59 protein-coding genes (1 of these 59 running past the window's edge) are annotated in these 57,671 nt (G+C 42.6%); 47 read left to right on the forward strand and 12 right to left on the reverse strand.

Annotated elements, in window-relative coordinates; translation table 11 throughout:
* The 4 genes from AC5W14_RS15720 to AC5W14_RS15735 all read left to right on the forward strand — a co-directional run.
* A partial coding sequence (locus tag AC5W14_RS15720; RefSeq protein ID WP_496194962.1) for a hypothetical protein occupies positions 1–225 on the forward strand: 225 nt, incomplete at its 5' end.
* 116 nt (positions 226–341) lie between these two features.
* Positions 342–1,793 (forward strand): NADP-dependent isocitrate dehydrogenase, encoded by a 1,452-nt coding sequence (locus AC5W14_RS15725; RefSeq protein WP_496058481.1) that lies wholly within the window; start codon positions 342–344, stop codon positions 1,791–1,793.
* Between the two features lie 150 nt (positions 1,794–1,943).
* Entirely contained in the window at positions 1,944–2,324 is a 381-nt protein-coding gene (locus AC5W14_RS15730; RefSeq protein WP_496058480.1) for a VOC family protein, read from the forward strand.
* Between the two features lie 191 nt (positions 2,325–2,515).
* Positions 2,516–3,994, forward strand: coding sequence for a protein adenylyltransferase SelO (locus AC5W14_RS15735; protein ID WP_496194963.1), 1,479 nt, complete (start codon positions 2,516–2,518; stop codon positions 3,992–3,994).
* A 39-nt stretch (positions 3,995–4,033) separates the two neighbouring features.
* Here the strand turns inward: AC5W14_RS15735 and AC5W14_RS15740 are convergent, their stop codons facing one another.
* Complete coding sequence (locus tag AC5W14_RS15740) at positions 4,034–4,357, reverse strand: hypothetical protein (RefSeq protein ID WP_496194964.1); 324 nt, start codon at positions 4,355–4,357, stop codon at positions 4,034–4,036.
* Positions 4,358–4,575: 218 nt separating this feature from the next.
* Between AC5W14_RS15740 and AC5W14_RS15745 the strand changes: the two genes are divergently transcribed.
* The 4 genes from AC5W14_RS15745 (at position 4,576) to AC5W14_RS15760 (ending at position 8,943) form a co-directional block, all read left to right on the forward strand.
* Positions 4,576–5,073 carry a small multi-drug export protein gene (locus AC5W14_RS15745; protein WP_496194965.1) on the forward strand — a complete coding sequence of 166 codons (498 nt, stop codon included), beginning with the start codon at positions 4,576–4,578 and terminating at the stop codon, positions 5,071–5,073.
* A gap of 284 nt (positions 5,074–5,357) precedes the next feature.
* Entirely contained in the window at positions 5,358–6,569 is a 1,212-nt protein-coding gene (locus tag AC5W14_RS15750) for an NAD(P)/FAD-dependent oxidoreductase (protein WP_496194966.1), read from the forward strand.
* Between the two features lie 318 nt (positions 6,570–6,887).
* Positions 6,888–7,943, forward strand: a complete 1,056-nt coding sequence (locus AC5W14_RS15755) for an EAL domain-containing protein (protein ID WP_496194967.1) — start codon at positions 6,888–6,890, stop codon at positions 7,941–7,943.
* A complete protein-coding gene (locus AC5W14_RS15760; protein ID WP_496194968.1) occupies positions 7,930–8,943 on the forward strand; it encodes a GGDEF domain-containing protein in 1,014 nt (337 codons plus the stop codon). The genes AC5W14_RS15755 and AC5W14_RS15760 overlap by 14 nt, the downstream gene beginning before the upstream one ends.
* Before the next feature lie 44 nt (positions 8,944–8,987).
* Here the strand turns inward: AC5W14_RS15760 and AC5W14_RS15765 are convergent, their stop codons facing one another.
* Complete coding sequence (locus AC5W14_RS15765) at positions 8,988–9,836, reverse strand: YitT family protein (RefSeq protein WP_496058473.1); 849 nt, start codon at positions 9,834–9,836, stop codon at positions 8,988–8,990.
* Positions 9,837–10,087: 251 nt separating this feature from the next.
* On the opposite strand from AC5W14_RS15765, the gene AC5W14_RS15770 reads away from it, so the two are divergent.
* Positions 10,088–12,346, forward strand: a complete 2,259-nt coding sequence (locus tag AC5W14_RS15770; RefSeq protein WP_496058472.1) for a putative bifunctional diguanylate cyclase/phosphodiesterase — start codon at positions 10,088–10,090, stop codon at positions 12,344–12,346.
* Between the two features lie 49 nt (positions 12,347–12,395).
* Here the strand turns inward: AC5W14_RS15770 and AC5W14_RS15775 are convergent, their stop codons facing one another.
* Positions 12,396–13,874: a BCCT family transporter gene (locus AC5W14_RS15775; RefSeq protein WP_496058471.1), complete on the reverse strand. Its 1,479-nt coding sequence runs from the start codon at positions 13,872–13,874 to the stop codon at positions 12,396–12,398.
* Between the two features lie 281 nt (positions 13,875–14,155).
* On the opposite strand from AC5W14_RS15775, the gene AC5W14_RS15780 reads away from it, so the two are divergent.
* The 15 genes from AC5W14_RS15780 (at position 14,156) to AC5W14_RS15850 (ending at position 28,188) form a co-directional block, all read left to right on the forward strand.
* Positions 14,156–14,734: a GbsR/MarR family transcriptional regulator gene (locus AC5W14_RS15780; RefSeq protein WP_496058470.1), complete on the forward strand. Its 579-nt coding sequence runs from the start codon at positions 14,156–14,158 to the stop codon at positions 14,732–14,734.
* Positions 14,734–15,618: a beta-keto acid cleavage family enzyme gene (locus AC5W14_RS15785; RefSeq protein ID WP_496194969.1), complete on the forward strand. Its 885-nt coding sequence runs from the start codon at positions 14,734–14,736 to the stop codon at positions 15,616–15,618. The genes AC5W14_RS15780 and AC5W14_RS15785 overlap by 1 nt, the downstream gene beginning before the upstream one ends.
* A 13-nt stretch (positions 15,619–15,631) precedes the next feature.
* Complete coding sequence (locus tag AC5W14_RS15790) at positions 15,632–16,594, forward strand: 3-hydroxyacyl-CoA dehydrogenase NAD-binding domain-containing protein (protein WP_496194970.1); 963 nt, start codon at positions 15,632–15,634, stop codon at positions 16,592–16,594.
* On the forward strand, positions 16,587–17,057 hold the full coding sequence (locus tag AC5W14_RS15795) for a thioesterase family protein (protein WP_496058467.1): 471 nt from the start codon (positions 16,587–16,589) through the stop codon (positions 17,055–17,057). Before AC5W14_RS15790 ends, AC5W14_RS15795 begins: the two co-directional genes overlap by 8 nt.
* 119 nt (positions 17,058–17,176) lie before the next feature.
* On the forward strand, positions 17,177–17,662 hold the full coding sequence (locus AC5W14_RS15800) for a DUF4188 domain-containing protein (protein ID WP_496194971.1): 486 nt from the start codon (positions 17,177–17,179) through the stop codon (positions 17,660–17,662).
* Positions 17,663–17,897: 235 nt separating this feature from the next.
* Positions 17,898–19,946 (forward strand): BglG family transcription antiterminator, encoded by a 2,049-nt coding sequence (locus tag AC5W14_RS15805; RefSeq protein ID WP_496194972.1) that lies wholly within the window; start codon positions 17,898–17,900, stop codon positions 19,944–19,946.
* 42 nt (positions 19,947–19,988) lie between these two features.
* The gene (locus tag AC5W14_RS15810) at positions 19,989–20,462 is read left to right on the forward strand and encodes a PTS sugar transporter subunit IIA (RefSeq protein ID WP_496058464.1); all 474 of its coding nucleotides are present in this window, start codon (positions 19,989–19,991) and stop codon (positions 20,460–20,462) included.
* A gap of 13 nt (positions 20,463–20,475) precedes the next feature.
* Positions 20,476–20,760, forward strand: coding sequence for a PTS sugar transporter subunit IIB (locus AC5W14_RS15815; RefSeq protein ID WP_496058463.1), 285 nt, complete (start codon positions 20,476–20,478; stop codon positions 20,758–20,760).
* 80 nt (positions 20,761–20,840) lie between these two features.
* Positions 20,841–22,100 (forward strand): galactitol-specific PTS transporter subunit IIC, encoded by a 1,260-nt coding sequence (locus AC5W14_RS15820; RefSeq protein ID WP_496058462.1) that lies wholly within the window; start codon positions 20,841–20,843, stop codon positions 22,098–22,100.
* 32 nt (positions 22,101–22,132) lie between these two features.
* Positions 22,133–23,167 carry a zinc-binding dehydrogenase gene (locus tag AC5W14_RS15825; RefSeq protein ID WP_496194973.1) on the forward strand — a complete coding sequence of 345 codons (1,035 nt, stop codon included), beginning with the start codon at positions 22,133–22,135 and terminating at the stop codon, positions 23,165–23,167.
* A gap of 194 nt (positions 23,168–23,361) precedes the next feature.
* Positions 23,362–24,411 carry a galactitol-1-phosphate 5-dehydrogenase gene (locus AC5W14_RS15830; RefSeq protein ID WP_496194974.1) on the forward strand — a complete coding sequence of 350 codons (1,050 nt, stop codon included), beginning with the start codon at positions 23,362–23,364 and terminating at the stop codon, positions 24,409–24,411.
* A gap of 202 nt (positions 24,412–24,613) precedes the next feature.
* Complete coding sequence (locus AC5W14_RS15835; protein ID WP_496194975.1) at positions 24,614–26,023, forward strand: glycoside hydrolase family 1 protein; 1,410 nt, start codon at positions 24,614–24,616, stop codon at positions 26,021–26,023.
* A 72-nt stretch (positions 26,024–26,095) separates the two neighbouring features.
* Positions 26,096–26,803, forward strand: a complete 708-nt coding sequence (locus AC5W14_RS15840) for a GntR family transcriptional regulator (protein WP_496058458.1) — start codon at positions 26,096–26,098, stop codon at positions 26,801–26,803.
* A gap of 203 nt (positions 26,804–27,006) precedes the next feature.
* Positions 27,007–27,192 (forward strand): hypothetical protein, encoded by a 186-nt coding sequence (locus tag AC5W14_RS15845; protein ID WP_496058457.1) that lies wholly within the window; start codon positions 27,007–27,009, stop codon positions 27,190–27,192.
* Between the two features lie 189 nt (positions 27,193–27,381).
* On the forward strand, positions 27,382–28,188 hold the full coding sequence (locus AC5W14_RS15850) for a SurA N-terminal domain-containing protein (RefSeq protein WP_496058456.1): 807 nt from the start codon (positions 27,382–27,384) through the stop codon (positions 28,186–28,188).
* A gap of 51 nt (positions 28,189–28,239) precedes the next feature.
* Here the strand turns inward: AC5W14_RS15850 and AC5W14_RS15855 are convergent, their stop codons facing one another.
* From AC5W14_RS15855 to AC5W14_RS15865, 3 genes are all read right to left on the reverse strand, one after another.
* Positions 28,240–28,863 (reverse strand): CHRD domain-containing protein, encoded by a 624-nt coding sequence (locus AC5W14_RS15855; RefSeq protein ID WP_496058455.1) that lies wholly within the window; start codon positions 28,861–28,863, stop codon positions 28,240–28,242.
* 168 nt (positions 28,864–29,031) lie between these two features.
* On the reverse strand, positions 29,032–29,340 hold the full coding sequence (locus AC5W14_RS15860) for a hypothetical protein (RefSeq protein ID WP_496058454.1): 309 nt from the start codon (positions 29,338–29,340) through the stop codon (positions 29,032–29,034).
* Positions 29,341–29,458: 118 nt separating this feature from the next.
* On the reverse strand, positions 29,459–29,779 hold the full coding sequence (locus tag AC5W14_RS15865; protein ID WP_496194976.1) for a hypothetical protein: 321 nt from the start codon (positions 29,777–29,779) through the stop codon (positions 29,459–29,461).
* A gap of 156 nt (positions 29,780–29,935) precedes the next feature.
* Between AC5W14_RS15865 and AC5W14_RS15870 the strand changes: the two genes are divergently transcribed.
* From AC5W14_RS15870 to AC5W14_RS15890, 5 genes are all read left to right on the forward strand, one after another.
* Entirely contained in the window at positions 29,936–30,958 is a 1,023-nt protein-coding gene (locus AC5W14_RS15870; protein WP_496194977.1) for a zinc-dependent alcohol dehydrogenase family protein, read from the forward strand.
* A gap of 21 nt (positions 30,959–30,979) precedes the next feature.
* The gene (locus AC5W14_RS15875) at positions 30,980–32,047 is read left to right on the forward strand and encodes an aldo/keto reductase (RefSeq protein ID WP_496194978.1); all 1,068 of its coding nucleotides are present in this window, start codon (positions 30,980–30,982) and stop codon (positions 32,045–32,047) included.
* 328 nt (positions 32,048–32,375) lie between these two features.
* Positions 32,376–33,281 (forward strand): universal stress protein, encoded by a 906-nt coding sequence (locus tag AC5W14_RS15880; RefSeq protein WP_496058450.1) that lies wholly within the window; start codon positions 32,376–32,378, stop codon positions 33,279–33,281.
* Positions 33,282–33,542: 261 nt separating this feature from the next.
* Positions 33,543–34,856 carry a hemolysin family protein gene (locus AC5W14_RS15885; RefSeq protein ID WP_496194979.1) on the forward strand — a complete coding sequence of 438 codons (1,314 nt, stop codon included), beginning with the start codon at positions 33,543–33,545 and terminating at the stop codon, positions 34,854–34,856.
* Between the two features lie 139 nt (positions 34,857–34,995).
* A complete protein-coding gene (locus AC5W14_RS15890; protein WP_496058448.1) occupies positions 34,996–36,099 on the forward strand; it encodes a CapA family protein in 1,104 nt (367 codons plus the stop codon).
* A gap of 234 nt (positions 36,100–36,333) precedes the next feature.
* Here AC5W14_RS15890 and AC5W14_RS15895 read toward each other — a convergent pair whose 3' ends face one another.
* Entirely contained in the window at positions 36,334–36,549 is a 216-nt protein-coding gene (locus AC5W14_RS15895; protein ID WP_496194980.1) for a DUF6366 family protein, read from the reverse strand.
* A gap of 177 nt (positions 36,550–36,726) precedes the next feature.
* On the opposite strand from AC5W14_RS15895, the gene AC5W14_RS15900 reads away from it, so the two are divergent.
* From AC5W14_RS15900 to AC5W14_RS15920, 5 genes are all read left to right on the forward strand, one after another.
* Positions 36,727–37,005: a SunI/YnzG family protein gene (locus tag AC5W14_RS15900; protein ID WP_496194993.1), complete on the forward strand. Its 279-nt coding sequence runs from the start codon at positions 36,727–36,729 to the stop codon at positions 37,003–37,005.
* 75 nt (positions 37,006–37,080) lie between these two features.
* The gene (locus tag AC5W14_RS15905) at positions 37,081–37,755 is read left to right on the forward strand and encodes an AIM24 family protein (RefSeq protein WP_496058445.1); all 675 of its coding nucleotides are present in this window, start codon (positions 37,081–37,083) and stop codon (positions 37,753–37,755) included.
* Between the two features lie 410 nt (positions 37,756–38,165).
* The gene (locus AC5W14_RS15910) at positions 38,166–38,891 is read left to right on the forward strand and encodes an ABC transporter ATP-binding protein (RefSeq protein WP_496058444.1); all 726 of its coding nucleotides are present in this window, start codon (positions 38,166–38,168) and stop codon (positions 38,889–38,891) included.
* A complete protein-coding gene (locus tag AC5W14_RS15915) occupies positions 38,891–39,676 on the forward strand; it encodes an ABC transporter permease (RefSeq protein ID WP_496194994.1) in 786 nt (261 codons plus the stop codon). The genes AC5W14_RS15910 and AC5W14_RS15915 overlap by 1 nt, the downstream gene beginning before the upstream one ends.
* A complete protein-coding gene (locus AC5W14_RS15920) occupies positions 39,634–39,978 on the forward strand; it encodes an ABC transporter permease (RefSeq protein ID WP_496194981.1) in 345 nt (114 codons plus the stop codon). The genes AC5W14_RS15915 and AC5W14_RS15920 overlap by 43 nt, the downstream gene beginning before the upstream one ends.
* Before the next feature lie 179 nt (positions 39,979–40,157).
* Here the strand turns inward: AC5W14_RS15920 and AC5W14_RS15925 are convergent, their stop codons facing one another.
* A complete protein-coding gene (locus AC5W14_RS15925; RefSeq protein ID WP_496058443.1) occupies positions 40,158–40,676 on the reverse strand; it encodes a hypothetical protein in 519 nt (172 codons plus the stop codon).
* A gap of 177 nt (positions 40,677–40,853) precedes the next feature.
* Between AC5W14_RS15925 and AC5W14_RS15930 the strand changes: the two genes are divergently transcribed.
* The 7 genes from AC5W14_RS15930 (at position 40,854) to AC5W14_RS15960 (ending at position 49,169) form a co-directional block, all read left to right on the forward strand.
* Entirely contained in the window at positions 40,854–41,147 is a 294-nt protein-coding gene (locus tag AC5W14_RS15930; protein WP_496058442.1) for a hypothetical protein, read from the forward strand.
* Positions 41,148–41,287: 140 nt separating this feature from the next.
* Positions 41,288–41,551 carry a hypothetical protein gene (locus tag AC5W14_RS15935; RefSeq protein ID WP_496058441.1) on the forward strand — a complete coding sequence of 88 codons (264 nt, stop codon included), beginning with the start codon at positions 41,288–41,290 and terminating at the stop codon, positions 41,549–41,551.
* Positions 41,552–41,713: 162 nt separating this feature from the next.
* Entirely contained in the window at positions 41,714–42,862 is a 1,149-nt protein-coding gene (locus tag AC5W14_RS15940) for an ROK family transcriptional regulator (RefSeq protein ID WP_496058440.1), read from the forward strand.
* Between the two features lie 88 nt (positions 42,863–42,950).
* Positions 42,951–44,255 (forward strand): extracellular solute-binding protein, encoded by a 1,305-nt coding sequence (locus AC5W14_RS15945; RefSeq protein WP_496194982.1) that lies wholly within the window; start codon positions 42,951–42,953, stop codon positions 44,253–44,255.
* Positions 44,252–45,193 (forward strand): carbohydrate ABC transporter permease, encoded by a 942-nt coding sequence (locus tag AC5W14_RS15950; protein ID WP_496058438.1) that lies wholly within the window; start codon positions 44,252–44,254, stop codon positions 45,191–45,193. Before AC5W14_RS15945 ends, AC5W14_RS15950 begins: the two co-directional genes overlap by 4 nt.
* On the forward strand, positions 45,190–46,032 hold the full coding sequence (locus AC5W14_RS15955; protein ID WP_496194983.1) for a carbohydrate ABC transporter permease: 843 nt from the start codon (positions 45,190–45,192) through the stop codon (positions 46,030–46,032). Before AC5W14_RS15950 ends, AC5W14_RS15955 begins: the two co-directional genes overlap by 4 nt.
* A 29-nt stretch (positions 46,033–46,061) precedes the next feature.
* Positions 46,062–49,169: an alpha-mannosidase gene (locus tag AC5W14_RS15960; RefSeq protein WP_496194984.1), complete on the forward strand. Its 3,108-nt coding sequence runs from the start codon at positions 46,062–46,064 to the stop codon at positions 49,167–49,169.
* 236 nt (positions 49,170–49,405) lie between these two features.
* Here AC5W14_RS15960 and AC5W14_RS15965 read toward each other — a convergent pair whose 3' ends face one another.
* Positions 49,406–50,359, reverse strand: coding sequence for an arsenic resistance protein (locus tag AC5W14_RS15965; protein ID WP_496194995.1), 954 nt, complete (start codon positions 50,357–50,359; stop codon positions 49,406–49,408).
* Between the two features lie 181 nt (positions 50,360–50,540).
* On the opposite strand from AC5W14_RS15965, the gene AC5W14_RS15970 reads away from it, so the two are divergent.
* The gene (locus tag AC5W14_RS15970) at positions 50,541–51,074 is read left to right on the forward strand and encodes a dihydrofolate reductase family protein (protein ID WP_496058435.1); all 534 of its coding nucleotides are present in this window, start codon (positions 50,541–50,543) and stop codon (positions 51,072–51,074) included.
* Positions 51,075–51,090: 16 nt separating this feature from the next.
* On the opposite strand, the gene AC5W14_RS15975 is transcribed toward AC5W14_RS15970, so the two are convergent.
* Complete coding sequence (locus AC5W14_RS15975; protein ID WP_496058434.1) at positions 51,091–51,645, reverse strand: putative glycolipid-binding domain-containing protein; 555 nt, start codon at positions 51,643–51,645, stop codon at positions 51,091–51,093.
* A gap of 134 nt (positions 51,646–51,779) precedes the next feature.
* On the opposite strand from AC5W14_RS15975, the gene AC5W14_RS15980 reads away from it, so the two are divergent.
* The 4 genes from AC5W14_RS15980 (at position 51,780) to AC5W14_RS15995 (ending at position 55,076) form a co-directional block, all read left to right on the forward strand.
* Complete coding sequence (locus AC5W14_RS15980; RefSeq protein WP_496058433.1) at positions 51,780–52,334, forward strand: GNAT family N-acetyltransferase; 555 nt, start codon at positions 51,780–51,782, stop codon at positions 52,332–52,334.
* Positions 52,335–52,483: 149 nt separating this feature from the next.
* Positions 52,484–53,011: a TetR/AcrR family transcriptional regulator gene (locus tag AC5W14_RS15985; RefSeq protein WP_496058432.1), complete on the forward strand. Its 528-nt coding sequence runs from the start codon at positions 52,484–52,486 to the stop codon at positions 53,009–53,011.
* A gap of 58 nt (positions 53,012–53,069) precedes the next feature.
* Positions 53,070–54,185, forward strand: coding sequence for an MFS transporter (locus AC5W14_RS15990; protein ID WP_496194985.1), 1,116 nt, complete (start codon positions 53,070–53,072; stop codon positions 54,183–54,185).
* A gap of 429 nt (positions 54,186–54,614) precedes the next feature.
* On the forward strand, positions 54,615–55,076 hold the full coding sequence (locus AC5W14_RS15995; protein WP_496194986.1) for a universal stress protein: 462 nt from the start codon (positions 54,615–54,617) through the stop codon (positions 55,074–55,076).
* 68 nt (positions 55,077–55,144) lie between these two features.
* Here the strand turns inward: AC5W14_RS15995 and AC5W14_RS16000 are convergent, their stop codons facing one another.
* Together AC5W14_RS16000 and AC5W14_RS16005 are read right to left on the reverse strand one after the other, a co-directional pair.
* Positions 55,145–56,029 (reverse strand): universal stress protein, encoded by an 885-nt coding sequence (locus tag AC5W14_RS16000; RefSeq protein WP_496194987.1) that lies wholly within the window; start codon positions 56,027–56,029, stop codon positions 55,145–55,147.
* 84 nt (positions 56,030–56,113) lie between these two features.
* Positions 56,114–56,575 carry a hypothetical protein gene (locus tag AC5W14_RS16005; RefSeq protein WP_496194988.1) on the reverse strand — a complete coding sequence of 154 codons (462 nt, stop codon included), beginning with the start codon at positions 56,573–56,575 and terminating at the stop codon, positions 56,114–56,116.
* Positions 56,576–57,274: 699 nt separating this feature from the next.
* Here AC5W14_RS16005 and AC5W14_RS16010 point away from each other — a divergent pair.
* A protein-coding gene (locus AC5W14_RS16010) for a universal stress protein (protein ID WP_496194989.1) crosses the window boundary here: on the forward strand, positions 57,275–57,671 show its beginning. Its footprint extends 491 nt past the window's final position; the window shows 397 of its 888 coding nt (coding positions 1–397); the start codon lies at positions 57,275–57,277; its stop codon lies off the right edge, out of view.

The raw sequence follows: 57,671 nt of genomic DNA on the forward strand, positions 1-57,671 counted from the left end.
CGATGGTTTTTGGCTTTGCCAAGCATCTTAGGATCGCCCCTTTTCTTTTCAGTATACGACCATTCCAGCCCTTTGCCCACAAAAAAACTGCCGAGAAAAAAACTTTCTCGACAGCCTGAAAAAAATCCCGGCAGCTATGCATGCCGGGATTTTTTTTGTTTTTGTTCTTATAAGCTTTCTTCCAGCGCTTTTAGGTTACAGAAACAGAACTGGCAGGGCTATTAACGTAGATACAGTGTATTATGGAAATCCTGTGTTTTAAGCAGCTTTAAGTAGTGAATAGCTATATATAGGGATATGTTATAGAATAGTTGGAATATTCGTACACAGGAGGTTTTTTTATGAAAAAAATACCTATTACGGTAGCCAGAGGAGATGGAATTGGTCCGGAAATTATGGACGCGGTTCTGAACATTTTAACAAAAGCAGATGCTGCTGTAGAACCGGAATTTATTGAGATTGGAAAAGACGCCTATCTGGAAGGCTGGTCTACGGGAGTGCCGGACAGCGCGTGGGAATCCCTGCTGCGGACAAACGTGTTTTTAAAAGCGCCTATTACGACTCCGCAGGGGGGAGGGTATAAAAGTTTAAACGTCACGATCCGCTCCTCCCTGGGATTGTACGCCAATATACGGCCGACGATCTCTTACGCCCCTTACGTAAAAACAAATCATCCGGAGATGGATCTGGTTATTGTTCGGGAAAATGAAGAAGATTTATATACGGGAATTGAATACCAGCAGACCCCTGAGGTCGTGCAAAGCTTAAAGATAATTACCCGGCCAGGCTCGGAACGCCTGATTCGGCATGCGTTTGAATACGCCAAAGAACATAACCGCAGTAAAGTAACGTGTGTAACAAAAGATAACATTATGAAGCGCTCGGATGGATTGTTTCATCAAGTGTTCAATGAAGTAGCGGAAGAATATAAAGAAATGGAAACCGATCATTGGATTGTCGACATCGGTCTGGCCAAAATTGCGGATTCTCCGGAACAGTTCGATGTTGTAGTTATGCCTAATTTATATGGAGATATCGGATCAGATATTGCTTCGCAGATTTCAGGAAGCGTCGGTCTTGGCGGCTCTGCAAATATCGGGGATGAAAATGCTATGTTTGAAGCAATTCACGGCAGTGCTCCTGATATTGCTGGACAGGGACTTGCAAATCCTTCCGGACTGCTGCACGGTGCGATTCAAATGCTCGTGCATATAGATCAGCCTGAGACAGCTTCGCGTATTCACAACGCCTGGTTTAAAACGCTGGAAGACGGAATCTACACCGGTGACATTGCAAAAGGCTCGCCGTCCGTCGGAACGAACGAATTTGCTGAAGCTGTAATTGAGCGGCTCGGCCAAAAGCCGGACACGATCGAACCAATGAATTATGAAACAGGCAGAGGCAGAAAGAAGAATACTTCCTCTGTTTCCTTAAAAGCTGAAGACAGAGCTTCTCCTGTCAACAGGCGCCTGGAAGGTGTCGATGTATTTTTATTTGAAAATAGACGGCCGGTCGAGCAGACAGCTGAGACTCTAAAACGTTTGTCAGGGAAAGCACTGGAGCTTTCTGTTATTACAAACAGAGGAGCGAATGCGTACCCTAAAGGAGCAGCGGATATTTTTACTACCGATCATTGGAGGTGCCGTTTTATGCCGAGAGGAAAAGAGGAAATCACCCACAAAGACATTCAGGAGCTGCTGGGACAGATAGAAGAGGCAGGGCTGGATTGGATTCAAGTGGAGAATTTATACAGTTTTGATGGCAAACCCGGCTATTCTGAAGCGAGAAAATGACGATATACAACCTCTACAGGAAGGAAAACCGGAACAGGCTTTCTTTCTTTGCATAGGCACGACGCGGGCTTCCACTGAAAAAACAATAAATAAGTGAACATCATGCTATACTTAGTGGACACATAGTTAACATGTAAAAGGAGCGTGGCCATGAAAATAGAACATGCAGCAGTTTGGGTAAAAGATTTGGAGATTATGAGAGACTTTTATGAAACATACTTCGGGGGAGCAGCAAACGATAAGTATGTAAATGAACAAAAACAGTTTGAGTCGTATTTCTTAAAGTTTGATGAAGGCGCACGCCTTGAATTAATGAGAAAAACCGGTATTGGGGAGCGTCCTAAAGAAAACAGCATTGGATGGGCGCACGTAGCCTTTTCCCTTGGCTCAAAACAAGCGGTTGATGCCATCACCGCAAAGCTTGGTAAAGACGGGTATACCGTAGTGAGCGGACCGCGTACCACAGGGGATGGGTATTACGAAAGTGTCATAGAAGATCCGGAAAAGAATCTGCTGGAGCTTACAGAATAAAGATAAATCCATTGACTAATTGATTTCTGCCCGAGAGGGCTCCGCTGAAAAGGCGGGGTCCTTTTTGAGTTGTCGCGCTTATATGGCGTATTGATTTAAAGCAGCAGAAGAGAAGCGTATAATAGAAGCTGTTACAGATATTTTCAATACCAGGCACATGCTGCAGTCATATAGATATAAAAAAAGAAAGGATGAATGTCATGCAGGACCATAAAAATAAAACAGGATGGAAGCTGGAACACAGCTACACAGAGCTGCCATCTTTATTTCATACGGCGTTTGCAGTTAATCCAGTACCAGCACCGAAGCTGGTCATTTTAAATGAGAGGCTGGCTGATTCACTCGGTCTTGATAAAGATGCTTTAAAGGAAAAAGAAGGAGTGGAGGTTCTGGCCGGAAACAAAACACCAGAAGGCGGATACCCGTTGGCGCAGGCTTATGCCGGACATCAATTCGGTAATTTCACTATGCTTGGAGACGGCCGTGCCCTATTATACGGAGAACAAATAACACCCGATGGCAAAAGGGTGGATATCCAGCTGAAAGGCTCGGGAAAAACAAAATACTCCCGGGGAGGTGATGGACGCGCGGCGCTCGGACCGATGCTTCGCGAATTTATTATCAGTGAAGCAATGCACGGTCTTGGCATAGAGACAACAAGAAGCCTGGCGGTGACCACTACCGGAGAAAGAGTACTTCGGGAAGGTGTCTTAACCGGTTCAGTAATGACCCGCACGGCTTCAAGCCATATTCGGGTGGGGACATTTGAATACGGCGCACGCTGGGGGACAACAGAAGACGTTCAGGCACTGGCCGATTATACAATCGAGCGGCATTTTCCGGAGCTGCATGAAAAAAAGGATAAGTATCTGGCTTTTCTTCAGGACGTTATCAAACGCCAGGCTGCATTAATCGCTAAATGGCAGCTCACGGGCTTTATTCACGGTGTAATGAACACAGATAATATGAGCATCAGCGGGGAAACGATTGATTACGGACCGTGTGCTTTTATGGATACCTATAACCCGAAAACTGTATTCAGCTCGATTGATATGCAGGGGCGCTACAGTTACCAAAATCAGCCGGCGGCTGCCGGCTGGAACCTGGCTCGTTTTGCAGAAACGCTGCTTCCACTGCTTCACGACGATCCCAAAGAAGCTGTTGAAACTGCGCAGAATGAAATCTCCCGTTACATTACGCTATTCCAGTTCGAATGGATGAAAGGAATGAGAGCAAAGCTCGGTTTAAAAACGGAAGAAATCGAAGATGAAAAGCTGGTCGAAGATCTGCTTGAGCTTATGCAGGAACACCGCGCCGATTATACGAATACATTTCGGGCGCTTACGCTCGGCCAGCTCGGTGAAGGAGAGCTGTTTACTGACGCTTCGTTTACAGAATGGTACGGACGCTGGGTTGAAAGACTCGAGCGCCAGGGGGATTCTGCAGAAACCGTGCAGGAAATGATGAAAGAAAATAATCCAGCGGTAATTCCCCGCAACCATAGAGTGGAAGAGGCATTAACGGCCGCAGAAAAGGAAGGGGACTATTCGGTCATGCAAAGGCTGCTTACCGTTCTATCCAATCCATTTGCCTATTCTCATGAACAGGAAACCTATACAGACCCTGGAGAAGCAGACTCCCAACCGTACCGCACGTACTGCGGTACCTAATAAAAACGAAGCGTCCGGCTGTTGTTCCGGGCGCTTCGTTTACATAATCAGCAGAGCGCTGATAAGAAAAACAACGAGAATGCCAATACCGGCACCTGCTGAAAAAAGGGTTTTCTTTAAAGGGGTGTAGCCTTTTTTTGTTTCGACCGTCGTTAAAGGTCCAGGAGCGCGGGATCCAAACAGACCCGGACGGGGCACCTGATTTTTCATAAGTGCTTTGAAAATTAAAGGCAGGCACAGCAGCACACTTAATATAAGTAAAACGAGCAGAGCGGCTTCCATAGAGAAGAAGAAAACAACGGAAAAAAAGACGAGAAGCGACAGGACCAGGCCGGCAAGGCTTCCATATAATAAGTAGTTCATGAGCATTCTCCTGACATAAGTAAAATAACATATCCGTATAAAAATGATTTTTCGCTGAAATAAAGAAAGTTCATCATAATATAATGTACCCTTCAATAAAAGAGGTAAACAAAACGTAAAATAATTTCAATTACCATAATGTTTTTAATAAACCATTTATTAATACGGACCATAAAATGGTAAAATGACCATACAACTGAACAAAATGGAGGTACATAATGGGTTTTATTGAATTACTGGGAATATACGTTCTGATTTTTATCTTATCTGCTGTTCCTTTTTTTGAAGCGTATGGGGTTATTCCGATTGCAGTCATTGCAGGAATTGCTGCTGTGCCGGCGTTTCTTATTGGATGGATCGGCAACGTTATGACCGTTCTGCTTCTGATCGTTTTTATTGCCCGGGTGCAGGAATGGGTGGCATCACGGAGAAAAAAGAAACATACAGATAAGGAAGTAGGGAAAAGATCGCAGCGGGCGCAGCGGCTGTGGGAGAAATATGGTCTCCCTGGACTGGCTGTCATTGGGCCGTTATTTGTCGGGAGTCATTTAACAGCTTTTATGGGAATATCTCTAGGCGGCTCCAAAAAACAGACATTTTACTGGGTGACGGCAAGTATTGCTCTCTGGAGTATTGTATTTTCTATCTTAGCTTATGCAGGAGTCGATCTGTTAGGACAAGGGGACGAAACATATATTGAACGCTTCTTTGAATAAGGCCATCAGTTTTTATTATGGAAGCAGAAAAGGTGACACTGCAAGATGCATACTATAGTTATGAACGAACTCAAATAATAGGGAAAAAGACCGGTCCGGCAGCCGGTCTTTTTCCTTAATTTATGAAAATAAAGGGTAAGCACAAGGGAATGTTGCAATAAAGAGTGCTTTTGATTCTTATTCATGTTAATATTTTCACATAGCACGATGGCCTTTGTGTAGAAAGCATACAGCAATGTTATATGCTTTTTTTTATCGTGAAAAATGAAGGGTGGAATGGAATAATGAGTACGAAACCGAAAATAGTCGTTCTTGGAGCCGGCCACGCTGGACTCACAACTGCAAAAAAATTAATCCAAAAACTGTCTCCCGAACAGGCGGAAGTCGTTCTGGTAAATAAGCATAACTATCACTATGAAGCAACATGGCTTCATGAAGTAGCGGCAGGGACTATCTCTCCCAACGATGCCCGCGTCATGATCAGCGATGTAATCAGCCCAAACAAGGCCACACTCGTTTACGATACAGTAGTGGAAATCAAAAAAGATGAAAAGCGTGTCGTTCTGGAAAATGGAGATATTACGTATGATTATCTAGTCGTAGCTCTCGGCTGGAAATCAAACGATTTTGGAATCAAAGGCATGGCTGAAAATGCGTTTGCTATCGAAGATATCGATTCAAGCCGTCTGATCAGCGAGCATATTGAGTATCAGTTTGCCAAATTTAATAATGAGGAAAATGCAGAAAAAGAAAGCCTGAATATCCTTGTCGGCGGTGCTGGTTTTACAGGTATTGAATTTGTTGGGGAACTGGCTGATAAAGTACCGCAACTCTGCAGAAAATATGATATTGACCGCAGCAAGGTGAAAATCATTAACGTGGAAGCAGCACCTTCTATACTGCCTATGTTTGAACAGGACCTCTCTACGTATGCCAGAAAAGCACTGGAAGAGCGTGGAGTAGAAATTAGAATGGCAGCACCAATTAAAGAATGTACGCCGGATGGCTTCATTATTGGTGAAGATAATGAACTTGTAAAAGCAGGCACTATTGTCTGGACAGGCGGAGTAAAAGGAAGTCCAATCCTTGAAAAATCCGGCTTTGATATGGTAAAAGGTAAAGTGAATGTAAACGCCGACCTGCGTATGAAAGGCGAAGAAGAATTATTCGTTATCGGGGACTGTTCATGGGTTTGGGATAATGAAGGCGACCGCCCTTATGCTCCAACAGCGCAGCTGGCCATGCAGGAAGCTGATTATGTAGCTGACAACATTATCGCCTTAATGAAAAAAGAACCGCTTAAAGACTTTGTTTTTGATAACAAAGGAACGGTCGCATCTCTTGGCCATTCCGATGGAATTGGAAGCATTTTCGACGGGTATAAATTAACCGGTAAAAAAGCAGCAACTATGAAAAAGGTAATTGACAACCGCTCCCTTTATCTTGTTGGCGGCGTAAAGCTAGTATTGAAAAAAGGAAAAGTCCGCCCGTTTTAAATAAAAGAATCCGCATTTTAATAGAGAAGGAGGGACGCTTCAATGAAAAACTGCACACTTATTAGTATTTTTCTTGTTATAGCTTCTCTAGTAGGATATAGACTTATTAGTGACAGCATGGATGACACGAAGGATTTCCGCTAAGCAAAACACCATCATATACTCCTTTCCGACAGAGATGTTTGTATTCTCTGTAAGGAAAGGAGTTTTTTTGTGCCTGGATCCACCTTTGTTCATATAAATTGTTCGAAAACGGACTGCAAAAAGGAAGGAAAGATACCGATATAGACAAAGATACTATGCCAGGGGGGGAAAGACATGACACCATCATGCGATATCTGCGTTATAAGAGAAAAAGGGTACATAGCTGTATTTGAAAACGGACAAAATATAGAAGCAATAAAACCATACTTTTTATCCTATCCGGAAACCGAGTGGATTATCATAAACAATCATGCTTTCTGGACGCAGGAAACGATTCTGTTTGAACTGCTTGATTATTTAGAGGCTCATTACCCCGAAGGAACTGTCCAATTTGTCCTCAAAAAGGAAGCGGCGCTGCCGGAGGACCATGAGACAGGGATAACGATAGCAGAACTTCGTGCGCAGCAATTAACGATCTGGGTGGATGAGGTAATTGAAAAAAAAGCCATCCGCACTCATTTTCAGCCTATAGTAGAATTAAAAAACAAAACGGCCTCTATCGTAGGGCACGAACTGCTGTCACGGGGAGTAGATATAGAAGGAAGCATTATTCCCCCATTTAAACTCTTCGAAGCAGCACGTTCCCGAAACCGGCTGTTTGCTCTGGATAGAGCCTGCCGGATAGAAGCAGTAAAAAATGCATCCGCTGTAAAAACCAATCAGCTTATTTTTATTAATTTTATTCCAACGGCAATTTATGTACCGGAGCACTGCCTTGCTACAACGTTTGAATTAATTAAGCAGATTGGAGTAGAGCCGGAGCAGGTAGTATTTGAAGTAGTGGAAAGCGATGAAGTGAAAGATATAAATCATTTAAAAAATATCCTGAACTTTTACCGCAGGCACGGTTTTAAATATGCGCTCGACGATGTCGGAACCGGAGCCAATGACTTAAAAAAACTGGCCAGCCTGGAACCAGACTTTGTCAAATTAGCAAGAGAATTTGCCGATGGAGTGAGCCGGGATCCGGCAAAACAAAACGTGGCCCTTTCCGTGCTCCATATTGCCCATCATTTACAAGCGAAGCCGCTCGCTGAAGGTGTCGAGCATATTGAAGATATTGAATACCTTTCCAATATGGGATATGAACTCTTTCAGGGATATTACTTTGCCAGGCCGAATGAAGTACCTGTTGAACAGGTAGATGGAATATATCATGCCGAAGTTTAACCTGGAGGCCCCGGGAGCGCTGTACAGCATAAAGCTTTTTCAGAAAAAGGGGCATATCAGGTCGTTTTACGGTATGTATATATTGTTTGGCCTGCTTCTTATTTGGGACAGCATTTATCTTATTGCGTTTCCTCCTCTGGTAATGGCACTATGGACAATCTTTATCTGTGCAGGAGCTTTCGTTATTAAACATATGATTGTTCATCAGAGTACGCGGCTGTTGAGCATTTATTTAATCATCTCTTTTTTCTGGTGGGGGGTGACGGTTTTGTATACGGGGGGATGGGACAGTCCTATCTTCTATTTTGCCGGTATCCTGCTGATTTTATACGCTTTATCCGGGTCTCTGCTATTAAATGCAGCAGGAGCGGTCTTATATGGAGCAACTATATTATTCAGCGGGGTTTTTTTGTTTCCTGCTTCGGGCAGTTTTATTCTGCCGCTTAGCATCATTGGTGTTAATGCATTAACGATTGCCGGCGGTTTTCTGATTTCCTATGCTCTTCATCATTATGAGCGTTCATTCACCCATCTGCAGAAAAAAGTATATACGGATTATTTAACCGGTCTCTATAATCGTGAAGGATTTTTAATGGAATGGAGCAATAATCGTCTGAACAAAGGGATTTTTGCGGTGATGGATTTAAATCAATTTAAGCAGATTAACGATAATTTGGGTCATGATGCAGGAGATAAAGTACTACAGCATGTGGGCCGGAAATTAAAAAAAGAACTGCCGGACTCCTCTGTTATCGGACGGATTGGAGGAGATGAGTTTATTTTATATCTGCCTTTTGCCGAAAATCTGCAGGCCGCTCAGCAGCAGATAGAGTCGATCATAGCCGGGGCAGGAAAAAAAGCAGGGATTCCTTTATCAGCCTCTTTAGGGATGCTTCTCATTTCTTCAAACAGTCAAACGTTTCGGGAGCTTTATAAAGCTGCGGATACTAATATGTATCTTCACAAAAAGTCAGGACGGCAGGGCTTAAAAGAGTCATAATAAAAAACGAGAACGGCCGGCGCCGTTCTCGTTTTATCTATTATCTACCCACGATTAGAAAATGAAGATTCATGTGGAAGAGAAAATGTGCCTCCGGATACATCCTTGACATTATGAACGACAATGAACGCATTCGGGTCAATTTCTTTAATGGTCCGTTTGAACCGGAGCAGCCGATGAGTTGGAATAACAACATAAAGCGCCCGGCGCTGTTCTTTGGAGTATTCGCCGTACGCATCAAAAACGGTAGCGCTCGCACCAAGTTCTGTTGTAATACGGCGGGATATTTCTTCTGAGTGTGGAGAAATAATATTAATGGCTTTTTTGGAGTCAAAGCCGCCCAATACATAGTCGGTTACCACTTTGCCGATATAAAGCGCAATCAGCGTGTACATCGTAAATACAGGGCCGATAACAAAAATACCGATAATAACAACAGCGGCATCGAGTACCAGCGTTGTACCTGTCAGGTCCCAGCCTCGCTGGTGATGAAGAACCCGGGCAATAATAGAAGTTCCGCCTACCGAGCTGCCAGCCTGGAAAATGAATCCAAAGCCAACGCCTGTAATGATACCTGCAAAAATCGCCGCAAGCAGCGTGTCTTCCATTGGTACCGCATAGACCCCTTCCAGCAGCCAAATGAAAAAGGACAGCAAAAACACGTTAAATATGGTCTTGTATATCATATGGCGGGGGAGGTATTTGAAGCTGACCCCAAGAAGCAGCAGAAAAATGACAGGAGTCGATATACTCGGTGTTAACCCGGTTCCAAAGTAAATCAACAGTGCGGCGCCGATAATGCCTCCTTCCGCAATGGAGTTAGGCATAGCCAGCTGTGTGACAGAAACTGCAAACAGCAAAGTTCCAATAACAATAAATGCTATATTTTTCATGAGCACAAGCTCCTTTCATATCTCAATTTGACACAGAAGCATAGTATAACAAAAAATCAACAAAAAAGGGAAAAGAGAGTACGAATCTGAAAGCTCTATTTTGACCGGTAAAGAAAAGAGGAGAAAAGCTGTTTTCTTTACAATGTATGGGGACCTCGTAAAAAATTGTTCATACGAAATGCCCGCAGATATTGTATAGTAGAAAGTATAAATAGTTCAATAGGGCTACTTAACAGGTCGGAGGGTGATTAATGAAAATACATAATAGAAAAAATACAATGCTTATTATTTTATGGGTGGCTGCTTTGGTTTTCTGGGTGCTCTTTTATGAAGGGCCTGACTATAGGAAAGCAGCCGGTACGAGCCTTTTTGCTGTTGGAGGAGCCATATGGGCTTTTATTCACATAAACAGGACCATTACCGGCTCGTACGGACACCGCCGTATGTTTTGGAAATGGATAAGAAGAGGGATTGTGGCTAACGGAGCAGGTTATAGTATCTGGCTGGCCGCTGCGCTATTAGGAATATCTTCTATCCCTCCTTCGATATCCAGCCTTGCCTGGCTGATTTCATACTTTTTGTTTCTAAGTGCGCTGTTGTACCAGCTTTTTATCGCAAGCCGAGAGCCTGTTATATCTATTCATGTATTTAACGTCAGCGTCTTTATGATTGTTTCGACAGCGGTAATGGGGCATTTTTTTACGGCCTTTGCTTTGGAGGTGTTTGATTATTCTTTTGTAAACAGCGTCATCAACCTTTCTTTTTTATTAGTTGATATCATTCTGCTGTTTGCTGCAGGCTATCTGGTATATCTTTTAAAAATAAAACGTGATATTACGGTGATGTACATACTGATTGCTGCATTTGTTTTTCAGAATATCGGTGATTTTCGTACGGCCTACCTGGAATTAACAGGTGCTGCTGCAGGTCCGGTCAATGTCAATGAAGTGTTTTGGCTGCTTGGGATTATTATGATTGGTACAGCGTCAATATATGAAAGGACAGGGGCACAGGAGAACACGTGGATGATCCGGGAAGATATAAAACAACCGTTTATCCTTTTTCCTGCTGCCGGCATTGCCCTGCTCATTTTTTTCACCTGGAACAGTTATGATCGGCATATAAACATCCTCAGTGTTTCGGTTGGCGTCGTTCTCTTACTATTTGCGGGCAGAAATTATATTATGACCAAAAAAAATACGAAGCTTATACAAGAATACAGGCATCTGGCGTATTATGATTCTCTTACAGGAATTTATAACCGCACAAGTTTTAAAATAAATATAGATAAAGCTGTGACGGCTTGTAAAAAAGATAATAAAGAATTAGTTCTAATACTATTTGATATTGATCGTTTCAAAGTGATTAATGACTCTCTTGGTCACCATGTGGGGGACGAAGTATTAATGGAAAGCGCGTATCGGCTGAAAAAAGATCTTCCTTACGATATTTATCGGTTAGGTGGAGATGAATTTGTGATCATAGTAGATAATGCTGATAAAAACAGCGCGTTAGAGGCAGCCCTTCAAGTCAAAAAAGCGTTCAGCAAACCATATTTAATAGCAGGCCAGCGTATATTGCTCACGCCGAGTATTGGCATCAGCTGCTATCCAGCTACGAGCAGGGACAGCGAGTCTCTGCTGAAAAATGCTGATGCTGCGATGTATGCAGCAAAAGAAAATGGGAGAAACAGCTTTGTTTTTTATGATGAGGTGCTGCACCAAAAGCTTGACCGCAAAATGACTATTGAAAGTGAAATGAAGCAGGGACTCATCAGGCAGGAGTTTTCGCTTCACTATCAGCCTAAGATTAATGTCCAAACGCTCGAAGTCACTGGAATGGAAGCATTACTGCGTTGGAATAATCGAAAGTTGGGAGAGATCTCTCCTTTTGAGTTTATACCATTAGCAGAAGAATCAGGTTTTATTAAAGTGTTAGGCAGCTGGGTAATAAAAGAAGCTTGTCACCAGGCGGAACAATGGAAACGAACAGGATTGTTTCATGGAACGATGGCTGTTAACGTATCGGTGCATCAAGTAAAATATGGAGACATATTAAGGTTAATCCAGGAAGCGCTGGAAGACTCCAGCCTAAACCCTACAAAACTGGAAATTGAAATCACTGAGTCAATTATGCAGGATGTAGCGGTAACCTCCATAATTTTAGATGACATACGGTCTCTTGGTGTCCGGGTAGCTCTGGATGATTTTGGAACCGGGTATTCATCGTTTCACGTGTTGAAGAAACTTCCAATCGATACGATAAAAATTGATAAATCGTTTATCGATGACCTAAGCGGCTTGAAAGAGCAGTCGCTCGTAAAAGCAATTATCGATATTGGACGTCATCTGCAGCTTGAAGTGGTTGCAGAAGGAGTGGAAGAGGAAGTACAGCTGGATGCCCTTGCAGCCTACGAATGCGAGACAGCCCAGGGCTACCTAATCTCGAAGCCGCTCCCTGTTCTGGAGATGGAGCAGTTTTTGCAGCAGTACCGCAGGCAAGCTCTGTAAATCATAATAAAAGTCCCTTTTTTTCCGTTCTGGAAAAAAGGGACTTTTATTAGTTCTGCTTGTGTTCACTAATTAATGTTTTCATAATGCCAATACACATTAGAATAATAATAATCGAAAGTGGCAGGGCACTGACGACAATGGACGTCTGAAACGCATTCAATCCTCCAACAACCAATAGAACTGCTGTGATGGTAACAAAGAACACACCCCACATAATTTTAATAGATGTTGGCGGATTCAAGCTGCCACCTGTTGTCTGCATTCCCAGAACAAACGTAGCCGAGTCGGCTGTGGTGACAAAGAAGATGGTAATAACGAAAATAGCTAACACAGAGATCAGGCCGCTCATAGGATAGGATTCAATTACATAAAACAAGGCGCCCTCCAGTGACTGCGAAGAAACGTCGCGTCCTTCATACAGTTCCATGAAAATAGCAGAGCCGCCCAACGTGCTGAACCAGAAAAACGATACAACAGATGGAAGAAGAAGAACGCCTGCTATAAATTCACGAATGGTTCGTCCCCTGGAAATTCGTGCGACAAACATCCCGACAAATGGTGTCCAGGAAATCCACCATGCCCAGTAAAAGACGGTCCAAGCCTGCGTCCAGTCCGCTTCCTGCGCATCAACCGGGCTCATGCGAAGACCCCAGCCGATAAAGTTTTGAACGTAAGCGGACAGTCCGGAAGCGAACATGTTAAGAAGAAATAAAGTTGGACCGGCGATGAACATAAATAATAGAAATAATCCGGTAATCGATAGGTTGATATTACTTAAGTATTTAATGCCGCGATGGATACCGGTGCTTGCGGATGTAACGAAAATGACGGTGATAAGAGCCATAATAATAAATTGAACACCAAGATTATAAGGCACTCCAAACACGGTCTGCAGACCGGAGTTAATCTGCTGGGATCCAAGACCAAGCGAGGCAGCAACGCCAAATAGTGTAGCAAATACAGCAATAATATCTACAACAGTTGCGATGGGTCCATATGCATATTTACCAAGTACCGGCCGAAGTGTTGTACTCATTAAACCGGGTGCCTGATAGCGGAACTGCTGCAGGGCAAGCGCTAAAGCAACCAGTGCATATATGGCCCAGGCATGAAGACCCCAATGCAGCCATGTAGAAGAAACCCCGGTTACCGCATCCGCTTCTGTTCCACCATCCCCAATAGGCGGGCTCGCGAAATGGCTGATCGGCTCGCTGACTCCGTAAAATAACAGGCCGATTCCTATGCCGGCGGAAAACAGCATCGTAAACCAGGTAAGCCTGCTGAATTCCGGTTTTTCGTCCGGTTTTCCGAGTCGTATGTGTCCATACTTACTAAAGCCTAAATAGATGGCAAAAATCAATAAGGCTGTTACGAGTATTTGAAAATACCAGCCAAAGTGGGCAAATACAAAAGCCTGGGTGACAGTGATTCCTGCTTCAAGCTGTTCTGTAAAAAATACCCCGAATAATAGAAAAGAAAGAATAAGTACCACTGATACTTTTAAGACCGTCGTGAACCTTGACATAAAAAAATGTCCTCCTTTATTAGACTTGCGCTACTCTCTTTAATAGCCTCGTTTAAGTATATGGAAGTGAACTTAAAAAAGAAAAAGGCGTATAACAGCGTATAGTCTATAAAATCTATGCAATTTTTATTGTACAGAGTTTATAGAGTTCTATCTTATCAATACTCGGTTTATCGCTCAGATAAGATAGAAGAGCTGCTTTTTACTTTTTTTAGAAAAATGATACAGTAACAACTATGAGCCGATACTACTACATATGCAGATGAGGGAGAGTATATACAATGGCTATAGAAAGAGAAGCGGAACTGCTCTCACAGTTAAGCGAAACGGAACGGCAGATAGGGGACAGAATTTCCGATAACATGAGCACCTTCGGCGTGTCTTCTACTATAGGAAGGCTGCTGGGAATCATTTATATGAACCGTGAGCCAATGACGCTCGATGACCTGGCAGAAGCAACGGGTATGAGCAAAACAAGAATGAGCCAGGTAATGCGTGAAATGATTGCCTTAAACATTGCTGAAAAAGAACATATCAAAGGAAGCCGGAAAGAGCATTACAATGTCGAAAACGATTACGTTCAAACGTTTATTTCTCTTTTTACGACCAACTGGCGGGAAGTGATCAGCAAAAACCGCATGTTCGCCAAAAAGCTGCAGCAGGAAATAAACGAGATAGAAAAGATCAATGATGGCTCTCCCGCTGTGGAAGCCAAGGTGCAGGAACTCCGTAGAGAATTAACCAAATGGGTAGCCTATTACAATTGGATCAATAACCTGGTGGAATTTTTTGAGAGCGGCGCTATTTTTGATTCAGTACCTGTGGATACGTCTGCAGAAAAAAAAGGTGAGGATAAATAATGGGAAAGAAAACAATTATTACATGTGCAGTAACCGGAGCCGGAAATACATTTCACAAGAGCCCGCACGTGCCGATTACCCCAAAAGAAATAGCGGAAGCTTCGATAGAAGCAGCTAAAGCTGGAGCTGCCGTGGCACATATTCATGTAAGAGACCCTAAAACAGGGGAATACAGCTTTGATCCAGCCCTTTTTCAAGAAGTGGTGGAACGAGTTCGTGAAAAAGAAATAGATGTGATTTTAAATTTAACTGCGGGCGGCGGCGGCGACTTTGTTCCGAGCCTTACTCATCCCGCAACCGGAGGGGAAGGAACCTTTATTCAAACTCCCGGGGAGCGTCATCTCCCGGTAGGAAACCTGCTTCCGGAAATATGCACCCTTGACTGCGGCAGCCTGAACTTCGGCGACCAGCTCTACATGGCACCGACAGAATGGCTGCGGGAACAGGCTACGCTTATAAAAAGCAGCGGAGTGAAAGCAGAAATGGAATGTTTTGATACCGGACACCTCCGGTTTGCCAACCAGCTCGTAAAAGAAGGACTGATTGACGGCGATCCGTTGTATCAATTTTGTCTTGGCATTCCATGGGGAGCGGAAGCAGATGCCGAAACAATGCTTCATATGGTTCATCATCTGCCGGACCGTGCCAACTGGTCAGCATTTGGCATCGGGCGTATGCAGATTCCAACGGCAGTTCAGGCAGCCTTATTAGGTGGAAACGTACGCGTTGGTCTGGAAGACAATTTGTATCTCGAAAAAGGCGTGCTCGGCACAAATGCCCAGCTTGTTGATAAAACAACCACCCTTCTTCAGGGGCTCGATATAGAACCAATGACGCCGGAAGAAGCGCGGGATACCCTGGGTTTAACTAAACAGTTATTATAGAAAGGATAAACTAATGACAAATCAAACAATAGCAGTGATTGGTACAGGCGTAATCGGAAACGGATGGATTGCCCGCTTTTTAGCAAACGGATTCGACGTGATTGCGTGCGATCCGGCTCCAGAAGCCGAACAAAAAACGCGTAAAGCGATCGAAAAGCTCTGGCCGTCTCTTCAAGAGCACGGCATGCATCCTACGGCCTCCATGGACCGTCTGACCTTTACCGATAACATTGAAAGGGCAGCCTGCGGAGCGGTGCTGATTCAGGAAAATATTCCTGAGCGCGAGGAGCTGAAGAAAAGCGTACTTTCACAGATCGATGTACATGCCCCGGCAGCAAGCATCATCGCATCCAGTACATCAGGTTATAAACCAACGACCCTGCAGGAGCAGTGCACGGCCCATCCGGAAAGAGTGATGGTAGCTCATCCATTTAATCCGGTCTATCTGCTTCCTCTTGTAGAAATTTCTGGAGGAGCAGCTACAAGTCAGGAAGCATTGGAAAGAGCCCGCCGTTTATACGAATCCGCAGGAATGAAACCCCTGGTCATGAAGGGGGAAGTAGATGGCCATATCGCAGACCGCCTGATGGAAGCACTCTGGAGAGAGGCGCTTCATATCGTAAATGACGGACATGCCACAACAGAAGAAGTAGATAAAGCCATTGTTTACGGCGCAGGACTGCGCTGGGCGCTGATGGGTCCATTTTTAACCTTTCACCTGGCCGGCGGGGAAAAGGGAATGGCTCATATGCTTGAACAGTTCGGCCCCGCCTTAAAGGCACCGTGGACAAAATTGGTAGCGCCGGAGCTGACCCCTGAATTAAGCGAGAAAGTAATTAATGGCACGAAAGACCAGTCCGGCACACAAAGCGTCGCTGAGCTGGAAGAACGACGTGACCAGTTTCTGCTGAAGCTGTTGCAGCTGCTGCAGGAAGAAAATTACTGGCCGGCAGAGAAGGTGGAGAACAATGTCTGAAAACCAACACATCTGGGAAGGGCGGGTGGACGCAGCGTGGGTCGATTATAACGATCACATGAATGATGCCGCCTACGCGATTGTGTTCAGCAGGGCGCTGGATGGCATGCTTGAGAAAATAGGGCTGGACGAAGCGTTCCGGAAGCAGCACCAATACACAGTGTATACACTTGAAACACACGTCCTGTATAGGAAAGAAGCGTTGTTGGATGAAAAATTAGATGTGTACGTCCAAGTGTTGGATAAAGATGAAAAACGACTGCACTTGTGGCTGGAAATGAAAAATGAAGCTCAGGAACTTCTGGCGGCAAGTGAACAGATGATCATGGGAATTGATCAAACAGCGGGACGGCCGGCTCCCTTCCCGTCTGCACTTGCGGAAGGAATTGCTGCTCTACCGCATACAGATGCCGGCTCACGTCCGGAAATGGCGGGCCGTTCCATTGGTATCAAAAGAAAATAGAAAATAACAGTATTCTCCATATTAGAGAATGCTGTTATTTTTTGGATAAAGCGCTACAATATAAGAAAGAAAACCATCCGCCGCGGCACATAATGAAACTAAAACGGGGAGGGAATAAAATGAAAGCAGATCTGCAGGAAGGCCGGTACACGACACAAAATGAGGAAGAGCTGGTCGTATTTGTTATCGGGATGCGCATTAACCGGTTCCGGTCTATCCGGAAGTGGCTGCCCGTCCTGCTTGCCATGCCCCCTATGATAAAAGAGCTGTCCATGCGAAAAGAACTGGGCTGCTTAAATCTGCACAGCTATGTCCAGCTGCCGACGACGATGATGATTCAGTACTGGGAGTCTGAAGAACAGCTGCTTGCTTATGCCAGAGGAGAAAAGCACTCGAAAGCCTGGAAAACGTTCAATAGAAGAGCGAAAGGAAATCATGCGGTAGGCCTCTATCATGAAACGTACACTATTCCTAAAAATTCGTACGAATCCATTTATGTCAATATGCCCGCCTTTGGTTTAGGAAAAGCGCTCGGGACCGAATCTGTAAATACGTCAACAAATACTGCAAAAGAAAGGCTGAGGCGAACAAAAAAGAGCACGTAGCAGTAATCGGGCTGCAGCTGGTTTGATTTCAAACCGGCTGTTTTTTTGCGTGAAAAACCGATTATTTTTAAGCAGGGACCTCCTGACCTTGCGCAAAAAACGATATACATTAAAATTTGATTAATAATGTAAATCACAACGTTGTACATAAACTGTTCGTTCATTTGGGATGAAAACGTATACATCTGAATGCAGGCCGATGCTACACTAACTATTGAAAGGGGGGCAGTTGTCGATGGATGACCGAAGCAAGCAGATTCTAGACGAACTCATACACAATCCAAATGTGGCCAGTGTCGTGTTGGAGAAAAAATATAACTTAACACGCCGACAGTTTGGCTACAGTATGAACAAGATTAATGAATGGCTGATGGCGAAACATCTCCCGGTTATTGAACGTACCAGGCAGGGCCATTTCATTATTGATCAATCGGTGTTTACGGATCTGACGAGTCAGGAAAATGACTTGGCAGCTGTCTCTGTTTTATCAGAAAAACAGCGGATCTATATCATCATGCTCATGCTTCTTGGGACGAAAGAGGAACTGTCTCTGTATCATTTCACTGCAGAACTCGATGTAAGCAAAAACACAGTGCTGCACGATTTAAAGCAGGTTCAGGCATATCTTGAAAAATACGATTTATCTTTTCGGTATTCAAGGAAAGCCGGATACCTGCTGGAAGGAAAAGAATTTCAAGTCCGGAAATTACTTATTCATGTTACCTACCGGATTTTTCAAATGGCAGACGGTGAAAAGAAAATAGCAGCTGCCGCTCAGGTAGATGAAAAAGAAATTGACGAATTCCGCTCCAAAATTGAAAAAGTAGAAAACAAGCTGCAATTGAAGTTCACAGATGAGAAATTAGCTATGATGCCTTATATTCTGTTGTTTATTCTCCGCAGAGTACAAAAGGGAAACAACATTACAGAATCCTCCATCCCATATGAGGAACTGTCCGATACAAAGGAATACCAGGCAACCGAGGAAATATTCCGGGAAACAGACAGCATCCCGAGGGAAGAGCGACTGTTCATCACCCTTCACCTGCTAACAACGAACGTCTACCGGGCCGAGTTTACGATAGAAGAAGATGCCATTCCGGATCTGCTGCCGGAAATAGACAATATGCTGAGGCTTTTTGAAAAAAGTGCCTGCATATATCTGCAGGAGCGGGACAAACTGCTCGAACAGCTGATTCAGCATATTAAACCGGCCTACTATCGAATCAAGTTCAATCTGACGGAAACGGTGTTTCTGCAGCAGGATGTGAGCAAAGAATTTAAAGAAATTCACCATTTGGTAAAGCAGTCGATGGGTCCGCTTGAAGAGCTGATCGGCCGGCCGGTGCCCGATAACGAATCAACGTTTATTACGATGCTTATCAGCGGCTGGATGGTAAAGCAGGGAGAAAGCATCGAGAAAAAGGTCAAAGCGATTGTTGTCTGTCCGCAGGGGGTCTCTATATCCAGGCTGATGTTTCATGATTTAAAAGAACTTTTCCCGGAATTTGTATTTCTGGATTCCCTGTCTATCAGAGAGTTCCTTCATTACGGGCTGGATTACGATATTGTGTTTTCCACATCGTCTCTTGCTACCGACAAAAAGCTGTTTTTATCGAAAGCGTTTTTAAGCCAGGAAGAAAAGCAGCGGTTCCGCAAGCAGGTCATGATGGATATGCATGGGTTTGTACCAAATGAAATAGACATTGACCATATTATGGACATTATTAAAACCCATACATCGCTTCCAGATGAAGAAGCGCTGAAAAAAGATTTACACCGCTATATGTCAAAAGACAAAGACGAAGCTGTTAAAACGTATGCAAAAAACAGAAACCTGCCTTTAAATGAGTTGATTGTGCCTGAGCATATCACTTTGAAAAAATCAGTGGCTTCCTGGAACGACGCTGTACGTATTGCCGCAGGCCCATTAGTGAAAAGCGGTAAAATCGAGCAGCGTTATATTGAAGCGATGATCCGCCAGAGCGATAAAGATCCCTATATAATTATTGGACCTAATATTGCGATTCCTCATGCCGCTCCGGAAGAAGGAGTAATGGACGTAGGAATGAGCCTTCTGCGGATCGAAGATGGAGTGGATTTTACAGAAGGCTACAGAATTCATTTGATTGTCATCATTGCAGCAGTGGACAAGAAAAAACACATTCATGCCCTCATGCAGCTGATGCGATTTGCACACGCCGAAACAGACCGGAACCAGACGATAGCGGCACAAACGATTACCGACATCCGCCGGATGATTGATTTATATTCACACGACTAAAAACCATGCGTTCAAACCAACATAGTAATGGGGTAGGAAAAAGTGACGAAACTATTTTTTGATGAATCAGTCATCTTACTGGAAGTAAAAGGAGAGACTAAAGAAGCTGTTCTTGAAGAAATGGGACATAATCTAGTTCAAAAAGGGCTGGTAAAAGAAAGCTTTGTAAAAGCAGTGATTGCAAGAGAGAAAGAATTTGCAACAGGGCTTCCGACAGCCGGTGTAGCTGTGGCGATCCCGCATACTGACGTCGAACACGTTAATACAAAAACGATCAGTGTAGGGGTGCTTCAAAAACCGGTCGCATTCGGCATTATGGGAGAAGACGAAGAAACCGTAGAGGTGGAGCTTGTGTTTATGCTTGCCATGAACGAAACCCACTCCCAGCTTGCTCTCCTGCAGAAGCTGATGGAAATATTCCAAAACGAAGAAACACTGAAGTATTTAATGAAAGAAACAAATGCCACCCGCATTAAAGAAACAATAGAACAGCAAATCGATTTTACTACAATATAAGGAGATGGAATAAATGAAAAAGAAGCAGGTATTGGTAGCATGTGGAGCAGGAGTAGCAACATCAACAGTGGTAAACGGAGCAATTGAGGAAATGGCTAAAGAGCACAACATTAAAGTAGATCTGATCCAGATTAAAATTACGGAAGTCGGTTCTTATGTAGATACGGCTGATCTGTTAGTTACAACAGCAATGACAAAGAAAGAATATCCGTTTCCAGTTATTAACGCAAGAGCCTTTCTAACAGGAATCGGCAAAGAGGATACAAAGCAGCAGATCCTGGATGAACTGAAAAAATAATTAAATGAAGAGCGCGCTGTTCCAACTGCTGAGGAATAGAGTCGGGCGTGCTCTTTTTCACACATAGAGGAGGAGTCACGATGCAGGGGTTTGTTGATTTTTTACAAGGTTTTCTAGATTTAGGGGCTACCGTTATTCTACCCGTAGCTATATTTTTCCTGGGGTTATTTTTCGGTCAGAAAATAGGAAAAGCCTTCCGGTCCGCTCTTACATTAGGGGTCGCTTTTGTAGGTATTTTTCTTGTTATTGACCTGCTCGTATTAAACTTAGGACCGGCCGCACAGGGCATGGTGGAACGTCTGGGAGTAGAGCTTACTGTCATTGACGTCGGCTGGCCGGCATCTTCATCTATTGCATGGGCATCATCTATTGCCGCCTTTATCATTCCGTTAGGCCTTTTGGTCAACGTATTAATGCTCGTAACAAAAACAACAAAAACGATGAACGTGGATATTTGGAACTTTTGGCACTACACGTTTATGGCAGCGATGGTTTATGCCATCTCCGGAAGCATTATCCAAAGTTTAATTGCTGCAGTATTGTTCCAGATTGTTGCACTTAAAGTAGCAGACTGGACGGCACCAATGGTAAGCGATTTTTACGAAATGCCCGGTGTGTCGGTAGCAACAGGAAGCACGATTTCTTATGCCCCTGGTATTTTTCTTGTAAAAGGACTGCAGAAGATCCCCGGCATTAAAAATTTAAATGCGGATCCGGAATCTATTCAAAGAAGATTTGGAATTTTCGGTGAGTCGATCTTTATCGGCCTGGCACTCGGTTCTCTTATCGGAATCCTGGCCGGTTACGGTGTCGGCGATGTGATCGAAATCGGTATGGCAATGGCCGCCGTAATGGTATTAATGCCGCGAATGGTTAAGATCCTGATGGAAGGCCTTATGCCTGTTTCAGAGTCAGCCCGCGAATGGCTCAACAAGCGCTTTGGTGACAGAGATATTCTTATCGGTCTGGACGCAGCCGTTCTTCTCGGTCATCCATCCGTTATTGCGACAGCGTTAATTCTCGTACCAATCACCGTACTATTGGCTGTTATTTTACCAGGAAACGCGCTGCTTCCTTTTGGAGATTTAGCGACGATTCCATTCATTGTAGCCTTTATTGTCGGTGCGGCTAAAGGAAATATCGTTCACTCTGTTATTGTAGGAAGCATTATGATCGGCATCTCTTTATATGTCGCTACAGATGTTGCTACTACATTTACAATGATGGCAGAAAACGCAGATTTCAATATGCCGGAAGGCACTACGCAGATTTCAAGTATTGACCAGGGCGGTAACATTATTAACTGGATCATCTATCGCTTCTTCGGTTTATTTAATTAATTAAGCACAGAGAAAAGGAGTGGAAAATATCTATGAAATCATTAGTAAAAACAGAACTGGGATTCGGAAACCTCGAAATTCAGGATAGAGATGAACCACAGGCAGGCCCCGGCGAAGTAAAAATCAAAGTGCACTATGCCGGTGTATGCGGTTCGGATATTCATACGTATGAAGGTCATTATAAAGTAGCTGTGCCCGTGACGCTCGGGCATGAATTTTCCGGCGAAGTCGTGGAGGTGGGCGAAGGTGTGACGGAATTCTCAGCCGGCGACCGTGTGACATCGGAAACCACCTTTTATATCTGCGGAGAGTGTGAGTACTGCCAGTCCGGGGATTACAACCTCTGCAATCACCGGAAAGGACTCGGCACGCAGCAGGACGGCGGTTTCGCTGAATTTTTAGTAGCGCGCAAAGACAGTGTGCATCATATTCCAGATGGAGTAGATGATAAATCAGCCGCTATGACTGAACCGCTAGCCTGCACCCACCATGCGGTAGCAAAAACAGAGATAAACCAGGGAGATATCGTAGTAGTTATTGGACCCGGACCCATCGGTCTTTTCACAGCTCAGGTAGCGAAAAGCCGTGGCGCCACGGTACTTATTACCGGACTTACAAAAGATAAAGTAAGATTGGATAAAGCAAGTGAACTTGGCATAGACTATGCGGTAGACACCCAGAAACAGGATATTAAGCAGCTGGTTAACGAATTAACTAATGGATACGGCGCAGACGTTGTATTTGAATGCTCCGGTGCCGCGCCGGCCGCCAAGCAGGGACTTGATCTGCTTCGCAAAAAAGGCCAGTACGGCCAGGTTGGTATCTTCGCAAACCCAGAAGTGTCCTTTGATCTGGAGAAAATTATCCAAAAAGAAATACGGGTAGTTGGCAGCAGAAGCCAAAAGCCGGAAGACTGGGAGCCTTCTCTTGAACTGATGAACAATGGAAGCGTAGATGCCAAGTCGATGGTGACGCATGAATTTCCAATTACACAGTGGAAAGAAGCCTACGATGCTATTAAAAGCGGAGAAGCCATTAAAGTACTGCTTACTCCTATAAACGATTAATATGAAATAAGAAAGGAAGATAAATATGGCCGATACATTTCTTGAATATATGTTGGGATCCTTCAGAGGCATCAGCGAATTTTACTTTGAATACCAGATCATTTTTAATACCATCATCGTTTTATTTTTCCTTTATCAGCTCTTTTTCCATAAAAAACAAGATGAATCCACAAGCTGAGAAGGAGGAATAAAAAATGAAGGCATTAAATTTATATGGTGTCCAGGATATTCGCTGTGAAGAGACCAGTGAGCCTGTCATTACGGCTCCGGAAGATGTAATTATTAAAGTTAAGGCTGCTGGAATCTGCGGCTCTGATATCTCAAGATTCAATAAACTCGGGCCATATATAGATGGAATGACATTTGGACACGAATTCGCAGGCGAGGTCGTTGAAGTCGGCTCCAGTGTAAAGCGGGTAGTTAAAGGCGATAAAGTCGCCGGCTGCCCCGCTTTTTACTGCGGTGTGTGCATCAGCTGTCAAAAAGGAGAATTCTCCCAGTGCGAAAAGCTCACAGTTATTGGAGCCAGGCACCCCGGATCCTATGCGGAAAAAGTAAAACTGCCGGAGGAAAATGTCATTAGAATTTCTGAGAATGTTGATTTTGACACGGCCGCTCTATTGGAACCGGCGGCCGTTGTAGCGCACGGGTTTTATAAAACAAGCATAAAACCGGGCGATACGGTGGCTGTCATGGGGTGTGGAAGCATTGGGCTTTTGGCTGTACAGTGGGCGCGTATTTTCGGAGCCAAAACTATTTTTGCGATTGATATTGATGAGGCTAAACTGCAGGCTGCAAAAGAACTCGGCGCAGATGTCCTCGTTAATTCTCTTGAGGGGCCTCCTCATGAAAAGGTGCTGGAACACACGGATGGCATGGGGGTAAGTCTTGCTGTTGAGTCAGCAGGGTCTCCTATTACCTCGGCACAGATTTTCGCTCTTCCTAAAAAAGGCGGGGAAGTTGTCTTTTTGGGAATTCCTTATGCAGACATTACGATTGAACGCTTTTATTTTGAAAAGATTGTCCGAAATGAATTAAGTGTGTATGGTTCCTGGAATGGTGTATCGTCTCCTTTCCCAGGACAGGAGTGGGATACAGCGATGTATTACATGGGAACCGGACAGATAACAAGTGGGGCGATGGTCCACCACCGCTATTCCCTGGACGAAGGCCCGCGTGTGTTTGATGATTTGATTCAACGAAAGGGCAATCATATTAAAGTGTTGTTTTATCCGGAAACGTGACGAAAAGCACTTCTCTATTACAGAGGAGTGCTTTTTTATTCGTTATAAGAACCTTATTCTTATAACGTAAAACATCCAAACAGAAGAAAATCATATTTATATCTAGCCAGATAAATGGAGAAGATATATACTAATATTATATTTGTACCTACAAATTAAATAGATACTTATAAATAAACTATATTACTAATGGAGGAAATGTATGAAATTCCCGCATGATTTTTTGTTTGGAGCAGCTTCAGCTTCTTATCAAGTGGAAGGAGCATGGGACGAAGATGGAAAAGGTCTTTCCAACTGGGATGTTTTTTCAAAAATTCCCGGGAAAACATTTAAAGGGACTAATGGGAATACAGCCGTTGACCATTATCACCGGTATAAAGAAGATATTCAGCTAATGGCTGATATGGGATTGGAGTCTTACCGTTTTTCTATATCCTGGCCGCGGATTTTTCCGAATGGAGACGGGGAAATAAACAAAAAGGGGCTGGAATTTTATAATAAGGTGATCGACGAATGCCTTTCTCACGGTATAGTACCTTTTGTTACCCTTTATCATTGGGATCTTCCCCAGGCACTTGAGGAAGTGGGAGGATGGACAAACAAAAGAACCGCAGAAGCTTTTGTTGATTATGCCAAAACCTGTTTTCAATCATTTGGCGACCGGGTTAAGCATTGGATTACGTTTAACGAAATGCAGATGTTCTGTGGATTGGGGTATTTAAAAGGAGCCCACCCGCCCGGCATTCAAAATGACAAGAAAAAATATTTCCAGGCAGCTCATTACGTTTATTATGCCCATGCTAAAGCAGTGGAGGTATATAAGGAGTTAAAACAGTACGGGGAAATAGGTATTACACATGTTTTTCTTCCTGCCTACAGCGTAGACGATAAAGAAGTAAATATACAGGCAGCCAGGCATGCCAACGAATATGAAACGTATTTTTTCTATGATCCGGTACTTAAAGGAGAATACCCGCCATATGTGAAAGCCCAATTGGACGAAAACAACTGGACTCCTGAATGGACAGAAGAGGAATTATCGTGTATTCAACGAAACGCTGCCAAAAATGACTTTATTGGCCTTAATTACTATCAGCCAATTCGTGTGAAAAAAAACGAAGAGGTAAAAACAATCCAAAACCATACTAGAGAGACATCTACATTGGTGCCTGGACATCCTTCGTTTGACGGGTATTATCAAACGGTTAAGATGGAAGATAAGACGTATACAAAATGGGGATGGGAAATATCTCCTGAAGGATTTTTAACGGGTCTTCACATGCTCAAAGAGCGTTATGGTAACATTAAAATGTACGTGACCGAAAATGGGCTTGGGGATAAAGATCCTATCATTGAAGGAGAAGTAGCCGACGTTTCAAGAATTAAGTTTATTGAAGCCCACTTAAAAGTGATTAAACAAGCTATTCAAGAAGGCATTTATCTAAAAGGCTATTACGCCTGGTCGGCTACAGATCTTTTAAGCTGGCTTAATGGTTTTGAAAAACAGTACGGGTTCATTTATATAGATCATGAGAACGATTTAAACCGCCAAAAGAAACTGTCCTATTATTGGTACCAGCATGTTATTAAAACCAGAGGAGAAGAATTATAAGTCACACAACAAAGCGCCTTAACGTAGAGCTGAGGCGTTTTGTTGTATAATTAAACTGAAAAAGGAGACCTTATGGCTGCAAAATATAGAGAGATAGCAGATAAATTAGAAGCAGACATTATAAAAGGGACTTATGACCAGGCGAAAAAACTTCCTACAGAGGAAGAATTACTGCAGGCATATAAGGTGAGTAGAAATACGATACGAAAAGCCATCGAATTGTTGACCGGCCGGGGCTATGTGTATCAAGTACAGGGAAGCGGCCTTTTTTTAAGAGATCAATCATCAGCTGATTATATCCAGTTAGGCAGTCTTAGAGGGTTAACCGAGAATTTAGCGGATAAAACGGTTCGGGCAGAAGTACTGGAACTGAAGGTGATAAAAGCAGAAAAACAGGTGATGGAAAGGATGCACCTGCAGACAGAAGAATATATTTATTACGTAAAAAGACTTCGTTTGGTCGATGACGAGCCGTTTTCAATTGAAATAAGCTATTTCAGAAAAAATATAGTACCGTATTTGAATGAGGAAATTGCGGCACAATCGATTTACCGCTATTTGATTGATGACCTTCGGTTGAATATCGGCTTTGCTGACAAAGTGATCAATTGTGACAAAATAGATCATTACGAAGCGGATTTATTACAACTCACTACAGCAGATCCTGCTCTTATTATTGAAAACACGGTGTGCTTAACCAATGGAACTATTTTTGAAGTTTCTACATCGATATTTCATTATCAAAAAACAAAAATTTTAAATCGAATTGGCTTCACCTGACAATTTAAGCGTGTAATTAAATGGATTAAAGCAGTAAACAAAAAACAATTAAAAACAGGTTTCTATAATGGCTTTTCGATTTTTGACAAAAACCACAGATTACACTAAAATAGTAATAAATCGTAACTGTTCCTAAAATATGCATTTTACATACTTGTTTATTACATTAAAGGCGATAATGGATGAAAAGAAAGGACTTGCAAATGGGAAACAATACAGTTAAACATTTCATGATGAATATCCCCCGTCAGAACACAGGTGAACGCAGCCCCGGGCATACCGTTGAGATTGAACAGGAATGGCTTGATGTGATGCAGGAATTAATTGAAGATGGGATGACAAAAGAAATGTTTCAGCGTTTCATTCTGGATTTTAAAAAAAATAAGTAATGTCGAAGTCTCTTCTGTCCTGCAGAAGGGGCTTTTTTGCTTTCATAGAACCAGGAAGTGTGCTTGACTTTACTACCCGGGCTGTTAAAGCATATACCAGACAGGTGAAAAAAATACAGCTCTGACACAGTCTCAACATAAAGGAATGTCACACTCCGTGTGAGACTGATTAATAAAGGGGATATACACATGAGTAAAAAATGGATACTTACGGCATTTGCAGCCGTTTCATTATCATTAATTACAGCCTGCGGCGGAGAGTCTGAAGAAGAAGCCGGCTCAGAAAATGAAGAGGCTGCCCAGGAAGAACAGGCAGCGGAAAACGGCGAAGAGGCAGAGCAGACTGAGCAGCCGGAACAACCGGAACAACCGGAACCTAATTTAGATGATGTACCAGACGTTGTAGCTGAGGTAAACGGAGAAGAAGTGACAAAAGACGAATTTGAAGTGGCTTATACTTCAGCACTATCTATGTATTCCATGCAGGGCATGAACCTCGAAGAGCAGGATGAAAACGGGGAAATGGAAGCCGAAATGAAACAAGCGGCGGCCGATCAGCTCGTTGGACAGGAACTGCTCATTCAGGAAGCAGATGAGCGGGAATACAGCACAGACGAACAGGAAGTTGATGATTTAATTGCCGAGCAGAAAGAGCAGTTTGAATCAGAAGACCAGTACCAGCAGGCTTTAGAGGAACAAGGGTATACGGAAGATGAATTCCGTGCCGAGGTCGAACAGTCCATTAAAGTGGAACAGTTAATTGAAGAGGAATCACAGGATCTGGAAGTGACGGATGAAGAGATAGATGAAGCTGTCGCACAGGCTGAAGAACAACAGGCTGCTATGGCGGAACAGGGCGGCGAGGAAGCACCTGAAATGCCGGAACCTGACCGTGAACAGGTAGAAGAGCAGTTAGTGACACAAAAACAGGGAGAACGTGCCCAGGAGCTCATAGACGAGCTTCGTGAAGACGGAGATGTAACCGTCCATATTTAATCTTATACAGAAAAAAGGAAAGAGCAGATTGCTGCTCTTTCCTTTTTTGCATTATGCCTGTTTTTTTCTACGGATAAATAGTGCAACAGCCCCGCCGGCTAAAGCCGTCATACTCGCAAGGAAAGCGGTCATCCAGCCATCGTTACCGGTGCCGCCCATTCCTGTCTGCGGCATTTCCTCCGGCATCATCGCTGCGTCCTGCGCCTCTTCGTTAAGCTGGCCGCGAAGTTCACCGTCCGGGTAGTCTTCTGTGTGCAGATTAGCATAAATTTCTCCAGCTACAAGCCCCATGGACACTTCCTCCCATGTCATATCGCCAACTAGGTCATCTTCAGTCAGCGTACCGGCTGCTACCTCGCCGTTATAATCCATTGGTTCGTCATTTTCAAATAATAACAGTTCAACAGGTCCATCCTCTCCTTGAGCACCGCTGTGGAGGTGCCCGGCTGCCGCGTCATCCAGATGTTCGGCATGTATTGAATACATTAGTGAATCCCCATCTTCGCTTACTTCAAAATGGGCCTGACCCATTGCATCGCTTTCTACATTCATTGTTTCTTCATCAGGTGTTAATTCGACCATGAATTCCCGGCCCTCGTGATCAGCGGCAGCAGTTCCTGCAAAAGCAGTAAAAGCAAATACGGATGTTAATGGAAGTACAATTCTTTTCTTCATTTGTTCGTTCCCCTTTCGATTTTAAAAGAATAAAATGATCGATTCATATAGGGAACGAATCTAGTGAACAATTGGATCACTATTAAACAGAATTTTTTAAATCAGCAAAATATATCAAGAACTGGATATAAAAAAAGAAACCATCCGCAATGGACGGTTCCTGGTAAATTATACGTCGGGAGAACCTAGTTTCTCATGCATGTAAGACTGAATGTCTGTAAAGCTGTCTATATGAAAAGAACGCTTCGGCATGTCTGCATTCATATTCGCAATCGATGATATATCAGCGACATTTATTTCTGCCGGTTCTTTCAGCACTTCCACCTTTACACTGCTTTCTCCGGTGTACTCTTTTACATGGTCAAATGCATTGCTGATATTATCAAAATGATCTTTGGCCGGCTCAAACTCGTAAAAGTACCAGCTGTGTTCCTCATTAGTGTTCGTATTCGTGATCTCAAGTCTATATTTCGCCATGTTCATACCCCTTTTCAATAGATTAGTAAAAAAACAGTATAACAAAGAGAACGCTTCCTTTTCATCTCTCAGCTTTCTTTATTTTTAAGGAAATTCCGGGGTTTCAAATAAATAGAATTCAAATGAGAATAAAAAATCGGATTATAGTGACTGCGAAAATGATACTAAGCAGTATTGCCAGCAGAATAGTATTTCTCTTCTGAGCGGAAGTTCCCGCTTTCGCCAGCTGCGCACGGTCCTGTTTAATAAAACGTTTTGCTGTAAGGAAAGATCCGATATGAAAACCGGCGGCTAACCCAATGAGGTGTGGAAGAGGGGGGATCGATACGAGCCATAAAGAGGTCAGCATAATCGCAGAAAGACTCATAAACAGCGGCATCCAGACATAATACTTTCGTTTTTCTTCAGCAGTGAACGTAGAAGAAGAGGACTGGGTCATAGTAAACTCCTAACATAAAAGATAAATTGCAGTCATGTAAGCGTATAATAATACCGGTTTTTTTTAAAGGCCTGTTTATCAGCAAATAATGCTTTCGTTTCAACTGCCTTCCAAGTTGGGAATATGGAAAGGGTAACAACAAAGAGGAGGCAGACTATGACAGAATCTACAAATCGTGCGTTTCGGCTGCAGCAGTCCGGAAGCATTAATCAACTAAAAATGACGGAAGAAAGCCTTCCTGAAATAAGCCGCAACGAAGTACTCGTTCGTGTAAAAGCGACATCGCTGAACTATCGTGATTTAGCATTAGTTGAAGGGAACTATCCCGGTACGTTGAACGAGAATACGGTTCAGCTGTCCGACGGCGCCGGTGAAATTATAGAAGCCGGACCGGATGTGCGCCGTTTTAAAGCGGGTGACCGTGTAGCAGGTAACTTTACAAGAGAGTGGTTCAGCGGGAAACGAATGCCCGGCTATATAGAACCATACGGGTCCCATAGTGACGGCTGGCTGATGGACTACAAAGCGATTCATCCGGAAGAGCTTGTTAAACTGCCGGATCACCTGACTTATGAGCAGGGGGCGGCACTTCCATGTGCAGCCGTAACGGCATGGAATGCCTTGAACGGCCCTTCTCCGCTTGATCCTGGAGACACAGTGCTGACACTCGGAACCGGCGGCGTGTCCGTTTTTACGGTTCAACTGGCCAAAGCCCTGGGAATACAGGTCGTGTCCACGACCTCCAGCAGTTGGAAAGAAGAAAAACTGCAGGAAATGGGGTCTGATCATATTATTAACTATACCGATACGCCTGAATGGGGAAAGAAAGTAAAAGAAATGATACCAGGCGGCGTAAACCGTGTCGTCGAAGTCGTGGGGTCAGCTACGTTTCCGCAGTCTATTCAATCTGTGGCCCCGGGAGATGAAATAGCACTCATCGGTGTATTGAGTAAAACAGGCGATAATATTGATTATTACGATTTATTTGGAAAAGCATCGACAAGAACGATTATGGTCGGCAGCCGTGATATGTTTGAAGCCATGAATAAAGTCATCACTGCCCACAAGCTAAAGCCGGTTATTGATACCGTCTATCCATTCGAACAGGCACAGGAAGCGTACCATCACCTAAAAAGCCAGAATTTCTTTGGGAAGATAGTTATTTCCCACGAAAAATAAAACGATCGATGGAGGAATAATATGGAATACATTACATTAGGAAAATCTGGGCTGCGCGTTCCGAAATATATATTGGGAACCGTGCCTTTCAGCGGCACGAATGGGTTTGAAGCCACCGGAAATATTAAAGAAGAAGAAGCAAGGCGAATGGTGGATATCTCGCTGGAAGCCGGCATTAATGCCTTTGATACAGCAAATCTGTATTCGAAAGGAGATGCGGAGCGGGTGCTCGGCGCGGCGATTAAAGGACGCCGGAAAGATGTTGTCCTTACTTCTAAAACGGGTTTTCATTTTGAAGATAACCCGAACGCACGCGGCGCATCGAGAATAAATCTGGAAGCATCTATTGACCAATCCCTGCAGCGTCTGGGAACGGATTACCTGGACCTTTATTTCGTACATCTCTGGGACGGACAAACGCCGATAGAAGAAACGGTTCAGGCAATGACGGACCTGGTGAAATCCGGGAAAATCAGGTACTGGGGTGTTTCCAATTACAGCGGCTGGGCGTTGGCGAAAACGGTCACCTATGCGGAACAGGCAGGGCTTATTCCGCCGGTCTGCCAGCAGATATACTACAGTCCGGAAGCCAGGGAAGCCGAATATGAACTGCTTCCGGCCGGCAGTGAACTCGGCGTAGGTTCGATGATCTGGAGTCCGCTCGGGGAAGGCCTGCTTAATGGTAAGATCAGCCGTCACCAAGAAGCTCCCAAAAACACAAGACAGGGAGAAGGCTGGCCGGAGCCGTGGGTTATGGATCAGGAACGGTTGTATAACGTGATTGATACCCTGCAGGAAGCAGCTGACCATCATAATGCGAGCGTGCCGCAGATTGCTCTTTCCTGGGTAAGGGATCGGCCCAATGTCGGTCCGATCGTTATTGCTGCTAGAAACGAAAAGCAGCTGCGCGAAAATATCGCTTCTTTCGACATTGTGCTGTCCAAAGAAGAAGCAGAAAAAATTGAAGCAGCCGCGCGGCCGGCCCCGATATATCCATTGTGGCACCGCGCGATGAGTGCTTTTGAACAGGCGTCGCCTTCCGAAAAAACGTATCTGGAAGGATATAAAAAAACCCTGGGCATTGAATAGCAGCAAAAGAAAAAGACAAAAACCATATATTTTAATAAAAAAGCTTGTACAGGGCTCGTTTTCCATAGGGCGAGACGCCGTCTATATCTTTACCTATGGCTGTTTATTTCTTTATTCCATGTGTTCTCTTGAAAAGGAAACGGTGGAATGCATAGATAAACTAGACAAAACGATTTCCAGACAATCCAGACAAAGCCTTGAAGGACATCTTCAGGGCTTTTTTGCTGTGCCCATAAAAATAGGCTTCCGGTGTGAGACACATCACATTGAAAAAGCACTATTCTTATTATAATAGGAGTAACAAATATGGGTAAAGCTGGTGAGAAAGGTGGAACGATATAAACGAATTCTGGTTGCAACAGACGGTTCAAGCCAGGCGGAGACGGCTCTAAAACGTGCAATTTATTTAGCAGCTCAGTACGACAGCCGGCTGCACATCTGCCACGTAGTGGAAAGCAAAGAATACAGCAGGGTACCTGTCTACCGCGAAGAAATGAAACAGGCTGCTGTGGAAACTGGATTGGACATTTTAAGGGAAAGCGAAAAACAGGCAGAAGCCGCCGGTCTGAAAAATATAATAACGATCATGAAACAGGGGGTCTCCCCACATAAAAAGATAGCAAAAGAAATACTGCCGCTGTACAGCGTGGATCTCGCAGTAACAGGCGCCTCCGGCCTGGGTCCTTTGGAAAGTTATGTACTTGGAAGCGTTTCAGCCGGTCTCGTGCACCATGCCGACTGCGATGTACTGGTCGTCAAAAATAAAGAGACAGCTAAAAAATATCAGCGCATTCTTATCGCCATAGATGAATCATCGATGGCTGTTAATGCATTCACAGCAGGTCTGGACCTCGCGGAGAAACATGGAGCGGATATAACAGCAGTGCATGTGCTTCATACCCCTTTAGTGCATTCTCTCGAGCAGCTTCAAGAAAATATTCAGGATGTGTACATGAGAAACGGGGAACTGCTGCTGGAAAAGTATAAGCAGCTGGCGGCTGCTAAAGGAGTAGAAGATATGACGATTACGCTGGAATATGGTTCCCCGAAGCATATTATTCCGAAAGAATTGGCTCCGCGCTTTCAAGCGGACCTGATAATTGCCGGTGCTCTTGGAGCCGGGGAAGAAAGAGGAATCCGCCTCGGAAGTGTTTCAGAAGGCATCGTCCGCAGAGCCGGCTGCGATATCCTGGTCGTCCGTCCAAGGTTTATCATGCCCCTTGAAAACCAGTGACATTATAATGTCATACAATATTTACAAACGTTTATCTTTCTTTTTCCTATAGATGTGGTATATTTAATCTACTTTATGAAAAGGCAGGGATTGGCTGACATGTAAAATATCCTCGAATAACAGTACGTTCGAAGATTATGTGTTTTCTCTTTTTCCATAAAAAGAGGCTGGCTCCTGCATCGGAGATAAACTGATTCATCCCGCCGGGGACGGAACCGGTGGAAAAAATACGGAGGTGAATCCCTTTTTTAAAGGGACTATTTGGACATTATACTGATTATGAATTTGTTGTTAGTGGTTATATTGATAGGTTTGACCGCCTTTTTTGTAGGCTCGGAATTTGCAGTGGTTAAAGTACGGATGTCGCGGCTGGATCAGCTCGTTGCCGAAGGAAATAAGAAAGCAGACAAGGCTAAAAAAGTAGCGGAAAAGCTCGACTATTATTTGTCAGCCTGTCAGCTTGGCATTACCGTAACGGCCCTTGGACTCGGTTGGCTTGGGAAGCCGACTGTAGAACGTCTGCTGTACCCTTTATTTGACAGCCTGGGAACTGCACAGGCATTGGCTACGATCATTTCTTTTATCATCGCCTTTTCTGTTGTGACCTTCCTGCACGTGGTAATTGGAGAGCTGGCACCGAAAACGCTGGCGATTCAATACGCTGAGAAGATGACACTCCTGCTCGCTCCGCCGCTGTATTGGTTTGGTAAGCTGATGTTCCCATTTATCTGGACGTTAAACGGTTCAGCACGCTTGTTTCTGCGCATGTTTGGAGTGGAACCGGCAGGCCATGATCAGGCCCACTCGGAAGAAGAGCTTAAAATTATTATGACCCAGAGCTTTCAGAGCGGGGAAATTAACAAAACGGAACTGCAGTATATGGAAAATATATTTGCATTTGATGAACGTTCCGCCCGGGATATTATGATTCCCCGAACCGACATGAACACGCTTCGGGTTGATATGAATCAGGAAGAAATGCTGGAAATTTTTCATGAACACGAGCACACCCGTTATCCGGTAACCAAAGATGGTGACAAAGATAATGTGATCGGCTTTGTAAACGTCAAGAAAATCCTAATTGATTATGTAGCAGGACGGCGTATTATTTTGAAAGATTACATGCAGAGCCTCCCGGTCATGCCGGAGCACGCTGCTATACAGGACGTACTTGTGCATATGAAAAAAGAACGGGTACACATGGCCCTGCTTCTTGATGAATACGGAGGAAGTGCCGGCCTTGTAACCATGGAAGATATATTAGAAGAAATTGTCGGTGAAATCCGCGACGAATTTGATACAGAAGAAGTTTCCGATATCCAAAAAGTCGAAGAAGGACTGTACCATATTAATGGGCGGACCCTGCTGGATGATATTGAAAAGCAGCTGGGTATAACTTTTTCGAATGAAGAAGATATTGACACTATCGGCGGCTGGCTTCAAATGAACAATATACCGCTCGAACCGAATAAAGTCGTGGAGCGGGACGGAAGACGATGGAAAATACTGGACACAGACCATCATCAAATTAAGCAGGTCTCCCTGCAGTTTGGCAGTACGCAGCAAGTTATATAATAAAGAAGTTCCCGTTATGCATCCGCATGACGGGGCTTTTTTGTGTTGAAAATAATGGATAAGCTAATTTATTGTTAGAATATTAGTAATATTATGGTATATTTATTATACAACTACCATTTAAATAAAGGGGGATGTCATGCGCTTAGTGACTGTTGGGTGTATTGGTGCTGTTATTTTGGTTTCGGGCTGTGCGAATGAGGAAGTACAGGAGGAGGATCAGGAGACGAGTATTGCTCAGGAGGAGCAGGTGCAGGCAGAAACAAATGAAACCTCTATTATTACGATCGGAGCTGCCGGAGATGTGCTGCTGCATGGCAGGGTGTATGAAAGAATGGAAGAAAACGGCGAATATGATTTTACGCCGGCTTTGGAGAACGTTACTCCGCTGCTGGAAGAACCAGACTTTACGATCATCAATCAGGAATCCATTCCCGGGGGAGAAGAAATGGGGTTATCAACGTATCCGTCTTTTAACAGTCCATACGCTATTGTAGATGCACTGCAGGAAGCAGGAGTGGATATGGTTTCAGGTGCTAACAATCATACAATGGACCGGGGGATGGAAGCGATCCATAACGCAACCAGCTATTATGAAGAAGCCGGAATGGATTATGTGGGCGTATATAAAGATGAGGAAGACGCCGCGGCACCGAGAATTGTGTCGGTGGATGGTATTGATATAGGCATGCTTTCCTATACTTATGGGTTGAACGGTTATACCGTGCCAGATGGCCATGAGTATGCCGTGCAGGTGATTGACCAGGAAGTGATACAAGAAGATGTCAGCGAAATAAAAGACGAGGTGGATGTTCTAATGGTGAATATGCACTGGGGAGCCGAATACGAAAGACTGCCTAATGACGAGCAGAAAGAATTAGCTGCCTTTCTTGCAGATGAAGGAGTAGATGTAGTCATCGGCCATCACCCGCATGTGCTGCAGCCGATGGAATGGGTCGAAGGAGAAGATGGGCAGGAGATGCTCGTCTATTATTCTCTCGGCAATTTCTATTCCGGGCAGAACTTTGAATATACAGATACCGGCGGTGTCGCGACCTTCCAAGTAGAAAAAGCGGAAGACGAGGTAGTCATATCAGAGCCGAATATGGAGTTTACCCAGGTCATAGAGGGGCCCGAAGATAAATTTATTGTCGTGCCGATGGCGGAAACAGAACATCCGCCCGTTGGAGGCGAAACGGAGCAGGAGCTGCGGGACCACGTCTACCAGTGGATAGATGAATAAATAGTGTGGGTGATTTTTTATTTGTTATGGATTAAAGAAACCCTACGGTTGTAAAAATAGGTAAAACTATAATGAATAGGCAGAGTAACGGACATACCAATAAGGGTGTGTACTATGTTTTCCTGAAAAAGAGCCAATACTATAAATAGGAAAGCTGTTAGCTGGATAACAGCTTTTTTATTTTATCGGGATTATTTATTAAGAATGGCACCTTTGCAGGACTGCCGATATTTTTCAATAAAAAATGCTGTAAAGCAAAAAGCCAACAATGATAACCACAAGTAAAAAAGCGGTACTTTTCCACCCCGGGCTGTTCGCCACCCTGCCGAATCCGCCGACCTGCGTGTGATCGGATGCATCCTTGAAATTCCCACCCGCATTTCCCGTTCTTTCTTTATGCTTCAATTCTTCCCGCTGGTGCTCTGGTTTTTTTGCAGAGATTATTCTCACCCTTTTAGTCAGTATAGTCTAATAGATAAACAAGATCTTTGGTTAGAAGGATAACGTAAAGTAGAGGGAAATGTAAATGGATTACCAAACAGATAATGGATGAATTATGATAGTTTTGGATTTATACTGTAAAATATGGTAATTTATAAGGGGAACAAGCAGGAAAGGGTGTCTGTTATGATGGGGATCAGCGTCAGCAAAAAAGACAGCGATTTAGTGATTAAGTGGCAGTTGTCCAAAACGACTATTCCGATTCATGAAATCACATCCATCACACAAGATGATACGTATGGCGGTGAAAACAAAGAAGCGGTGCGCATCGGTACGCCGTATGGAACAACAGACCGATTGGTTATTCACACAGAAAAGCGGACCTATCTCCTCTTTACGACAAATATTCATTCTATTTCAAAAAAAGTAGAGGATTATAGTGGCATGAGGATGCATACAACATAAATTACATAGTGATTGTAAATCATTCAGGCCGGGAGCATGCGTATCCGATTTTAACTATTTAAAGGAGCGGACAGGATGAACAGCTATTCGATAGATGAATTCATAAATAAAACACAGCCTAAATCGAGGCCGACAGAGGTATTTGGCATGCAGTCGGAGCGGGTATTGGAAGTAAATCTGGCAGGTGATGTCTGGGCGAAAATTGGTGCGATGGCCGGTTATACCGGTAATATAGTATTTGAGCGGGAACGGGCATTTGAGCACGGCATGGAGCGGGCACTCAAAAAAACATTCACTGCAGAAGGCCAGGATCTGATGAAAGCCTCAGGGCGCGGGCGTCTATTCTTGGCAGATCAGGGGAAACGTATTACGATTCTGGATTTAAACAACCAGCGTCTAACTGTAAATGGAAATGATCTGCTCGCATTTGAACCGTCTGTGGAATGGAACATTGAAATGATGAAAAAAGCCGCCGGGATGATGTCAAGCGGGCTGTTTAATATTACGCTGCACGGCCAGGGGAAAATTGCGATTACTACGTATTTTGAGCCAATGACGCTCCCGGTCTATGAAGGTGAACCGGTATATACTGATCCATCTGCTACGGTCGCATGGTCCGGCAATGTAAAACCGGAATTCCATACTGATATGAACTACCGCACTTTTCTCGGAAGAGGCAGCGGGGAATCCATTCAAATGAAATTTGCAGGAGATGGATTTGTGATTATCCAGCCGGGAGGAACTAAGTGATACGGAATATTTTGGTCTATTTACTTGTTTTTATCGTAGTGTATATTATTGTTAGTTACTTTTTTTAATGAGTTAAAAATCATGTTTTAGGGTTACCTCTGTCAGATTTTCCTTCTATGATAATGATGCCGCACTGCCGGCGCTCCATTCATTATGATGTAGAAGGTTTTTTTATTATCTATTTGTATAAAAGATCCATTTTATACTTGAATTACCAAACTAAGAATGTATAATCTAAATACTNATGATAATGATGCCGCACTGCCGGCGCTCCATTCATTATGATGTAGAAGGTTTTTTTATTATCTATTTGTATAAAAGATCCATTTTATACTTGAATTACCAAACTAAGAATGTATAATCTAAATACTATCTATAATAGATTCTATTTTTATATACGGAGGCAGCGCATGAAAAATGTTATTGCTTATTTAAAAGGGGCATATAAGTCATTTGATAAGCAAAATGTTTTGAGTGATATCAATCTTAATCTGGAAGAAGGTTCTATATTAGGACTTATTGGACCAAGCGGATCGGGAAAAACGACGTTAATAAGATGTTGGATTGGCATAGAGCGTTTGGATAAGGGAGAAGCATCTTTATTTAATAGGCGAGTCCCCAACCGTCAAGTATTAAATAGGATTGGCTATATGGGTCAGAATACTGCCCTATATGAAGGATTAAGCGCGCGCGAAAACCTCATATTTTTTGGCAATCTAATGGGGCTGTCAGGTGAGAAATTAGAAGCCTCCATTTCTGAGAAGATGAAACTTGTTCAGTTGGAAGAGAAAATCAATACAATCGTCTCTACTTTTTCAAGCGGAATGAAACGACGGTTATCCCTGGCGGTGACCCTTCTATCTGATCCGGATATTATCATTTTAGATGAGCCTACAGTAGGAATTGATCCTGTATTAAAAGTTGATGTGTGGACGCAGTTAAAAGTCCTATCAAACCAAGGCAAATCGATTATTATGACTACGCATATTATGGATGAAGCCGAAAAGTGTGATTATGTAGGATTGATTATCGAGGGCCGGCTGTTTGCAATAGGCACGCCAGAAGAGTTAAAAACAAAGTTTAATGCAGATTCTATCGAAGACGTATTCATAAAAGCGGAGGTGAGTAAGAAATAATAAGATACAGAGCTATAAGTATAAGAGTGGTTAAAGAGTTGTTAAGAGACAAGCGTACACTCGCACTTATGTTTTTGGCTCCGCTTATTGTATCTACCTTAATGTATTTGATCTTTGATACGAGCAATGAAACTAATCTTGTTGTAGGATTTGAAGACGATGTTCCGCAGAGTATTATCAATGCCCTGCCTTCTGACGAGGTTCATATTCACACGTACGACGATAGTGTGACCAAAAAAGATGTCATTGAAGAGAATCAATTAGACGTTTTTATTGGAATGAATGAGTCCACATTGGTAGTGACATATCCAAATGAAGATCCGGGTAAGACGGCCGCTGCCAAGCAGGTATTAAACAGTGCAATTCAAGAAATGAAGGTAAAAGAATTATCGGAAACGGGTCAGCAGGTACCGCCTAATACCGAACGGACTGTTCCAGAGAACGAGTTGAATATTGATAATAATTATTTATATGGAAATGTAAACAGCACATTTTTTGATAAAATTTTCCCCATACTAATTGGATTTTTTGTTTTCTTCTTTGTTTTTCTTATTTCAGGCATCGCTTTGTTAAGAGAACGAACCAAAGGAACTCTGGAACGATTGTTAGCGACGTCTGTTAGACGGAATGAAATAGTATTTGGTTATTTAACGGGCTACGGAGTATTCGCTGTTCTACAAACTCTAATTATAGTTTTTTATTCTATCTATTTACTCCAAATAGAAATAGCAGGAAATATTTTGTGGGTGCTGTTAATCAATATCCTGCTTGCACTGGCAGCTTAACGATAGGGATATTCATATCAACGTTTGCTAATTCAGAATTTCAAATGGTACAGTTTATTCCACTGGTGGTGATACCACAGATTTTTTTCTCAGGAATTATTCCTTTGGATAATCTTGCAGACTGGATCAGTGTCATTGGCTATTTGCTCCCACTGAGATACGCAGGAGATGCTCTTACAAATATCATCATTAAGGGGCAGGGTTTTGAATATATATGGTTTGATGCAAGTATCTTATTTCTGTTTATTGTTGGTTTTACTACGTTGAATATTATTGGATTAAAAAGGTATCGAAAAGTATAAATGAACAGCCCGAAGAAGGAACTGTCCTAAAGACAACTCCTTCTTTTTATTTCAATAATAGTTTATAATTGGGAAAGTAAACAGGGTGATCACGATGAGTGAATTCTGCTGTCCCTAAGACGGTGGACGACAAAAAAAGCAGCACATATGAATATGCGCTGCCGCAGAAGAAGCAAAATTTAGATATCTTCCCATACGATAGAAGTGGAGGTTATTTTTTCCACATCTACTTTAACGTCATTTCCATTATTTAGTGATAAATTCCGGTAGGACAATAAAGCCGGAGGAAGGTTGTGTTTTTTTAGATACACAGCTGGGTCAAATATGAGCTCAATGCTTAAAGGAACGTGGTGATCATACACAAACCTCCCTTGTCTTTTTTTTATTTTTTTATCATCTGCGCCAGTAATATCTTCTATTATTTTACCGTTTGTTCTCGTACTTATCACGGTATCGATGGCTACTTTTACTTCATTGTCTTTTTCTTCGATATCTTTAATAGAGAACTGGTCGGTTAATGTGTCATATAGGAATGCAGTTACTTTGGATTCCTCATGTGTATTAATAAGAAAGCTTGTCTGCACGCCTTCTAATGAATTATCCGGAAAAATTTCTTTTAAATACCGTTCCAGTAAATTAGCTAACTTTACTTCTCCTTCATAGTTACTGATGAATTTTGATAATGAGGTCTGTGTCATAGAAAAACTCCCTTTTTATAATAATGGTGTATTTTTCAAAAACTGCTTTACAGGTTTTCTTTATCGTGAACTTATATCATTATTACTAGTACTATTAACATATTCGTGGTTTGGTAAACATCGGTTAGGCGGAGAGTAAGAAATGAAAGAAAACAAGACATAGGCGGGGAGGCCGTTATGATAGAACACTATACAAAAAAAGGAAAAGCAAATGTATGGAAAGGAAGAGAAGCAGTGGGCGGGACGTTATACGCAACTCCGGATCAACTTGTTCATGTTCCCCACAAAATAAATATACAAAAGGAAGTACATAAGGTAGACCTGTTACAGATAGATTATGTTACGCTGTCGAATTCTTTATTTTTTGTGCCTAATGGGCTGTCCATTCATCTTAAAGACGGCAGTAAAGTGAAGTACGTGCTTGACGGACGGACGAGCTGGAAAGAAGAAATAGAGTACCGCATGCGGTAAATAAACCCGCAAAAAACCCTCCCATCTCAAGATGATATTTATTCTTGGATTGAAGGGTTTTTATATGGCATGACGACTGATTATTTATTAAGAATGGAAATGAAACCGGGTGGAACTTATTCGATGAAGGAGAGCTTTGTATGGAAAATGTCATTATAGTTCTTTTGTTTGCAGTTATTATTTACTTGTTAACCCGTATGAATACGTTAGAAAGGCGTATAAAACAGATGCAGAGTATATTAAATAGAGTTGGCGAGAAAGTAGGAATTTCTGAAGATCCATTGGATGATGAACTGCGCCGTTTGATAAAAGAAGGAAATGACATTAAAGCGATAAAAACAGCCAGAGAAAAATTGGGACTATCTTTAATCGAAGGAAAACAATATATTGATAATCTTAAATAATAAAACCCTGTTCAATCCAGCAATGCATACATGAAAGAAAATGATTTCCAAAATAAGAAAACAAAAATACATTGACTTAAATTAATGTAAGCGCTATCATTAATGTACTTATTAAAACAATTTTAAGAATAGGTGGAAGCCGTGACTATAACTAACGCAAATATGATGAAAACAGCGAATCGAATTAGAATTTTTGAACTGCTGCATCAAAATGAAATGCCAATGACGCAGCAGGAAATGGCAAAAAAAACAGGCCTGACTGTTGCTTCAATAGGAAATATTTTAATAGACCTTGAAAAAGCCCAGCTTTTGCAGGAAGCTGGACAGGCTGTTTCCAATGGGGGGCGTAAGCCTACACTATATACATTGGATAACGAATGGCATTATTTAGTTGGTGTAAGTATATCCGTTAAAGAAGTGATTTTCGTCATTACTACGTTAAAGGGGGAGATAATATATCAGGGAGAGAATACTTTTTCGTTATCTGAGAATCCCAACATTGTTTTAAAGAGGGTAATTCACCAGATTAAAAAGGTAATTGAAGATCCGAAGTTTACATTTTCTAATATGATTGGGCTTGGTATAAGTTCACCAGGACCTATAAATGCAAAAGAAGGAATTATTTTGTCACCGCCGCATCTTCCATTATGGAAAAATATAGATGTTGTATCTGTTTTTAAAGAACAATTTCAAACGACTGTGAGTTTGGAAAAAGATGCAAACTGCATGTTGTTAGGTGAGTGGCATTACGGAAGAGCGAGAAAATCTGACCATGTTCTCTATTTTATGATTGATTTTGGAATTGGAAGCAGCTATATGATAAACAGTCGTCTTATACGAGGTTCTACGCACTTAGCAGGAGAAGTAGGATTTAATGGCCAAAGGTCATGGCATAAAGATAACATAACAGGAAAACCTTTATACTCTATACTGCCTATCATAGAAGAGACAAATGAAAAAATACATCAGGGCTTTGAAACATCTCTGCCGGCTCATATAAAGACTATAGAAGAAATTTTAAAGGAATATGCAAAGGAAGATGCATTAGCAGTGCGCATCATAAATGAAAGCATTGAAGACGTTGGGCAGGCTATTGCAGACAAGGTGAATTTCCTAAATCCAGAGCTTGTAGTGATTGGAGGGAGGTTAATTACTGCTTTACCGGACTTTTCCACTAAAGCTCAAGAGGTAATTAAAGGTTGTATATATACCGAAATGGCTAACGCTGTTACGTTCATTCCTTCTTCGTTTGGACGAGAAGCAGAAGCAGTGGGAGCGTCTGCTTTAATGATAAAACGGGTTCTGCATTAAGTAAGTGCAGACCTTCCTTTTTAGAAACATATTAAAATCATTTTAAAAAGTGAAGATAAAGCAATATGTTAAGTAGGAGGCGGAATAAATGAAAAAAACTATGCCTTTAGGACTTTCTTTTTTTCTATTATTGAGTGTGACCGGATGCAGTATTGGTAATTCTGAAGCAGAAGAACAAAGTACATTAACCTGGTCTACTACAGCCGGATATTCGCCGGAAGCGCCATCTGCAGCAACTGGAGAATATATTACCGGCCAGATAGAAGAGTTTAATAATACGAACCCAGATATGGACATACAAATTAGTCTTCAATCAAGTAACACCGATGAAGCGATGGCTAGGCTCCTCGAACAAGCAAACACAGGACGGGCACCGGACATGGCAGCTATTGATGGATATATGCTCGAACGTTATATGGAATATCTTCAGCCGTTAGATGAAATGATGGAGGAGCGAGGGATAGATCCAGACGATTTTTTACCCTTTGCGGAAGAAGTAATTCGCGGTGACGACGGCAAGATTTATGGTTTGTATATGAGTACCGATACAAGAATGCTTTACTATGATGCAGAGGTTATTGAGGAACCACCTGTTACCTGGGACGAAGTAATCGAAGTGTCAAATGAGATCCAAACGCAGGGTTATCAGGGTCTGGTGCTTCCGGTTGGTATTGGGGAAGGTACATCTGTTACCTCGTTATGGCCTATTTTTTGGTCCCAGGGCGGAGAATTGGTGGATGAGAATGGAAGACCTGTTTTTGGAGAAGGAAAAAATAGAGAGGCGATGATCCGTACATTTGAAACGCTTGATCAAGCACAAGAAGAAGGAGCTATAGCAAAACGCATGGCAAGCGCTGGAGTAGAAAATGATGCCAATGGAGAAGTGGCAGCTGGTAATACAGCTATGTTTCTGGGAGGCAGCTGGCAGGCAGCTACGATCCAAGAAATATTAGGAGATGATTTTGATAATTGGGAAGTAACTTCTCTTCCTATACTAAATGAAGCAGATGCCCCTGTTTCAAGTGCAGGTGGCTGGACATGGGGAATTTTTGCAGAGGATTCGGAGAAGCAGGAAGCGGCTTTTGATTTTCTGGTTGATTCGTTTATTAGTGAAGAAGGCATGGGGGAATTTACATCCATTCAAGGATCTCTGCCGGCAAGGGAGTCTGTATATGATTCTGAATACTATGAAGCAGGGCCGTTCAGCGATGAGTTTCTAGCCTCATTAGAAACAGAAGCGGAGGTACGTCCCGGAGCTGCAAGATACAATGAAATATCAGTTCAGCTCCAAACCGCAATTTCCCAGGTGATTTCAGGAAGCAAAGAGCCGGAGCAGGCAGTCGATGACGCGTGGGAAATTGTAACATTCGGAGAGGAGAGGGCTGAAGAATGAATGTAAACGAAAAAGCATTAGATCGTCAGCAAACGAAAAAAGTAGCAACACAAAAGCAAAAGTTTTCAGATACTCCCTACCCATGGCTGATTCCTTTGTTAATCGTCCTGATTGCTGTTTTCGTATATCCCATTTTTCAAATTATTCATTTAAGCTTCACGAACGCAAATATGATTCAGCTCGGATATAACTATACGATTGAGTCTTATCTTCGTCTTTTTACTCTTCCAGGTTTTCTGCCGATGATTGGGACTACTGCTTTTTTTGTTTTCTTCAGTGTTATTTTTCAGTTGGTGGCAGGATTTATTGTAGCATTGTTGATCGTTCAGGGAGAAAAGATGAAAATAAGAGGAACGGTTATTGTCCGCACATCCGTACTGGTAGCATGGGCGATTCCTGGTGTTGTCATTGGCGTTATTTGGGGCATGCTATATAACGAAACGGATGCTGGAATTATTAATTATGCGTTAAGCACTATAGGACTTGGTCCTATCTCCTTTTTATCAGACCCAACGATGGCTCTCTTGTCGGTGACGCTCGCAAATATTTGGAGAGGAACAGCGTTCAGCATGATTTTAATGTACGCAGGATTGAAAACGGTTTCAAAAGATGTGTTGGAAGCGGCTATTATAGATGGGGCTAATGCCTGGCAGAGAATGAAAAGTGTTATTCTTCCAGCTATTGCGCCTATTATCCTGGTTAATCTTATTATTATATCTATTGATACGTTCAATACGTTTGATATGGTGATGGCATTGACTGGAGGAGGGCCCGGTAACAGCACTGAAGTTATTGCATTAAGTATATATACAGCTATTTTTAGAGAGTTCAATTTAGGAGAAGGAGCAGCTACGGCTGTCGTGCTGCTGATCATCAATGTGGGGATGACAATGGTTTATTTAAAAGTACTCGGGCGAAAGGGTGTGGTGGAATCATGACAAACTTACAAAAAGCAAAATGGACAAGAATTGGTTTGTATATAAGCTTTGTTTTAGTCGTGCTGGGGTTTTTGTTTCCATTATTATGGGTACTTTCCCTCTCATTGCAGACAAGGTTTGAAGTGCTTCAAGTTCCGCCAAACATTATTCCAACAAGTTTTGCTTTCGAAAATTACGTAGAAGTGCTTGATACGGCGCCGGTTCTTCAATATTTATGGAATTCCTTTCGAATAGTCGTTTCAACCGTGATTCTGACCCTTATTATAGCGGTTCCTGCTGCTTTTGCATTATCTAGGTATAAGATGAAATTAAAAAATCACTTTATGGTTGCTATTTTAATGACGCAGATGGTTTCAGCTGTCGTTATTACTATTCCTATTTACAGACTATTTGCAAGTTGGGGCTTAATAAATCAACTTTGGCTGGTAATCATTGTTTATGTAGCAGTCGTACTTCCGTTTACTACATGGTTTTTAAAAAATTATCTGGACACCATTCCGAAAGATATGGATGAAGCGGCCATTATAGATGGATGCAGCAGATGGCAGATGCTGACAAAGGTGCTTTTTCCCGTATGTATGCCTGGAATTGTTTCTGTGGTTATCATTGTGGCCGTACAAAGCTGGTCTCAATTTGTTATTCCGTTTATTCTCATTGATGATGCCTCTTTGTACCCGGTCTCTGTCGGAGTGGTGAATCTTCAATCAACGCAGACCCAAATCACCACTCATTTGTTAGCCGCCGGAAGCATCATGTCCATTGTGCCAGTCATTATATTATTTGTGCTGCTTCAACGTTATATCGTAGGTGCACTCACAAGCGGAGCTGTAAAAGGATAATAAATATATAAATAGAAAGGATGAAATAAATGTTCTGGACAGAAGAAAAGCTTGAGCAGAGAATCAACGAATTAAAAAATTACAGGTATAAAGACATACAAATAATAGAAAGTTTCGATACAGTGGAAGAGGCGGCCAGTGAGGAAATTACTCAGTTGATGCCTAAACAGGAAACAAAAGAAATGAAGCTGGGGGACCGCTGGGAAGGTCGGGATCGTTATATATGGTTAAAAACAAAGCTGACTATTCCGAGCAGTTGGGAGCAGCACACGCCAGTCGGTGTATTTGATTTTGGAAAAACAGGCCACGGCCATAATTCAGGTTTTGAATCTTTACTTTACATCAATGGGGAAGCTGTCCAGGCGATAGATGGAAATCACAAAGAATTTTTCTTTCCAAAACATTTAATTGGTATTCCTCTCGTATTGGAATTTCGTCTTTGGTCCGGATTGGAAGGGCTTAAAGGAAACCAGGAAATACAAGAGCACCAGCTGCAGACTGCATTTACAGCCTGTTTGGATGGTATTGCTGATGATTTATACTATACAGCGGAAGCAGCGTTGGAAACCGTTAATGTATTAGACGAACGAAATATAAAAAAAGAGCGACTTCTTCAAGCGCTGAATCGTGCTTTTCAGCATATTGACTGGAGGACACCTGGCAATGGCGGTTTTTATGAGTCTCTCCAAAAGGCTAATGATCAACTGCAGCAGGATATTGACAGCTTACAGGAAACTCATCCCTTAACGGTTCAAGCTGTAGGTCATACTCATATAGATGTTGCCTGGCTTTGGCGATTAAAGCATACGAGAGAAAAAGCAGGTCGATCATTTTCTACCGTGTTAAAGCTTATGGAGCAATACCCGGAGTATGAATTTCTTCAAACTCAGCCGCAGTTATATGATTATGTAAAAAAAGATTATCCGGAGCTATTTAAACAAATGCAGGAAAAAATTGCTGAAGGCCGATGGGAGGCAGGTGGTGCGATGTGGCTTGAAGCCGACTGTAATATTCCATCCGGGGAATCCCTTACCCGCCAGCTATTATATGGCCAGCGTTTTTTGGAAAAGGAATTGGGAGTGGAGCGTTGCCGCTACTTATGGCTTCCGGATGTATTTGGTTATTCATGGGCACTGCCGCAGATTTTAAAAAAATCAGGAATCGATACATTTATTACGACAAAAATCAGCTGGAATCAATATAATCGTATGCCGCACGACAGCTTTAAATGGAGAGGAATAGACGGTACGGAAATAGTGGCCCACTTTATCACTACGCCAGATGGATCCAAAAAATACACATACAATGGAGAAATCACTGCGACTAGTATCCAGGGGATTTGGGATCAATACCGCGACCGTTCTTTTAATGATGAATTATTGCTTGCCTATGGTTACGGAGACGGCGGAGGCGGGGTAAATCGCGACATGCTGGAAAAAATTCGTCGGTTTGATAAAATGCCAGGCCTTCCTAACGTTAAAACGAGTAGAGTAGATAAGTATTTAGATGGCCTGCATGAACGGATGAATACAACGGAGCAATATATTCATACTTGGGATGGAGAGCTTTATCTGGAATATCATCGAGGGACGTATACGAGTCAGGCGCATAATAAAAAAATGAATCGCCAGGCAGAGCTTCGTTACCGCCAGGCAGAGTGGTTGGATACGCTGGTTTATTTAAAGGATGGGAATTGGTCATCTGAACGCCAGAAGAACTTTCAACAGGGCTGGAAAATTATTCTTCGTAATCAATTTCATGATATTATCCCCGGTTCCTCTATTAAAGAAGTATATGCAGACAGTGCCGCTGAATATCAAGAAGCATTTTCTTTAGTGAAAGAGAACGAGAAGCAGGCAGCAGAAGCACTAATTGGTCAAAATAATAATACAGAAGGCTTTACTATATTTAATTCAAGTTCTCATTCGAGAGACGTACTTGCAGCTTTACCTGATTCCGTATTGGGATGGGAAGATCAATCCGGCCGGCAGTTAAAACTTCAAAGGCGTCAAGATGGAATAGACATTGTACATGTGCCGGGAGTTCCTTCTCTAGGTTACAAAGTAATTTATCCATCCGACACTTCTATAATGTCTGAAGAACAATTAACACAACTTGACGGAAACATGTGGGAGACGCCATTTTACCTTATTCAATTGAATGAAAATGGTCATATTAGCAGTATATTTGATAAGGAAAACAATCGCGAAGTTATTGAACATGAGGCAAACGTTCTGGAAGTATTCGAAGACAAGCCTCTGCATTATGATGCCTGGGATATTGATATTTTTTATAAAGAGAAACGATATATTGTAGATCAGCTGGATAAAAAAGAGCTGGTGGAAAATGGACCGTTACGTGCAGTCATTGCTTTGCAGTGGTCCTATCAATCTTCCACCATTTATCAAAAAATGATCGTGTATCATCATTCCAAACGGATTGATTTCGAAACCGTAGTCGATTGGCATGAACATCAACAGCTGCTGAAAGCTGCATTTCCAGTAAAGGTACGTTCTACAAAAGCAACATATGATATCCAATACGGAAATGTCACACGGCCGACCCATTGGAATACAAGCTGGGATATGGCGATGTTTGAAACAGTCGGACATCAATGGGCTGACCTCTCAGAAAGAGATTATGGGGTAAGTCTTATGAATGACTGTAAGTACGGATATGATATTAAAGACCATATTATGAAACTGACACTGCTTAAATCAGCTATAGAGCCCGATGCTATGCAGGATCAGGGAAAACACTCGTTTACCTACAGTTTATTTCCCCATAAAGGAGATTGGTATGAAGGAAGAACAGTCCAGGAAGCTATGGACTTGAATTTACCTGCTTATGTTGCTAAAGGAGAAGCGAATTCCAGTGAATACAGCTTCCTGTCTACCAATGCTTCCAATGTAACAGTTGATGCAGTAAAGCAGGCAGAGGAAGATTCAGAAATCATCGTTAGGATACATGAACACGGTGGAGCACGGAGAGAGGTTACGTTTACGAGCGATCAGCATTTTTCCACGTGTACGGAGTGTAATCTTCTCGAAGAACCGGAAAGAGAGTTAACAGGCGGTTCCACGCTTTCTCTACATTTTGAGCCATATGAGATAAAAACACTCAAGTTGAGTATATGATTTAAATATTACTAAACTTTATTATTAGATAGCTATTAGACAAGAGTTCCACATGCGAACTCTTGTCTTTTTAATTACTGTTCCATCTTTCTGCGCATAAAATTTCTGTTGAGGGTGAACAGAGCAGCGTGCGCTATTACAGTTCTACAAAAATATATGCACCTAATACAAATATAGAGCCAACTCACAGATGAGTGGGCTCTTTTCTTTATAGTTTAAACTCAAAATTATTTTCTTTAAATCGAGGCACGCCGTAGAAGGAGAAGAATCTGGGAGACCACGGCCAGCACCGGTAATTCGATCAGCGGGCCAATAACGAGGACAAGTGCGATTAAAGGCTGATCCGGAAAGGCGGTTACAGCAACAGCGAGGGCTGCCGGCGAATTCCGGGCTAATGTTGATAAGTGCAGACTGACGGTGTCTTCGTACGAAAAGCGCAGCCACTTTCCGGCCAGCCGGGCTGCGAAGAAGTTAATCACATAGAACAAGAAAAGCGGAATCAGCAGAAGATAGATAACCCCCAGGTTATTTAATAATACTGTGCCTTGAGAGGCAAACATAGCCAGAATGGCTAAAGCGAGAAACAGTCCCTGGGCTTTGGAGAAAAACGGAACGAGCCGCTGTTCCAGAATAAACTTTTTTCTTTTGAATATGTATCTTGTCACATACGCTAGAGTAAAAGGCAGGACTAATACGAGCAAAATGCTGGTGCCAATTGCAGAAAGATCAATGCCTTCAACCGTACCGGCGAATAAAAAAAGATAAACCGGCAGTAATAAAAGCTGCAGCATCAGGTTAACCGGCAGAATAGAAGCCGATAACGGCACATTTCCTCTGGCAATGGAGGTAAAAATCAAATACCAGTCTGTGCAGGGAGTCACCATCAGAATAAGAAATCCCAGCCACAGCGCCGGATGCTCAGATAAAAACACTGCTCCAAGACCAAACACCAACACAGGCGTCCATATAAAATTGATGGCGGCACTTATGCTGAAAAATCGAATGTGTGTAAAGGCTTTCTGCAGGTGCCGAAGAGGAATAGTTAAAAATAATCCGTACAGCATGCAAAATAGAAACGGGAGTACAAACAAATCGGCATGTGCTTCAATAAACCGCAATTGACCGAGTACCAATCCCGTGCCAATAGCGGATAAGAGAATGACCGTCTGCCATTTTTCAATAGTCTTCAGAATGATCATCTCCATTTCTCGGGATTGGAATTCGAATAAACAAAATAAGCATGCTAGAAGTATTTTAGCATGCTTATTTATAAAATTGAAACAAGCTAGATCGGATGCACCCGGCAGAACATGATAAACTATTTACAAGTTTTATCTGTGATTTAAAAACATAATTAAGGGGGAGAATGGTATGAGTGAGAGCCGGCAGGTAGTGTTATTTATTGCGGCAAGTCTGGACGGGTATATTGCGACCGAAGAGGATAAGCTGGATTGGCTGTTCGACGTAGAAGGAGAGGGCGACAACGGCATCGCTGACTTTTATCAAACGATCGATACGGTGTTGATGGGAAGAAGGTCATATGAGTGGATAAATGATACCGGTAATATGAGTGAATACCCGTACCAGGATAGAGATAACATCGTATTTACGAGCACGGAAATGGAAGACAATACTTATACCCGGTTTGTAAATGCGGATCCGGTAAGCGTAGTACAGGAGCTGAAGAACAAACCCGGTAAACATATCTGGCTGCTGGGGGGAGGACAGTTAATCCATTCTTTTATCGAAAAACAACTGATTGATCAAATCATTTTAACGATTGCTCCCACCCTGATTGGAGCCGGCATTCCTCTTTTCAGCCAAGGAGACTATCGCGTAAATCTTTCGCTGAAAGAAGTAAAAACGTTTAACCAGTTTGTTCAGCTGTATTATAAAGTACTCTAAATCACATTGGACGCAGCTAATACCGTCTGGTGAACAACCCGGGATATTCAGTCACATAGCCGTTCTCGTCGACCGAGATAAAGGAAGCAAACTCTCTGTGTTGGAAGTGAAACACTCTATCTTCGCCTTCGCGTTCAATATACGTGTAGATTTGTTTTACTTTCTGTACGTCCAGGGAGGGAACAGAGATATAGATCATCTCTATCTCTCTTTTTTGGCCGGGATCCCATGTGTACCGTTTGATAGGAAGCGAATTGGAAAAAGGTGTGACGGATATATCGATATCGATGGCTCCGTTTAAATGCTCCAGTACAGTTCCGTGATGATCATACCATACACCGTTTCCTGTAGACGTAAGGTGCAGGTTCGGCCCATTTTTGTCTTTAATATGAACACTGTTGGTTTTCCACGAGTTGTCGAGGATCACTTGGTACCATATTTGTACGGGGAATCCGGTTTCCAGGGAAATAACCGTGCTTTCCACTTGAATCATGTGTTCTGTTCTGGAAACATATAAATATTCGCAGCCGAATGTTTCTATATTTTCCCAGACCATTTCATTCGGAAACATTACACACCCTCCTTATTTAATTTTAGGTCACAAAATGATAGGTTCATTAAGTTTACTATTAAAAGGAACGATAGAGTAGAATTTTGTATGTAAAAAAGCAGACTGACATATAACGACTCGGGAGTGGAGGCATTATGAGAGTATTTCCAACTATAGAAACAAAACGCTTGAGGTTAAGGGAAGTAACAACGGAGGATGCTTCCGATATGTTTGCCTATCTATCGGATGAAAAAGTAGTGCAGCAGATGGGAATGAAGCCATACCTATCGACTGACAGTGTGAATGGGGAAATCAACTGGTATACAGCGATTCGGGAAAAAAGTACCGGGATTAGGTGGGGAATCACGCTGAAACAGGCGGATACTGTGATAGGCAGCTGTGGATTTTTAAATAGGGAACTTAAACATAGGCGGGCAGAAATCGGGTACGAACTGCATCCAGCGTATTGGAGACAAGGAATCGCAAGTGAGGCAATTGAAGCTATAGTGCGGTATGGGTATCATCATTTGCAGCTTGAACGAATCGAAGCCATCATCGATCCTCTCAACAAGCCGTCGCAGAAAGTTCTGGAAAAGCAAGGGTTTAGAAGAGAGGGCCTGTTAAGGCACTATGAATACAACTTTGGTGCATTCCATGACGTCTACATGTATGCAGCCATTAAAGGTGATGGCGGGTTAACCCATCTCTAATTTAAATAAGCAAAAGTTCAATGAATACTATGGTGGAATAGACTCATAATGTATATTTAAAAATTTCTAAGAGCAAAAACTTGCCTGCAGGTTATGGGTATGATAATTTAATAGAGTGATCGTTATATCTAATATAAAAGGAGGCGCTTATGAGCCGGAAACGGGAGGACCTGCTTGTTCATGCAGAGAAATTATTTTATCAGCATGGCTTTCATGCGATAGGGCTGAAAGCTGTCGTTCAGGACGCAGGAGTAGCGCTGATGACGTTATATAACCATTTTGATTCCAAAGAAGATTTGATTTTGGAGATTTTAAATAGAAGGGAAAAAATGTATTTTTCTCTACTTGCCGATGCTGTGCGTAACGAAGAAGGATCAGTCGAACAAAGGCTGGCTTTTGGTCATATACAGTGGTTAAAAAACAGTGCTTCCAACGGCTGTATGTTTCTGCGGGCAAAAGAGGAGTTTTCGGGCACGCCTGACCATATGCTTGTCAAAAACGTTCTTGCCCACAAAGAAAGAATGATTCAGTTTTTTGAATCTCACGGCTTGACGAGAATAAACGCCATTCAATTGGCTTTACTGCTCGAAGGAAGTACATCGTTAGCTGAAACGCTGAGTGCTGACGACATTGAAAAAACGCTGAATGGATTGATCCAACATATAAAAAAACAGTAGATAGTCTGTTTTTTTTACTTATTAATAGAGTGATCGTTCTATCAAAAGGAGGATGGATATGTGGAAAATAGTATTTCCCGGCATTGCGATGATTGGTATTGTGTATGCTTTTGCGAGGTTCAGTTTTGGTTTATTTCTTCCGGATATTAGTGAATCATTGGGACTGTCAGAAAGTCAGGGGGGAATTGTCGGTTCTGCAGCATATATGGCCTACACGGCGGCTCTCTGTTCCGCTTATATTTTTATTCGTACGTTTACTGCCCGCCGTATTGTATTACTGGCCGGGGCGACAGCTTTTCTGGGAATGGGGGGCATCGCATTTTCAACAGGCTTTTACACCCTTGCGATCAGTGCTTTTGCTGCTGGTTTAGGAAGCGGCTGGGCCTCTCCCGCATTCAGCCAGGTGATCAGTCAGTCTTTGCAATCTTCTCTTCAAAATAGAGGTAACACGTGGATTAATACCGGCACTAGTTTTGGATTAATCGTAACAGGCCCCATCGTTTTACTATTTACAGAGCAGTGGCGCTGGAGCTACCTGTTGTTTGCTGCTATTACTGTGATCGTTTGGTGGTGGAATGCCGCGGTACTGGAAAAAGAGGAAAGGCCGATGCGGGCGGTTGAACAAAAGGTACCGTGGGGCAGCTCGTTTAAACAAGGCCGTTTTTTAATAGCAGCTTCGCTTGGAATAGGATTCAGCTCGTCTGTGTATTGGACATTTTCAAGAAGTTACGTTTCTGTAATTCATGATTTTTCCATGAATCAGAGCATTGTTTTCTGGATTGTAATGGGAACTGCCGGTATTATGGGCGGAACCGCGGGAGGAATTATTCAAAAGATAGGGCTGCCTTTAGCATTTAGGGTCGGAGTATTTGTCACCGCAGCATCCATTATTGGACTGACCATGCCCGGCCAGCCGGCTGTTTATCTATCAGCTGTGTTATTTGGCGTCTCCTACATTTTTATGACGGGGCTCTTTATTGTATGGGCTACACGGGTTTTCCCAGATTATCCATCGCTGGGAGTCAGTATGTCGTTTTTATCGCTCGGCATTGGGCAGGCACTGGGATCAGGAGCTGGGGGGCTAGTCATTGAAAAAATATCGTATCCGTTTGCGTTTATTACTTTTTCGCTCATTGGCCTGCTCTTTATATTCTGCAAAGTAGAGAAGGAGTAACGGGTTCTATGTACGTTTTGATTATTAAAAGGTCTATTGGCAGAAATTTATTTTTTCCTGGATGAAAGAAACATACGAACCGTGTACACAATTGCAAACGTGACGATAAAAGACAAGACAAGTAAACCTAAAGAACTCATATCCGGCATATACAATTCACTCCTTTAAAAAATTATATATAAAAATAAAGCCTGCAATTAACTTTGTAAAAAAAAGTGTGATCAGAACGTTTTACCTATAAATAGAAAGGGTAATATATGCATAAGAGGTAATTTTCAACAATGTTCCTAAAGACAATTATATAGCAGGCAGTAATGAATGGATATAAAGCCATACCATAAGCCGGAAAAAGAATCTTTATTCTTTTTCTGGCTTTTTGTCGTCTATAAGTAAACGAAAGAAAATAACTATTCGAAAGGGAGATGAAATATGGAACAATATAAACGAATTTTGGTTGGAGTGGAAGCTCTTGAGGGAGCAAGCCATGATGCTTTCGAGGAGGCCTATGCAGTTGCAGAAGCTCACAATGCCGGACTTATTATTGCTTTTGTGATAGATAAGAAAGGCTATGCAATGCTCGAAAGAATGGATCCACGCGGTTTTGACCAATTAAAGAATGAAGCCCGGATGAAATTGAAAGAGTATGAAGACGATGCGATTCAAAAAGGATTGACTAACGTCCAGACTGTTTTGGAAATAGGAGATCCAACAAAAATGCTCGTGCAGGATTTATGCCAAAAACACGAGGTTGATCTAATTATCATAGGAAAATCCGGAGGCACACGAATAGATCGTTTGATGCTGGGAGACAAAGCGAAAAAAATCCAAAAAATATCAAAGTGTAATGTGAAAGTGGTCAGTGGAGAAACGATTCCTCCTATGAGCGTGTAAACATTTGCTGTTGATTATCATACACGAAGCCCTCTGCATTGTGCAGGGGGCTTCGTGTATGTCGTGATTTAATCAAAAGGATGAACAATTAACACATCACAGGCTGATCTGCGCACAATACTTTCGGCTACACTGCCGAGAAAGCGTCGTTCCACCCGGTTTAATCCAGAGGCCCCTGCGACAATCAGGTCTGCTTTGTATGCCTCCGCGATACTTATCGGAAGAGCGGTTTTAGGAGAACCGCGTTCAATGATATATTCAATATTTTCTGCGTTCTCCTGCTCCGCTATTTCTTTATACTGATCGATAATACTTTCTGCGCTCTTCTTAAACATAGTGAGAATTTCTTCGGTATGCATATCAAATGATGAAATGGCAGGGGTATGGAGCACATGCGCGACAACGACGGCACTGTTGCTGATTTTCGCTAAATCAATAGTTTTCCTAAATGCGGCGATGGATTCATCAGATCCGTCAGCGGCTACCAAAATCGTGCGATACACTGATGGGGCTGTCTCATTGCGCACGATTAACACATCACAATGGGCCTGTCGCACGGTGCTCAGCGATACGCTCCCCATGACGTATTTATCAAAAGTTCCCGCTCCGGAAGCCCCCGTAACGATTAAATCCGCTTCATAACTCTCAGCTAAAAGATGAGAAACCAATTTCTGCGGATTTCCGCTCTGCAGGGTAGCAATAATATCAGCTACGCCGGCCTGCTGTGCTCTGCGTTTGCTTTTGTCCAGGATATTTTGTCCGGTTTCCTCAGCAGCCGGGATAAGAACAGGAGAAAATATAGAGGCGCGGCTGTAGTTTTTGTAATCGACTACATGTCCTATTATTAACGTACTGCTATACTCTAACGCTAATTCAATTCCCTTTTCAAGCGCTTTTTCCGAATCATCTGAGCCGTCAACTGCAACAAGAATTTTTTTATATTCTGTTTTCATTTTTCTTACCCCGCAATCTTATAGTATTTTCACCTAAAGGATTCAATAATATAAAAGAGATAAGGAGCCGGGCGTAAAGATTGTCTATTCGCTTGTATCTGATTGTTTCAGCCGATTTTTGTATTTGCGCATGGAGAACTGGTCGTCTTGTTCCAAATGAGAGACTTTATTCTGCAGATAAATAAACGTTTGAAAAAGCATGGTTGTTTTAAATGCAACGGATAAACTCTGTTCGTTCACGTCACTATTGCCCGGGGAGGCAGCGATGGAAAAGTAAAGAAACATTTTAGGGTCTGCATCCAGCGTAGGGGCATCAAGGGCAATCAACATAGCCAGGTTCAGTTCAGTCACAAGGGGGTCTTTGTTCTGCAGGGAATAATGAAGCCATTCATGCGGATAAAGGTAGAAACCGTAAAACGGAGCAATTCTTGCTACTTCTACATTTTGGGAAGCCTGGAATAGAAGATCCTCCATCCCATTTGGCGGACGTTTCAGTGCCGCCATCATCTCTTCATATACAGCGTAACGCATAGAATATCTCATCATAAAAATCCTCTCTGAAGAAATTCAATTGACGGGTCATCTCTCAACGTTTCAAAAAGATTAATCTGTAAAAAAGTTACAGGATGGCTGCTTCTATGGAAAGGCTGTTAGCAGGAATGGAGTTTATTGAAATGGGATATTTGTAGTAGGAAAATAGGTACTTAAATGATGAAGTGGAGAGGAAGTGGGGTAATGAATTTAAATATTCAAAAAAATGTCTGCACATATTTAAACGTTTTTATTTTTAATGAAATGTTCAACCGTAGACTGATAAGAATTTATTACATGATTAACATCAATAAATCAACATATTCTTAAAAATGCATTTGAAATACATATTAATGCCTATATAACGAATTATAGGATAAATTAGGAGTATGTCAACCACCTTTGTCGTTTAGTGTGAATAAAGGGACTTAATAAATTAACATAAAGCAGCATCTTTTTTTGAAGCAATGCCCATGCGGGCTGTGGTACAAGCAGATTGATCTTAAAAAGTACGATGCTGATGATACCGTTGTTTTATTTTTTTATTTCCCCGTTGTGTCTACAGTTATTCCTCTGAATTTCTTATTGATTCCTAAAACCTATAAAACCTTCATACATTGGAATAGTTGGATAAGTGTGAGATGTATCACTTTAAAGGCTGGCAATTTTGAGTATACTAGTATCATTAAATATGAGAAAAAGCTGGTGAAAAAGATGAATCGGTACAAGCGTATTTTAGTGGCTGTAGATGGTTCGAAAGAAGCGGACAAAGCATTGCAGCGGGGCATTAGTCTAGCCAAACGATACGATAGTCATCTGTTCATCTGTCATGTAGTAGAAAGCAAAGAATACAGCAGGGTGCCTGTCTACCAGGAAGAAATCAAGCAGGCAGCCGTAGAGAATGGAACGGAAATATTAAAAGACTGTGAAAAGGCAGCGGAAGGATCCGGGGTTAAAGAAGTAGTTACTATCCTGAAACAGGGTATTTCGCCCCAAAAAAAGATCGCTAAAGAAATCGTTCCTTTATACAATATTGATTTAGTGATTACAGGCGCCTCCGGATTAGGTCTTATCGAAAGTTATCTATTAGGAAGTGTATCTGCTGGAACGG

The organism is Sinobaca sp. TMA16-18 (assembly GCF_059510535.1).

What these genes read in the sequence shown, in the direction of transcription:
- AC5W14_RS15970 (WP_496058435.1), top strand. Translation starts at nt 50,541, where the DNA reads ATGAGTGAGAGCCGGCAGGTAGTGTTATTTATTGCGGCAAGTCTGGAC.
- AC5W14_RS15975 (WP_496058434.1), bottom strand. Translation starts at nt 51,645, where the DNA reads ATGTTTCCGAATGAAATGGTCTGGGAAAATATAGAAACATTCGGCTGC.
- AC5W14_RS15775 (WP_496058471.1), bottom strand. Translation starts at nt 13,874, where the DNA reads ATGTCAAGGTTCACGACGGTCTTAAAAGTATCAGTGGTACTTATTCTT.
- AC5W14_RS15780 (WP_496058470.1), top strand. Translation starts at nt 14,156, where the DNA reads ATGGCTATAGAAAGAGAAGCGGAACTGCTCTCACAGTTAAGCGAAACG.
- AC5W14_RS15735 (WP_496194963.1), top strand. Translation starts at nt 2,516, where the DNA reads ATGAATGTCATGCAGGACCATAAAAATAAAACAGGATGGAAGCTGGAA.
- AC5W14_RS15825 (WP_496194973.1), top strand. Translation starts at nt 22,133, where the DNA reads ATGAAATCATTAGTAAAAACAGAACTGGGATTCGGAAACCTCGAAATT.
- AC5W14_RS15820 (WP_496058462.1), top strand. Translation starts at nt 20,841, where the DNA reads ATGCAGGGGTTTGTTGATTTTTTACAAGGTTTTCTAGATTTAGGGGCT.
- AC5W14_RS15985 (WP_496058432.1), top strand. Translation starts at nt 52,484, where the DNA reads ATGAGCCGGAAACGGGAGGACCTGCTTGTTCATGCAGAGAAATTATTT.
- AC5W14_RS15800 (WP_496194971.1), top strand. Translation starts at nt 17,177, where the DNA reads ATGAAAGCAGATCTGCAGGAAGGCCGGTACACGACACAAAATGAGGAA.
- AC5W14_RS15860 (WP_496058454.1), bottom strand. Translation starts at nt 29,340, where the DNA reads ATGGCGAAATATAGACTTGAGATCACGAATACGAACACTAATGAGGAA.
- AC5W14_RS15950 (WP_496058438.1), top strand. Translation starts at nt 44,252, where the DNA reads ATGAATGTAAACGAAAAAGCATTAGATCGTCAGCAAACGAAAAAAGTA.
- AC5W14_RS15745 (WP_496194965.1), top strand. Translation starts at nt 4,576, where the DNA reads ATGGGTTTTATTGAATTACTGGGAATATACGTTCTGATTTTTATCTTA.
- AC5W14_RS15840 (WP_496058458.1), top strand. Translation starts at nt 26,096, where the DNA reads ATGGCTGCAAAATATAGAGAGATAGCAGATAAATTAGAAGCAGACATT.
- AC5W14_RS15960 (WP_496194984.1), top strand. Translation starts at nt 46,062, where the DNA reads ATGTTCTGGACAGAAGAAAAGCTTGAGCAGAGAATCAACGAATTAAAA.
- AC5W14_RS15945 (WP_496194982.1), top strand. Translation starts at nt 42,951, where the DNA reads ATGAAAAAAACTATGCCTTTAGGACTTTCTTTTTTTCTATTATTGAGT.
- AC5W14_RS15760 (WP_496194968.1), top strand. Translation starts at nt 7,930, where the DNA reads ATGCCGAAGTTTAACCTGGAGGCCCCGGGAGCGCTGTACAGCATAAAG.
- AC5W14_RS15890 (WP_496058448.1), top strand. Translation starts at nt 34,996, where the DNA reads ATGCGCTTAGTGACTGTTGGGTGTATTGGTGCTGTTATTTTGGTTTCG.
- AC5W14_RS15790 (WP_496194970.1), top strand. Translation starts at nt 15,632, where the DNA reads ATGACAAATCAAACAATAGCAGTGATTGGTACAGGCGTAATCGGAAAC.
- AC5W14_RS15755 (WP_496194967.1), top strand. Translation starts at nt 6,888, where the DNA reads ATGACACCATCATGCGATATCTGCGTTATAAGAGAAAAAGGGTACATA.
- AC5W14_RS15995 (WP_496194986.1), top strand. Translation starts at nt 54,615, where the DNA reads ATGGAACAATATAAACGAATTTTGGTTGGAGTGGAAGCTCTTGAGGGA.
- AC5W14_RS15835 (WP_496194975.1), top strand. Translation starts at nt 24,614, where the DNA reads ATGAAATTCCCGCATGATTTTTTGTTTGGAGCAGCTTCAGCTTCTTAT.
- AC5W14_RS15980 (WP_496058433.1), top strand. Translation starts at nt 51,780, where the DNA reads ATGAGAGTATTTCCAACTATAGAAACAAAACGCTTGAGGTTAAGGGAA.
- AC5W14_RS15940 (WP_496058440.1), top strand. Translation starts at nt 41,714, where the DNA reads ATGATGAAAACAGCGAATCGAATTAGAATTTTTGAACTGCTGCATCAA.
- AC5W14_RS15830 (WP_496194974.1), top strand. Translation starts at nt 23,362, where the DNA reads ATGAAGGCATTAAATTTATATGGTGTCCAGGATATTCGCTGTGAAGAG.
- AC5W14_RS15990 (WP_496194985.1), top strand. Translation starts at nt 53,070, where the DNA reads ATGTGGAAAATAGTATTTCCCGGCATTGCGATGATTGGTATTGTGTAT.
- AC5W14_RS15795 (WP_496058467.1), top strand. Translation starts at nt 16,587, where the DNA reads ATGTCTGAAAACCAACACATCTGGGAAGGGCGGGTGGACGCAGCGTGG.
- AC5W14_RS15900 (WP_496194993.1), top strand. Translation starts at nt 36,727, where the DNA reads ATGATGGGGATCAGCGTCAGCAAAAAAGACAGCGATTTAGTGATTAAG.
- AC5W14_RS15845 (WP_496058457.1), top strand. Translation starts at nt 27,007, where the DNA reads ATGGGAAACAATACAGTTAAACATTTCATGATGAATATCCCCCGTCAG.
- AC5W14_RS15855 (WP_496058455.1), bottom strand. Translation starts at nt 28,863, where the DNA reads ATGAAGAAAAGAATTGTACTTCCATTAACATCCGTATTTGCTTTTACT.
- AC5W14_RS15770 (WP_496058472.1), top strand. Translation starts at nt 10,088, where the DNA reads ATGAAAATACATAATAGAAAAAATACAATGCTTATTATTTTATGGGTG.
- AC5W14_RS15875 (WP_496194978.1), top strand. Translation starts at nt 30,980, where the DNA reads ATGGAATACATTACATTAGGAAAATCTGGGCTGCGCGTTCCGAAATAT.
- AC5W14_RS15850 (WP_496058456.1), top strand. Translation starts at nt 27,382, where the DNA reads ATGAGTAAAAAATGGATACTTACGGCATTTGCAGCCGTTTCATTATCA.
- AC5W14_RS15730 (WP_496058480.1), top strand. Translation starts at nt 1,944, where the DNA reads ATGAAAATAGAACATGCAGCAGTTTGGGTAAAAGATTTGGAGATTATG.
- AC5W14_RS15815 (WP_496058463.1), top strand. Translation starts at nt 20,476, where the DNA reads ATGAAAAAGAAGCAGGTATTGGTAGCATGTGGAGCAGGAGTAGCAACA.
- AC5W14_RS15925 (WP_496058443.1), bottom strand. Translation starts at nt 40,676, where the DNA reads ATGACACAGACCTCATTATCAAAATTCATCAGTAACTATGAAGGAGAA.
- AC5W14_RS15910 (WP_496058444.1), top strand. Translation starts at nt 38,166, where the DNA reads ATGAAAAATGTTATTGCTTATTTAAAAGGGGCATATAAGTCATTTGAT.
- AC5W14_RS15785 (WP_496194969.1), top strand. Translation starts at nt 14,734, where the DNA reads ATGGGAAAGAAAACAATTATTACATGTGCAGTAACCGGAGCCGGAAAT.
- AC5W14_RS15725 (WP_496058481.1), top strand. Translation starts at nt 342, where the DNA reads ATGAAAAAAATACCTATTACGGTAGCCAGAGGAGATGGAATTGGTCCG.
- AC5W14_RS15905 (WP_496058445.1), top strand. Translation starts at nt 37,081, where the DNA reads ATGAACAGCTATTCGATAGATGAATTCATAAATAAAACACAGCCTAAA.
- AC5W14_RS15805 (WP_496194972.1), top strand. Translation starts at nt 17,898, where the DNA reads ATGGATGACCGAAGCAAGCAGATTCTAGACGAACTCATACACAATCCA.
- AC5W14_RS15930 (WP_496058442.1), top strand. Translation starts at nt 40,854, where the DNA reads ATGATAGAACACTATACAAAAAAAGGAAAAGCAAATGTATGGAAAGGA.
- AC5W14_RS15740 (WP_496194964.1), bottom strand. Translation starts at nt 4,357, where the DNA reads ATGAACTACTTATTATATGGAAGCCTTGCCGGCCTGGTCCTGTCGCTT.
- AC5W14_RS15870 (WP_496194977.1), top strand. Translation starts at nt 29,936, where the DNA reads ATGACAGAATCTACAAATCGTGCGTTTCGGCTGCAGCAGTCCGGAAGC.
- AC5W14_RS15750 (WP_496194966.1), top strand. Translation starts at nt 5,358, where the DNA reads ATGAGTACGAAACCGAAAATAGTCGTTCTTGGAGCCGGCCACGCTGGA.
- AC5W14_RS15765 (WP_496058473.1), bottom strand. Translation starts at nt 9,836, where the DNA reads ATGAAAAATATAGCATTTATTGTTATTGGAACTTTGCTGTTTGCAGTT.
- AC5W14_RS16000 (WP_496194987.1), bottom strand. Translation starts at nt 56,029, where the DNA reads ATGAAAACAGAATATAAAAAAATTCTTGTTGCAGTTGACGGCTCAGAT.
- AC5W14_RS15865 (WP_496194976.1), bottom strand. Translation starts at nt 29,779, where the DNA reads ATGACCCAGTCCTCTTCTTCTACGTTCACTGCTGAAGAAAAACGAAAG.
- AC5W14_RS15955 (WP_496194983.1), top strand. Translation starts at nt 45,190, where the DNA reads ATGACAAACTTACAAAAAGCAAAATGGACAAGAATTGGTTTGTATATA.
- AC5W14_RS16005 (WP_496194988.1), bottom strand. Translation starts at nt 56,575, where the DNA reads ATGATGAGATATTCTATGCGTTACGCTGTATATGAAGAGATGATGGCG.
- AC5W14_RS15935 (WP_496058441.1), top strand. Translation starts at nt 41,288, where the DNA reads ATGGAAAATGTCATTATAGTTCTTTTGTTTGCAGTTATTATTTACTTG.